At 44.3% G+C, this 57,671-nt stretch carries 44 protein-coding genes and 2 pseudogenes; 23 read left to right on the top strand and 23 right to left on the bottom strand.

Annotated features, from left to right (window positions below; all coding sequences use genetic code 11):
- Positions 1 to 35: 35 nt before the first annotated feature.
- From QUA27_RS20070 to QUA27_RS27475, 5 genes and pseudogenes are all read left to right on the top strand, one after another.
- Positions 36 to 245: pseudogene (locus QUA27_RS20070) on the top strand (tyrosine-type recombinase/integrase); the annotation flags it as partial.
- 376 nt (positions 246 to 621) lie between these two features.
- A complete protein-coding gene (locus QUA27_RS20065; protein ID WP_333069974.1) occupies positions 622 to 744 on the top strand; it encodes a hypothetical protein in 123 nt (40 codons plus the stop codon).
- Positions 745 to 845: 101 nt separating this feature from the next.
- Positions 846 to 6,299 carry an ATP-binding sensor histidine kinase gene (locus QUA27_RS20060; RefSeq protein ID WP_333069972.1) on the top strand — a complete coding sequence of 1,818 codons (5,454 nt, stop codon included), beginning with the start codon at positions 846 to 848 and terminating at the stop codon, positions 6,297 to 6,299.
- A gap of 292 nt (positions 6,300 to 6,591) precedes the next feature.
- Positions 6,592 to 13,176 (top strand): annotated as a pseudogene (locus QUA27_RS20055) (amino acid adenylation domain-containing protein); the annotation flags it as partial.
- Positions 13,177 to 13,439: 263 nt separating this feature from the next.
- The gene (locus QUA27_RS27475) at positions 13,440 to 13,778 is read left to right on the top strand and encodes a helix-turn-helix domain-containing protein (RefSeq protein WP_445251530.1); all 339 of its coding nucleotides are present in this window, start codon (positions 13,440 to 13,442) and stop codon (positions 13,776 to 13,778) included.
- Positions 13,779 to 14,431: 653 nt separating this feature from the next.
- Here the strand turns inward: QUA27_RS27475 and QUA27_RS20050 are convergent.
- The gene (locus tag QUA27_RS20050; protein WP_333069971.1) at positions 14,432 to 14,647 is read right to left on the bottom strand and encodes a hypothetical protein; all 216 of its coding nucleotides are present in this window, start codon (positions 14,645 to 14,647) and stop codon (positions 14,432 to 14,434) included.
- A 146-nt stretch (positions 14,648 to 14,793) separates the two neighbouring features.
- Between QUA27_RS20050 and hemC the strand changes: the two genes are divergently transcribed.
- The 3 genes from hemC (at position 14,794) to glgA (ending at position 18,938) form a co-directional block, all read left to right on the top strand.
- Positions 14,794 to 15,765 (top strand): hydroxymethylbilane synthase, encoded by a 972-nt coding sequence (gene hemC, locus QUA27_RS20045; protein WP_333069970.1) that lies wholly within the window; start codon positions 14,794 to 14,796, stop codon positions 15,763 to 15,765.
- 354 nt (positions 15,766 to 16,119) lie between these two features.
- Positions 16,120 to 16,947, top strand: coding sequence for a S1C family serine protease (locus QUA27_RS20040; protein ID WP_333069968.1), 828 nt, complete (start codon positions 16,120 to 16,122; stop codon positions 16,945 to 16,947).
- A gap of 563 nt (positions 16,948 to 17,510) precedes the next feature.
- Positions 17,511 to 18,938, top strand: coding sequence for a glycogen synthase GlgA (gene glgA / locus QUA27_RS20035; protein ID WP_333069967.1), 1,428 nt, complete (start codon positions 17,511 to 17,513; stop codon positions 18,936 to 18,938).
- A gap of 231 nt (positions 18,939 to 19,169) precedes the next feature.
- On the opposite strand, the gene QUA27_RS20030 is transcribed toward glgA, so the two are convergent.
- The 4 genes from QUA27_RS20030 to QUA27_RS27470 all read right to left on the bottom strand — a co-directional run bounded on the left by QUA27_RS20030 (position 19,170) and on the right by QUA27_RS27470 (position 22,012).
- A complete protein-coding gene (locus QUA27_RS20030; protein WP_333069966.1) occupies positions 19,170 to 19,598 on the bottom strand; it encodes a DUF1824 family protein in 429 nt (142 codons plus the stop codon).
- 228 nt (positions 19,599 to 19,826) lie between these two features.
- Positions 19,827 to 20,510 (bottom strand): ribonuclease III, encoded by a 684-nt coding sequence (gene rnc, locus QUA27_RS20025; protein WP_333069964.1) that lies wholly within the window; start codon positions 20,508 to 20,510, stop codon positions 19,827 to 19,829.
- Between the two features lie 46 nt (positions 20,511 to 20,556).
- Complete coding sequence (rnc, locus tag QUA27_RS20020) at positions 20,557 to 21,771, bottom strand: ribonuclease III (RefSeq protein WP_333069963.1); 1,215 nt, start codon at positions 21,769 to 21,771, stop codon at positions 20,557 to 20,559.
- Positions 21,772 to 21,877: 106 nt separating this feature from the next.
- On the bottom strand, positions 21,878 to 22,012 hold the full coding sequence (locus QUA27_RS27470; RefSeq protein WP_445251529.1) for an HNH endonuclease: 135 nt from the start codon (positions 22,010 to 22,012) through the stop codon (positions 21,878 to 21,880).
- A 730-nt stretch (positions 22,013 to 22,742) separates the two neighbouring features.
- On the opposite strand from QUA27_RS27470, the gene QUA27_RS20015 reads away from it, so the two are divergent.
- A complete protein-coding gene (locus QUA27_RS20015) occupies positions 22,743 to 22,886 on the top strand; it encodes a CAB/ELIP/HLIP family chlorophyll-binding protein (RefSeq protein ID WP_015176459.1) in 144 nt (47 codons plus the stop codon).
- Positions 22,887 to 23,077: 191 nt separating this feature from the next.
- Here QUA27_RS20015 and QUA27_RS20010 read toward each other — a convergent pair whose 3' ends face one another.
- The 8 genes from QUA27_RS20010 to QUA27_RS19975 all read right to left on the bottom strand — a co-directional run bounded on the left by QUA27_RS20010 (position 23,078) and on the right by QUA27_RS19975 (position 31,372).
- Positions 23,078 to 23,290, bottom strand: coding sequence for a hypothetical protein (locus QUA27_RS20010; protein ID WP_333069962.1), 213 nt, complete (start codon positions 23,288 to 23,290; stop codon positions 23,078 to 23,080).
- Positions 23,291 to 23,396: 106 nt separating this feature from the next.
- Positions 23,397 to 23,615 carry a hypothetical protein gene (locus tag QUA27_RS20005; RefSeq protein ID WP_333069961.1) on the bottom strand — a complete coding sequence of 73 codons (219 nt, stop codon included), beginning with the start codon at positions 23,613 to 23,615 and terminating at the stop codon, positions 23,397 to 23,399.
- Between the two features lie 458 nt (positions 23,616 to 24,073).
- Complete coding sequence (locus QUA27_RS20000) at positions 24,074 to 24,466, bottom strand: response regulator (protein ID WP_190655560.1); 393 nt, start codon at positions 24,464 to 24,466, stop codon at positions 24,074 to 24,076.
- A gap of 182 nt (positions 24,467 to 24,648) precedes the next feature.
- Positions 24,649 to 24,813, bottom strand: coding sequence for a hypothetical protein (locus QUA27_RS19995; RefSeq protein WP_333069959.1), 165 nt, complete (start codon positions 24,811 to 24,813; stop codon positions 24,649 to 24,651).
- 11 nt (positions 24,814 to 24,824) lie between these two features.
- Positions 24,825 to 27,392 carry a PAS domain-containing sensor histidine kinase gene (locus QUA27_RS19990; RefSeq protein ID WP_333069958.1) on the bottom strand — a complete coding sequence of 856 codons (2,568 nt, stop codon included), beginning with the start codon at positions 27,390 to 27,392 and terminating at the stop codon, positions 24,825 to 24,827.
- Between the two features lie 354 nt (positions 27,393 to 27,746).
- The gene (locus tag QUA27_RS19985) at positions 27,747 to 29,993 is read right to left on the bottom strand and encodes a glycoside hydrolase family 57 protein (protein ID WP_333069957.1); all 2,247 of its coding nucleotides are present in this window, start codon (positions 29,991 to 29,993) and stop codon (positions 27,747 to 27,749) included.
- A 213-nt stretch (positions 29,994 to 30,206) separates the two neighbouring features.
- Positions 30,207 to 30,443 carry a NifU family protein gene (locus QUA27_RS19980; protein WP_333069956.1) on the bottom strand — a complete coding sequence of 79 codons (237 nt, stop codon included), beginning with the start codon at positions 30,441 to 30,443 and terminating at the stop codon, positions 30,207 to 30,209.
- Between the two features lie 278 nt (positions 30,444 to 30,721).
- Complete coding sequence (locus tag QUA27_RS19975) at positions 30,722 to 31,372, bottom strand: DUF3386 domain-containing protein (protein ID WP_333069955.1); 651 nt, start codon at positions 31,370 to 31,372, stop codon at positions 30,722 to 30,724.
- A gap of 320 nt (positions 31,373 to 31,692) precedes the next feature.
- Between QUA27_RS19975 and QUA27_RS19970 the strand changes: the two genes are divergently transcribed.
- Complete coding sequence (locus QUA27_RS19970; RefSeq protein WP_333069953.1) at positions 31,693 to 33,231, top strand: PAS domain-containing protein; 1,539 nt, start codon at positions 31,693 to 31,695, stop codon at positions 33,229 to 33,231.
- Between the two features lie 307 nt (positions 33,232 to 33,538).
- On the opposite strand, the gene QUA27_RS19965 is transcribed toward QUA27_RS19970, so the two are convergent.
- The 3 genes from QUA27_RS19965 to QUA27_RS19955 form a co-directional block, all read right to left on the bottom strand.
- Positions 33,539 to 34,348, bottom strand: coding sequence for a GAF domain-containing sensor histidine kinase (locus QUA27_RS19965; protein ID WP_333069952.1), 810 nt, complete (start codon positions 34,346 to 34,348; stop codon positions 33,539 to 33,541).
- A gap of 776 nt (positions 34,349 to 35,124) precedes the next feature.
- Positions 35,125 to 37,020: an ATP-binding protein gene (locus QUA27_RS19960; RefSeq protein WP_333069951.1), complete on the bottom strand. Its 1,896-nt coding sequence runs from the start codon at positions 37,018 to 37,020 to the stop codon at positions 35,125 to 35,127.
- A gap of 561 nt (positions 37,021 to 37,581) precedes the next feature.
- Positions 37,582 to 37,809, bottom strand: coding sequence for a type II toxin-antitoxin system CcdA family antitoxin (locus tag QUA27_RS19955; protein WP_333069950.1), 228 nt, complete (start codon positions 37,807 to 37,809; stop codon positions 37,582 to 37,584).
- 327 nt (positions 37,810 to 38,136) lie between these two features.
- Here QUA27_RS19955 and lepA point away from each other — a divergent pair, with 327 nt between their 5' ends.
- On the top strand, positions 38,137 to 39,951 hold the full coding sequence (lepA, locus tag QUA27_RS19950; RefSeq protein WP_006632512.1) for a translation elongation factor 4: 1,815 nt from the start codon (positions 38,137 to 38,139) through the stop codon (positions 39,949 to 39,951).
- Between the two features lie 319 nt (positions 39,952 to 40,270).
- On the opposite strand, the gene QUA27_RS19945 is transcribed toward lepA, so the two are convergent.
- Entirely contained in the window at positions 40,271 to 42,763 is a 2,493-nt protein-coding gene (locus QUA27_RS19945; RefSeq protein ID WP_333069948.1) for a tetratricopeptide repeat protein, read from the bottom strand.
- 511 nt (positions 42,764 to 43,274) lie between these two features.
- Between QUA27_RS19945 and QUA27_RS19940 the strand changes: the two genes are divergently transcribed.
- From QUA27_RS19940 to QUA27_RS19920, 5 genes are all read left to right on the top strand, one after another.
- Positions 43,275 to 43,763, top strand: a complete 489-nt coding sequence (locus QUA27_RS19940) for a helix-turn-helix domain-containing protein (protein ID WP_333069946.1) — start codon at positions 43,275 to 43,277, stop codon at positions 43,761 to 43,763.
- A gap of 30 nt (positions 43,764 to 43,793) precedes the next feature.
- Positions 43,794 to 43,934 carry a hypothetical protein gene (locus tag QUA27_RS19935; protein WP_333069945.1) on the top strand — a complete coding sequence of 47 codons (141 nt, stop codon included), beginning with the start codon at positions 43,794 to 43,796 and terminating at the stop codon, positions 43,932 to 43,934.
- 62 nt (positions 43,935 to 43,996) lie between these two features.
- Entirely contained in the window at positions 43,997 to 44,290 is a 294-nt protein-coding gene (locus QUA27_RS19930) for a zeta toxin family protein (RefSeq protein WP_333069943.1), read from the top strand.
- Between the two features lie 356 nt (positions 44,291 to 44,646).
- Entirely contained in the window at positions 44,647 to 45,585 is a 939-nt protein-coding gene (locus tag QUA27_RS19925; protein WP_333069941.1) for a UDP-glucuronic acid decarboxylase family protein, read from the top strand.
- Positions 45,586 to 45,705: 120 nt separating this feature from the next.
- Positions 45,706 to 47,094: a UDP-glucose dehydrogenase family protein gene (locus QUA27_RS19920; protein WP_333069940.1), complete on the top strand. Its 1,389-nt coding sequence runs from the start codon at positions 45,706 to 45,708 to the stop codon at positions 47,092 to 47,094.
- A 108-nt stretch (positions 47,095 to 47,202) separates the two neighbouring features.
- On the opposite strand, the gene QUA27_RS19915 is transcribed toward QUA27_RS19920, so the two are convergent.
- On the bottom strand, positions 47,203 to 47,673 hold the full coding sequence (locus QUA27_RS19915; RefSeq protein ID WP_333069939.1) for a hypothetical protein: 471 nt from the start codon (positions 47,671 to 47,673) through the stop codon (positions 47,203 to 47,205).
- Between the two features lie 166 nt (positions 47,674 to 47,839).
- Between QUA27_RS19915 and QUA27_RS19910 the strand changes: the two genes are divergently transcribed.
- Together QUA27_RS19910 and ppk1 are read left to right on the top strand one after the other, a co-directional pair.
- Positions 47,840 to 48,058 carry a helix-turn-helix domain-containing protein gene (locus tag QUA27_RS19910; RefSeq protein ID WP_006632503.1) on the top strand — a complete coding sequence of 73 codons (219 nt, stop codon included), beginning with the start codon at positions 47,840 to 47,842 and terminating at the stop codon, positions 48,056 to 48,058.
- Between the two features lie 125 nt (positions 48,059 to 48,183).
- Complete coding sequence (ppk1, locus tag QUA27_RS19905) at positions 48,184 to 50,367, top strand: polyphosphate kinase 1 (RefSeq protein ID WP_333069938.1); 2,184 nt, start codon at positions 48,184 to 48,186, stop codon at positions 50,365 to 50,367.
- A gap of 191 nt (positions 50,368 to 50,558) precedes the next feature.
- On the opposite strand, the gene QUA27_RS19900 is transcribed toward ppk1, so the two are convergent.
- A complete protein-coding gene (locus QUA27_RS19900) occupies positions 50,559 to 50,729 on the bottom strand; it encodes a hypothetical protein (RefSeq protein ID WP_015176488.1) in 171 nt (56 codons plus the stop codon).
- Between the two features lie 202 nt (positions 50,730 to 50,931).
- The gene (locus QUA27_RS19895) at positions 50,932 to 51,192 is read right to left on the bottom strand and encodes a hypothetical protein (protein WP_006632500.1); all 261 of its coding nucleotides are present in this window, start codon (positions 51,190 to 51,192) and stop codon (positions 50,932 to 50,934) included.
- Between the two features lie 9 nt (positions 51,193 to 51,201).
- On the opposite strand from QUA27_RS19895, the gene QUA27_RS19890 reads away from it, so the two are divergent.
- The 4 genes from QUA27_RS19890 (at position 51,202) to QUA27_RS19875 (ending at position 53,972) form a co-directional block, all read left to right on the top strand.
- Positions 51,202 to 51,348, top strand: a complete 147-nt coding sequence (locus QUA27_RS19890; RefSeq protein ID WP_190657804.1) for a hypothetical protein — start codon at positions 51,202 to 51,204, stop codon at positions 51,346 to 51,348.
- Positions 51,349 to 51,512: 164 nt separating this feature from the next.
- Positions 51,513 to 52,064: a DUF2854 domain-containing protein gene (locus QUA27_RS19885; RefSeq protein ID WP_333069937.1), complete on the top strand. Its 552-nt coding sequence runs from the start codon at positions 51,513 to 51,515 to the stop codon at positions 52,062 to 52,064.
- A gap of 207 nt (positions 52,065 to 52,271) precedes the next feature.
- Positions 52,272 to 53,342 (top strand): FAD-dependent monooxygenase, encoded by a 1,071-nt coding sequence (locus QUA27_RS19880; protein ID WP_333069936.1) that lies wholly within the window; start codon positions 52,272 to 52,274, stop codon positions 53,340 to 53,342.
- A 138-nt stretch (positions 53,343 to 53,480) separates the two neighbouring features.
- Complete coding sequence (locus tag QUA27_RS19875) at positions 53,481 to 53,972, top strand: DUF3598 family protein (RefSeq protein WP_333069935.1); 492 nt, start codon at positions 53,481 to 53,483, stop codon at positions 53,970 to 53,972.
- An 80-nt stretch (positions 53,973 to 54,052) separates the two neighbouring features.
- Here QUA27_RS19875 and QUA27_RS19870 read toward each other — a convergent pair whose 3' ends face one another.
- Positions 54,053 to 54,397 carry a DUF779 domain-containing protein gene (locus QUA27_RS19870; protein ID WP_333069934.1) on the bottom strand — a complete coding sequence of 115 codons (345 nt, stop codon included), beginning with the start codon at positions 54,395 to 54,397 and terminating at the stop codon, positions 54,053 to 54,055.
- 313 nt (positions 54,398 to 54,710) lie between these two features.
- Positions 54,711 to 56,231, bottom strand: a complete 1,521-nt coding sequence (gene exaC / locus QUA27_RS19865; RefSeq protein ID WP_333069933.1) for an acetaldehyde dehydrogenase ExaC — start codon at positions 56,229 to 56,231, stop codon at positions 54,711 to 54,713.
- 284 nt (positions 56,232 to 56,515) lie between these two features.
- Here exaC and QUA27_RS19860 point away from each other — a divergent pair, with 284 nt between their 5' ends.
- Positions 56,516 to 57,280: an iron-sulfur binding domain-containing protein gene (locus QUA27_RS19860; protein ID WP_333069932.1), complete on the top strand. Its 765-nt coding sequence runs from the start codon at positions 56,516 to 56,518 to the stop codon at positions 57,278 to 57,280.
- 156 nt (positions 57,281 to 57,436) lie between these two features.
- Here QUA27_RS19860 and QUA27_RS19855 read toward each other — a convergent pair.
- A partial coding sequence (locus QUA27_RS19855; RefSeq protein ID WP_333069931.1) for a hypothetical protein occupies positions 57,437 to 57,671 on the bottom strand: 235 nt, incomplete at its 5' end.

The raw sequence follows: 57,671 nt of genomic DNA, 5'->3' as shown, positions 1-57,671 counted from the left end.
AGGTGCTATAGTTTCCTCTATATTTAAAGGAAGCAGGGCTGAAACACACGCCGGGGCGCACGATATCGACCCACAGTTTGAGACATACGGCGGGAACGCTGGCGCTGCGAGCGGGGGCCAAACTGCGACAAGTGCAGGACTTGTTGGGGCATAAATACCCCAAGACGACCTCTATTTATACTCACGTAGCGCAGCGGCGGGCAAATAATCCGGCTCTGAAATTAGGGATTACAATTGGGCAGTAAACGACCGGAGCTACTTTTGCCCTGTTTTTCCCACTTTACTCCCAGTTACCTAATGAATTGAAAAAACCCTGAAATAGGCGAGCAAATTGCCCAACGTATAGCCAGCTTGCCCAGCGATGACCTCCTAAAGCAAGCTCAGACACCAGCTCAGATAGAGGAATGGTACAAAGCCAGAAAAATCCAGCTTCTTCTGGCTGAGTGTTGGAGAGCAAAGCAGCTCGTTAAGAACTATTATCCAATTGAAGAAGTGCTATATCTTTAGGAAAATGCCAAAAAAGCCAAGAGCTGATTTCAAAGTTTTAAAATTTCTCAACCAGAATCCACTACATTTTAACAGTTTTAACTTATTATTAATTCCCTCAACATTTGAGATTTGATGCTAGCACAAATGAAGCGATCGCCCACTCCCGCAGAGCCCGTCACTGAAGCGATCGCCCACCCATCCACTATGTCAACCAAGCGAGCACACTCCATCGAACTCACGTTAAATTATATTTAAGCTGGAGGCTCGAAACCGTAAAATTACTGAGGCAAAACTAAGAGCGATCAATTAGGATTAATAAAACTTATAAACTTTCTGCTAACAACCCGGAAAAAGCCATGTTTATTATTGCAGGTTATGAATACTTAGAAAAAATTCACGATAGTTTAATAACCCTGGTTTATAGAGCCCGAAGAATTCGAGATAGTCAACCTGTTATTATTAAAATTCTTAAAAAGGCATATCCTTCCAGTCAAGATATGTATGTATTTAAACACCAGTATGAATTGCTGAAAGACTTAGATTCAGAAGGGATTATCAAAGCTTATAGCATAGAAAAATCTAACAATTATATAGCTATAGTTTTAGAAGATTTTGGCGGTAATTCACTGAAAAACTTTTTTCAAACTGGTAAATTTATAGATTTATCTGTATTTTTGCAAATATCAATTGGATTAACTAAAGCTTTAGAAGAAGTACATAGAAGAAATATTATACACAAAGATATCAAGCCCGATAACATCCTTATTAACGAGCGAACATTAAAAATAAAGATCGCAGACTTTTCAATTGCATCACTTCTGATGCAAGAAAAATATCTAGCCAGCAATCCCGATCGATTAGAAGGAACTTTGGCTTATATGTCCCCAGAGCAAACTGGTAGGATGAATCGCTCGATTGATTATCGTACTGACTTTTATTCTTTGGGTGTCACATTTTATGAAATGCTAACTAGACAGTTGCCATTTCAAACTACAGATGCGATGGAACTCGTTCACAGTCATATTGCCAAAATACCCGCTTTACCGCATGAACTAGATCCAACTATCCCGAAAGTAGTATCTGATATCGTGATGAAATTATTAGCCAAAACTGCTGAGGATAGATATCAAAGTGCTTATGGAATTAAGGCAGATTTGGAAGCGTGTTTAACTCAACTACAAACCAATGGAAGAATTAAAGATTTCATTCTCGGTCAGCATGATATTTTTGCTAAATTTCAAATACCCCAAAAGCTTTATGGCCGCGAGCTAGAAATTGCTACCCTAAACGCTGCATTTGAAAGAATCAGTAAAGGTACGAGTGAGATGATACTTGTTTCCGGTTATTCAGGAATCGGCAAAACAGCCTTGATTAATGAGATTGATAGACAAATTGTGCGGCGAAAGGGTTATTTTACTTCGGGAAAGTGCGAGCAATTTAAACGCGGTATTCCTTATGCTGCACTAATTCAAGCTTTTCAGACCTTGATTCGACAGCTATTAACTGAAAGTAAAGAAAAAGTCGAAATTTGGAAAAATAAGTTATTAAAAGCTTTGGGTACAAATGGCAGAGTTATTATTGAAGTCATTCCTGAAGTAGAATTAATTATTGGGCAGCAACCACCTCTTCCTCAATTAGAATCTGGAGAATCACAAAATCGATTTTATTTAGTATTTCAAAAGTTTGTGGGTGTTTTCACCAGTAAAAAACATCCTTTAGTTCTTTTCATAGACGACTTACAGTGGGTTGATTCAGCCTCATTAAAATTACTCCAGCTACTAATGATGTCATTAGATAGTCAATACTTTTTATTAATTGGAGCTTACCGAGCTAACGAAGTGAACGAAACTCATTCATTGACGTTGCTTTTGAATGAAATTCAAAAAGCAGAAGTTAAAGTAAATCAGCTCGATATACAACCTTTAAATACTGTTCAAGTTAATGAATTAATTGCAGACACGCTTCACTGCGAATTAGAAAGATCCTTACCTTTAGCAGAAATAGTCTTTAACAAAACGGCTGGCAATCCCTTTTTTGTAACTCAAATATTTAAAACATTCTACCAAGAGAACCTACTTTCATTCGATCTAACTGCTGGTAAATGGCAGTGGGATATTCAGCGAGTTCAACAAGTTAAAATGACAGAAAATGTTGTTGAACTAATGGTTAAAAAAATTGAAAAACTTCCTAGTTTTACGCAAAATGTTTTAAAAGTAGCAGCTTGTATTGGTAACACATTTACATTAAACGATCTAGCAATAGTCAATGAAAAATCTTTATCATCTACCGCAACAGAGCTTTGGCAAGCAGTTCAAGAAGATTTAATTTTCCCTTTGAGCGGTGCTTATAAAATTCCTTTAGCTAATGATTTAAATACAACCTTAACATTAGTTGATGAGTCCGAAACACCCAGTGATTTATCTTTAAGTATTGAGTATAAATTTTTGCACGATCGCGTTCAACAAGCCGCTTATTTTTTAGTTCCTACGGACCAAAAAAAAGAACTTCATTTAAAAGTCGGTCAACTATTGCTAAAAAATACTCAAACAACAGAAATAGAAGACAAAATTTTTGATATTGTCAATCATTTAAATATCGCTATTGAGTTAATTACCCATCAAAAAATTCAACACAATCTGGCTGAGTTAAATCTGTTTGCAGCTCGGAAAGCAAAGGCAGCAGCAGCTTATGAACTCGCCCATGGATACTTACATTTTGGTCTAGAACTACTTGCAGAAGATAGCTGGTATAGTAATTATGAATTAACTTGGTCGCTATATACAGAGGCAGTAGAAGTAGAATATTTAAATGGTAACTTTGAAACTTCAAGTTTCCTTGGTGATATTGTGTTAAAGCAAGCTACTTCGCTTTTAGAAAAAATTAAAACATATGAAATAAAGATTCAATTTTATATTTCTCTCAATCAGATGCAAGCAGCGCTTGACACATCATTCCTAGTGCTGGAAATGCTAGGAGAAACTTTAGTTAAAAAATTGCCAGAAGGATTAGAGATCGGAAATTTAAGCAATCTACCAGAAATGGTCGATCCTTATAAACTTGCGGCTATGCGAATATTAATTAAAGCGATAACACCTGCTTATGTAATGAATCCAGCACTTTTGTCACCGATCGTGTTTACGATGGTCAATATTTGCTTTAAGTATGGAAATTCATCACTATCTACTTTCGCTTATGCTTTTTATGGACTGCTCCTTTGTACTTCAATAGATAATATTGAAAGTGGATATCAAGTCGGTCAAATAGGAATAAATTTATTAGAAAATTTGAATGCTAAGGAAATTAAAACGAAAGTATATGAAGTATTTTATGCTCATATCAAAATTTGGGTAAGCCATGTTAGGGAAACCATAGAACCTTTACAAGAAGCTGTTCAACATGGTTTAGAAAATGGCGATTTAGAGTATGCGGGTTACGCGGCTGGTTACACTTCACTTTATCCATTTTTTGTAGGCGAGCAACTAAATGAAGTCTGTGCTAAACAAACTATTTACATCAACCTATTAGTTAATTTGAAAATAAGTTATTTTAGCTTACCTATTATAATTTGGCGACAATTAGTTGGGAAACTTTTGGATAAGACAGAAAATGAATGTAGAGCGCTAGGTAATTTTTTTGATGAAGAAGTAATGCTGCCTGGTTTTATTGAATCAAATAATGGTGCATTACTTTTTTCTCTATATCTTGCGAAATCTATATTTTTATATTTATTTGAAAATTACGCAGAAGCAGTTAGTTATATAAAGCTAGCCGAGCAATATTCTAGTTATTTGGCAGGTTTATTACATACAAGCGAACAAAATTTTTACTATTCTATGATTCTACTTGCACCATGTTCAATGGTAGGAGAAATTGATAGAGAAATCAACCTAAAACAAGTGGAAGCAAACCAAATTAAATTAAAAAAATGGTCGTTATATGCTCCCATGAATTACGAACACAAATATTATTTAGTAGAAGCAGAAAAAGCTAAAATTTTAGGGCATATACTGCCAGCAATGGAATATTACGATCTAGCAATTCAAGGAGCAAAAGAGCAAGGTTATATTCACGAAGAAGCATTAGCGAACGAAAAAGCCGCAGAATTTTATCGTAGTCTTGGAAGAGAAAAAATAGCTCAAACATATTTAGTAGATTCATACTATTGCTATGTTCGTTGGGGAGCAATAGCAAAAATTAAAGATTTGGAATCAAAATACCCGCAATTAATATCTTTAACTTCCAATAAAACTTCTAGTCGAGAACTAACTGTTACAACAAGTTCTTCAAACTTCGGAACTAAAGGCGATGTTTTAGACTTAGCGACTATAATCAAAGCATCGCAAGCTCTTGCTGGCGAAATTCTACTTGATAAGTTTTTGGAGAAATTACTAAAAGTTGTAATGGAGAATGCAGGGGCTCAAACTAGCTGCCTTGTTTTAGAAACAGATGGTATCTTAACGATAAAAGCAACTGGTGCTGTAGAACAAGAACAAATAACTTTGTGGACATCAACATCTATAAATAATAGCCAAAATATACCAGTTTCTTTAATAAATTACGTAGCTAGGACAAAAGAAAATGTTATTTTAAATAATGCAGCAAAAGATGGAATCTTTATCAAAGACTCGTATATCATTCAAGCTCAAGTTAAATCTATTTTATGTACCCCTATTATCAATCAAAATAAACTCCTTGGCATAATTTATTTAGAGAATAATTTAACTGTTGGGGCATTTACACCTGCTCGTTTAGAAATCGTTAAAATACTTTCGACCCAAATAGTTATTTCTTTAGAGAATGCTTTGCTCTATAAAAATTTAGAAGAATACAGCCGCACACTAGAAGAAAAAGTGAAAGAACGTACCTTTGAACTAAGCGAAAAAAATGATAAATTAAAAGATCAAGCAATTAAATTACAAAAAGCTTTGGATGAACTAAAGCAAGCTCAAGCACAAATTATCCAAACTGAAAAAATGTCTAGTTTGGGACAATTAGTTGCTGGTGTTGCTCACGAAATAAACAATCCAGTTAACTTTATTTATGGTAATTTAAGCCACGCTAGCGAATATAGCGAACAACTATTACATTTAATTGCTCTCTATCAAGACAGCAATCATAGTCCTCAACCCGAAATTCAAAATTATATTGAAGAAATTGAGTTGGGATACTTATTGGAAGATTTACCTAAATTGTTTTCTTCAATGCAACTGGGAGCAACCCGTATTCGCGAAATCGTTTTGTCACTTAGAAGTTTTTCTCGTTTAGATGAAGCAGATATCAAATCCGTAGATATCCATGAGGGTATTGAAAGTACGCTGTTAATTTTGCGAAACCGTTTGAATAAAAAGGCAGATAATTCAGCAATTCAGGTAATTAAAAATTATGGTAAACTACCATTAGTAGAGTGTTATCCAGGGCAGTTAAACCAAGTATTTATGAACATTATTGCTAATGCTATTGATGCGTTATATCAGCGCGATCGCCATCGCTCACAAACAGAGATGAAGGAAAATTATAGCACGATAATAATCGTAACTGAAGTAATAGATTGCGATTGGATAAGAATACGGATTGCTGACAATGGAACTGGCGTAACTGAAGAAGTGCGTACTAAACTATTTGACCCATTCTTTACAACCAAACCCGTTGGTTCTGGAACGGGTTTGGGGTTGTCTATTAGTTATCAAATTGTGGTTGAAAAACATGGCGGACAACTGAACTGCGTTTCAGCGCCAGGTCAAGGTGCGGAGTTCATAATTGAGATTCCCGTAAACCAGCAAAATCGCCAAAAGTCAAGCTCCCTAGTGTAGATATTATTTGGGTGATTCCGAAGGTAGTAAATAATTTTCGATCCTCCTAAATTTGTGATTTTTTTTCAATTTGGAGTAACCTATATTTAGTAGCAGTGATCCCAAAAAAAGCGGACAGAAGATTAAGCTTTAAACTTAGGTCGAACCTGTAAAGCTTTTCGCTAAACACAAAGGCTTTTAGTTGAGCATTGCTTCAGAGTGAAAGTTCTAGATAATCGCTTACAATCAGTCACTTAGTATAATTACTTAGAGGAAGCATCAAATGTCCGATCATTTGAAAGGTGGAGCTATTCATCAACTGTTTGAATCTCAAGTGGAGCGTACACCGGATGCTGTGGCGGTGGTTTTTGAAGGACAAAAATTAACTTACCGAGAATTGAATGTAAAAGCGAATCAGTTAGCGAATTACCTGCGATCGCTCGGAGTAAAGCCAGAAGTGTTAGTAGGCATCTACGTCGAACGTTCCTTTGATACGATCGTGGGAATCCTAGGCGTACTCAAAGCGGGTGGTGCTTACGTCCCCATAGACCCTGCCTATCCATCTGAGCGCATCGCTTATATGCTCGATGATTCGCAACTACCAGTTCTATTAACTCAAAAACAACTGATTGCCTCGTTATCAGAACATCAAGCACGGGTAGTTTGTCTAGATTCAGATTGGAAAGAAATCTCCGTGATGCCCGAAATTTCTCCCATCAGTGATGTGGTACCCGAGAACTTAGCTTACGTAATCTATACCTCTGGATCAACCGGAAATCCCAAAGGAGTTCTCATTCCTCACCGAGGATTGTGCAATCTAGCGCAGGCACAAATCAAACTGTTTGATGTGCAGCCCGATAGCCGCGTTCTCCAATTTGCCTCCTTCAGCTTTGACGCTTCTATCTGGGAAATTGTCATGGCTCTGTGTTCCGGAGCACGGCTTTACCTAGGAACACGAGAATCCCTGCAACCGGGACAACCTTTACTGCGACTATTGCAAGAGCAGGGGATTACTCATCTTACTCTCGTGCCATCAGCACTTAGTGCTCTGCCGAGTGAGGAGTTGCCAGCGTTGCAGAATATCATCGTCGCGGGAGAACCATGTCCGACAAAATTGGTTGCTCAATGGGCTAGGGGACGGCGGTTCTTTAATGCTTACGGGCCTACTGAGTCCACTGTCTGCGCTACAGTCGCACAATGCTTTGAAAGCATGGACGTGCTGCCAATTGGTCGTGCGATCGATAATACTCAAATCTATATTCTCGATCGCCATAAACAACCTGTTTCTGTAGGCATTGCTGGAGAACTCCACATTGCTGGTGTGGGACTAGCAAGAGGCTACCTCAACCGTCCCGAAACTACTCAAGAGAAATTTATTCCCAATCCTTTTAGCAATGAACCAGGTTCGCGCCTCTACAAAACTGGTGATTTGGCTCGTTACTTACCAGACGGTAATATTGAATTTATCGGTCGCATCGATCATCAAGTAAAAATTCGCGGATTCCGCATAGAATTAGCAGAAATTGAAGCATCACTGCGACAACATCCTGACGTGCGAGAAGCCGTTGCGATCGCACGGGAAGACGTACCGGGTGACAAGCGTTTAGTCGCCTACATCGTCTCTAATCTCATACCAGAACGGATACCTTATCAAAGTCCTTGCTTGGTTGAATTTGATGGTAATCGTACTATAGAAGTAACCACCGAAGACATTTCAATAGGTGGTATTAGCTTAGTAGGAATGACAGAAATTTTAGAGCGAGATAGTCGCGTTCGCTTGCACCTACAGCTACCAGAAAATTCTCAATTTTTGTGGGTAGAAGGTAAAGTAGTATGGCAAGAAGAACAGCAAACGGGGATTCAGTTTGAGCTAACGCCAACGCAGCAAATTACCATCCAAACCAGCTTAGATTATCTCCTAGAAAAACAGAAAATTCTGAAATTTTTGCAGCGCACGGTTAGCCGTAACCTCCGTAACTTCTTAAAACAGAAGTTACCTGAATACATGGTGCCTTCTAACTTTGTCATGCTGAAAGAATTGCCGCTAACTCCCAACGGAAAAGTGGATCGTCAAGCGCTACCTTCACCGAAACAAATCAGAAAGAAACTGACAAATAGCAATATTGACTCTGTAACTGATATTGTAGAAAAAACAGATGTTTTAGAACTGGAACGAGAGCTTGAGTTAATGCCTTTTGTTCCTCCTCGTACTCCGGTAGAAGAAGTAGTAGCAATAATTTGGACGGAAATTTTAGATTTAGAGCAAGTTGGAATTCATGACAACTTTTGGGAATGCGGAGGAGACTCGTTACTTGCTGCTCAAGTTATCTCTCGCATCCGAAATACGCTTGAAATAGAATTGTCTCTGCGTTCTTTGTTTGAAGCACCCACAATAGCCGAATTAGCCCAGCAAATAGAAACAGAACTTCAAACAAACTCAAGGTTAAAACTTTCTCCAATCGAAGTGATTTCTCGCAACCAGAATCTGCCTCTCTCTTTTGGCGAACAACAGTTGTGGTTTTTGGCACAAATAGAACCGGGGAATCCTTTTTATAACGAACACTTTACAATTTACTTACCGAGTTCGCTCGATCGATTAGCGTTAGAACAAAGTTTCAACCAAATTATCGCTCGCCACGAAATTCTACGAACCAACTTTTCTGTCGTCGATGGTCAACCAATTCGGATCGTTCAGCCTACTTCCTATTTATCCCTACCATTAATTGACCTTCAAGAAATAGCGTCAGAGAGCGATCGCGAAACGGAAGCTTTGCAGTTGGTAACAGAAAAGGCACGGCAACCTTTTAATCTCACCTCGGATTTGTTGCTAAGAGCTACTCTAATTAAACTCAGCAATACAGATTACAGACTCTACATAACCGTACATCACATTATTTTAGATGCGGTTTCTATATACAGCGTACTATTTCCCGAACTGGTAGCACTCTACGAAGCTATTTGCGATCGCAAACCCTCCTCCCTGAGAGAATTAACCGTTCAGTATGCCGACTTTGCCTACTGGCAGCGGCAACAACTACAAGTAGAATTACTGAAGCCACAGCTAGCTTACTGGAAACAGCAATTAGCAGATTTGCCCCCGCTACATTTGCCCACCGATAATCCACGACCGCCAGTTCAAAGGTTTCGAGGTGGAATGCAAACTCTGGCACTCTCGAAGGGTTTAACTGAGGCTTTGAAAGCTTTTTCCCTTCAGGAAAATGTCACTTTATTTATGACATTAATGGCGGCCTTCAAAATTTTGCTCTACCGCTATTCGGGACAAGAAGATATTCCCGTCGCCACTGTTATTGGTGGGCGAAATCGATCGGAGATTGAAAGATTGATTGGGTACTTCCTCAATACGCTGATTCTGCGTACTGACCTTTCTGGTTTTCCCAGTTTCCGACAGTTACTTTCCAGGGAACGAGAAGTAGCTTTAGGAGCTTATACTTACCAAGACTTGCCATTTGAAAAACTGGTGGAAGAACTTCAACCAGAAAGAAAGTTGGGTCAAAACCCGTTATTTCAGGTGATGTTTATTTTAGAACCGCCGCTCGTAACTTTGGATTCTAAGGATTGGAAAGTCAGTCAGATGGACATTCATATCGGTACATCTAAGTGCGATTTGTTTCTCCAACTAGAAGAAAAAACGGAAGGAATTATTGGTCGTTTTGAGTACGATACCGATTTATTTGAGGCCGCTACTATTTCCCGGATGGTTGGGCATTTTATAACTTTATTGGAGAGTATAGTTGCTAATCCAGACCAGTCAATCTCGAAGTTGTCTTTGTTAAAAATTGGCGAACGGCAACAGTTAATAAGTTGGAATGCTACGGAGAGAAAATATTCGTCACATAAGTGCGTTCATCAGTTATTTGAAGATCGAGTAGAGCAAAATTCCGATGCGGTAGCAGTAATATTTGAAGGGCAACAACTCACCTATCAGGAGTTGAATCAAAGGGCGAATCAATTAGCGCATCATTTACGCTCGCTAGGAGTTGTACCAGATGCAGTAGTTGGTATCTGTGTAGAACGATCGCTGGAAATGGCGATCGGACTTTTGGGTATCCTAAAAGCAGGTGCGGCTTACTTACCTCTTGACCCGGCTTATCCGCAAGAACGGATAGCTTATATGCTGGAAAATGCCGGAGTTCCAGTAGTGCTAACTCAGGCAAGTTTATTGCCGCCACTGTTAGAGTATGGGATACCAGCGATCTGTTTAGATCGGGGCTGGAAATCGATCGCCCAACGCCCGCAAGATAACCCCACGACAGCCGTATTACCCGACCATTTAGCTTACGTTATCTATACATCAGGTTCTACAGGCAAACCTAAAGGGGTGGCAATGAGTCACCGTCCCCTGGTGAATCTGATTGATTGGCAATTACAAAATTTCGCTTTTCCTGCTACTAAAACCCTCCAATTTGCCCCCATCAGTTTCGATGTTTCTTTTCAGGAGTGTTTTTCCAGTTGGTGTTCTGGCGGCACTTTGGTGTTAATTTCAGACATTATTCGCAAAGATGCAGTAGCTTTATTGCAACTTCTCCAAGATGAAGCGATCGAACGTTTATTTCTTCCTTTTATTGCCCTTCAGCATCTAGCTGAGGTTGCTGAGGAACGAGGAACCGTACCTCATAGTTTGCGAGAAATTATGACGGCTGGCGAACAGTTACAAATTAGTCGAGCGATCGTCAATTGGTTTAGTCAGCTAAAAGATTGCACTTTGCACAATCAATATGGCCCTTCTGAAAGTCATGTAGTAACTGCATTTACTCTCACTGATTCGCCTGAAAATTGGGATAAATTGCCGTCCATCGGTCGTCCTATTGCCAACGCCAAAATCCACATCCTCGATTCACAATTACAACCAGTACCTATTGGTATTCCCGGAGAACTTTACATCGGTGGTATTAGTTTAGCCAATGGTTATATCAACAGACCAGATTTAACATCCCAACGGTTTATTGAAAACCCATTCTTAAATAGTGATGAGTTCTTAGTTTTTAGTTCTGAATTAAAAGCAAACTCACAACTCACAACTCACAACTCAAAACTGTACAAAACCGGCGATCTAGCCCGCTATTTACCAGATGGTAACATCGAGTATATGGGTCGAATTGACGACCAAGTAAAAATTCGCGGCTTTCGGATTGAGTTAGGAGAGATCGAAACTGCTTTGGCACAACACCCAAACGTAGGAGAAGCTGTTGTTATTGTTAGGGAAGATATACCAGGCGACAAGCGTTTAGTTGCTTATGTAGTGGTTTCCAAAGAGTTAGCATCTTTTGCTAACCAATTGCGGCACTTTTTGCAAGAAAAGTTGCCTGAATACATGATTCCTAATGCTTTTGTCTTTTTAGAAGCACTGCCTTTAACTCCTTCTGGAAAAGTAAATCGACGAATCTTACCAGCGCCAGAAGGAAATCGAGAAGAACTACAAACAGCATTCATTGCGCCTCGTACTCCTGTGGAAGAAAAGTTAGCTGAAATCTGGAAAAAGATTCTGGGTATCGATCGAGTTGGCATTTACGATCGCTTTTTCGATTTGGGCGGGCATTCTTTAAAAGTTACTCAGTTAATGTTTAAAGTGAGAGATGCTTTTCAGGTAGAAGTATCGCTGCGACAATTCTTTGAAGTACCGACTATTGCTGGAATTGCGGATGCGATCTCTCTCGCTAGTCGCCCAGATTTCTATTCTACATCACCACAAAAAGAAATTATCGATCTAAACGCGGAAGCAATCCTAGACCCTACAATCTATGCTGAAAATATTGCTTTTGAATGGAGTAAAGAACCATCTCACATCTTATTAACAGGAGCAACCGGATTTCTCGGTACTCACTTACTTAATGACTTACTAAACCAAACGCAGGCAAATATTTATTGCCTGGTCAGAGCATCCAATCTCCAACAAGGTATCGAAAAAATTCAAAAAAGTCGAGAACGCTATTTACTTTCTAATCCACCTATTAGCAACCGCATCATCCCAGTTTTAGGAGATTTATCTCAACCCTTGTTAGGGCTTACATCACATAAATTTCGCGCACTGGCAAGCAAAATAGATGTAATTTACCACAATGGTGCATCAACAAATCTGGTTTATCCATACTCTGCATTAAAAGCGGTAAACGTTCTCGGTACGCAGGAAGTTTTGAGATTAGGCTGTATTATCAAAACAAAACCAGTTCATTTCATTTCTACCGTTGGAGTGTTTTGCTCGGATATTTACTATCAGGCTAAAGTAGTCCTAGAACAAGATAAATTGCCTGATGGTGAAAGCCTTTCTGAAGGCTATGGTCAAAGTAAATGGGTTGCTGAAAAATTAGTTATGACTGCCCATTCTAGAGGGATACCTGTTTATATTTATAGACCGGGATTCATCGCCGGAGACAGCCAAACAGGTATTCGCAATACTGCCGATTTAATCAGCAGAATGCTTAAAGGCTGCATTCAAATGAGAAAAACACCTGATTTAGACATCCTGTTAGACATGACTCCGGTGGATTATGTCAGCCAAGCGATCGTTCATTTATCCAAACAAAAAGAATTGGTCGGTAAAGCTTTTAATTTAGTTAATCCTCACCCCATTTCTTGGAATCAGCTTTGCGATTCAATTCGCTCTTTTGTCCACTCCCTTGAACGCATTCCTTACGAACAGTGGCACTGCGAGTTATTAAAAATTGTTGATAATTCACCAGAAAATGCTTTGCATCCACTGGTCAGCCTTTTCTCTGATGAAACCGTATCTGCACAGACGATTACACTTCCTTGCTTTGATTCTCAAAACGTGATCGATGGTTTAGTTGGTAGCTGCATTAGCTGTCCACCTATAGATGAAAGATTGTTAAATACTTACTTCTCGTACTTAATTCAGAGTGGGTTTTTAATGGGGATTTAAAAAACAAAAAGCGCCCCTCAAGAGGAGAGCGCTTTTCGATTATCTAATCACTAACAGGAGTTTAGACTATCGCACCTCTGGTGCGATAGTCTAATACCAATTCACTATGAAGGTACACGCTCATTTAGGCTAAAAGTAGAGGAGATGCAATATGGTCAACAAATTTAAGGTAGAAATCCAGGAAACGGTTGAGGAACTAGAGCATCGACTCGAACGGGCTATAACCGCAGTAAGCACGCGAAAAATTACTGCTATTATACTGAATTACTACCAAAAAAATCAAAAGAAGAGAAGAATTAGCCACGATGCTGAAGCGAGACTTTTCAACAATATATCGTTGGTTAAGAGCTTACAAACAAGGTGGAATTACCTCATTACTCACAGTTAAAAAAGCTCCCGGGAAGACTCCACATATACTACCCGAAGTCAGAGAAAAATTAATCAAAAAACTGCAAGAACCCGAGGGGGAAACAAGTTATGGCAAATTACAGATATGGCTAGAAAAAGAATGCGGGATCAAAGTGAGCTATAAAGTCGTACATGACCTAGTTCATTATAAATTAAAATCTTACCTCTTTCGTCCCAAGACCCCAAAGCAATAAAGTGAACGAAGTTGCACAGACAAACTTCCAAAAAAAACTGTGGGAGATTATCAAAGTAATGATTAAATATTTCGGAACAGGACAGCTTGTAAGGATATGGTGTCAGGACGAGAGTAGATCTGGATTGATTACATGAGCAGGGCAGGATGATTACATTGAAGGGATAAAACCCGTCGGCAAAAAGCTATCTTAAGCGAGTAAACTTCTATGTTTATGGAGTTGTAGAGCAATCAACAGGTGAACAATATTATCAACAATTTTGTCAGCTCAATCACAACGGCTTTCAATAGTTTTTAAATGGATTTTCTCAAAAATACTCAGACTATTTCAATCTAATTATCATGGATAATGGCAGCTTTCATAAAGCTCTATTGTTAGACTGGCATGACCATGTAATGCCAATATATTTACCTGCATATAGTCCTGAATAGAATCCGATTAGATTGTGGGAACCTAAAAAAAAAGACCTCAAGTAGGAAAATTATTCGAGTTGAGATAAACTTAAAGAACAGGTAGATATAATTATCAAATCTCTCACGAATGAAGAAGTTTTATCTCTCTGTAGTTGGGACTATATCCTGGAAGCTATATTAAGTGCAGGTTCAGAGTGAATTGGTATAAGCTATTTGGTGGCTTTAGAAGTACGATCGCAATTACGATGGCTCTTTTCCCCTCGCAACTAAATTTATCTCCCCAAATCCCGCAACCTTTGAGCTAATTCTTTCTCGCTGCTGCTGAGCTAACTCCTCACCCCAACCAGGTTCATCCGGCTCGACCCTAGGTAAATCGTACATGGCCGACAGCCTTTGCTTCGGAATGTCGATCGCCTGGACTGCAAGCGACGCCCAACGCTGGATGGGAAACATCATCAAGGCTCACTGCTACTGGCGCTCAAAACCTGGTATTTCTATTTTATCGCCCGAATTATCCCAACCAGCAATTAAAGTCCCCACCTGCGGTACGCTAGATCAGGTGAATATATTGGCTGATTTCAAGCTATCCTCCGATCGATCTTATGTCCCCAACCACATCTGCCCCTTCCCGAACCGTTCGCATCGGTTCCCGCAAAAGCCAACTCGCTCTCGTGCAAACCCACTGGGTGCAAGAACAGCTACAGAAACACTTCCCGGAACACACTTTTGAAGTCCACACCATGTCCACCCAAGGGGACATAATTCTTGATGTCGCCCTCGCTAAAATTGGCGATAAAGGACTTTTCACCAAAGAATTAGAAACGGGAATGCTGAACAATGAAACGGACTTTGCCGTTCATTCCCTCAAAGATTTGCCTACCAATTTGCCCGAAGGTTTAATTTTAGGATGCGTCACCGAACGGGAAAATCCCGCTGACGCCTTGGTAGTTCACTCCAAGCACAAAGACAAGCAACTCGACACCCTGCCAGAAGGTTCAGTAATCGGCACTTCTTCCCTGCGGCGGCTAGCTCAACTGCGACACCATTTCCCTCATTTTGAATTTAAAGATATTCGCGGCAATCTCAATACTAGACTCGCTAAATTAGATGAGGGCGGTTACGATGCGATTATTTTAGCAGTTGCCGGCCTCGAAAGATTGGGAATGGGCGATCGCATCCACCAAATTATCCCTGCTGATATCTCCCTTCACGCCGTCGGACAAGGTGCTTTGGGCATCGAATGCCGCGCCGGAGACACCGAAATCATGTCAGTGATTAAAGCTCTTGAACACTCGGAAACTGCCCAAAGATGTTATGCCGAACGCGCATTTCTGCGGGAATTAGAAGGTGGCTGTCAAGTGCCGATAGGCGTCAATACCAAAATAGAAAACGGTCAATTAACCTTAACCGGAATGGTATCGAGTCTCGACGGCAAGCGGTTCGTCAAAGATACTGTTTCCGGCGCCGCCGAGACTGCTGAAATGATCGGAATTGACCTCGCTCACCGCCTGCGCCAACAGGGTGCTAGTGAAATTTTGGAGGAAATATTTGCCCAAGTTCAACGTGGTTCCTAAAACCGAGTGGCATCTCTTTGTCAATGCTTTTAAACGCGATATACCGCCTTTTTTACAATAAAAATAACAGGCGTTTCGCGGCAAAACAGGTAGAGTAGCAGTCTGATTGTAGATTTTTGATGGGATTTTAGGTAGGACTTGCGCGATAGATTTCAAAAATATCTGACTAATTTAGGACGCTCCGCACGGGTGTTAAGCAACCCGGTTTCTGATGTAAGTCTCGCTGTATAGCCCAAGATTTATAGTAAAAACCGGTTTTTTTTCGTAAGTCCTATAATTCTTAACCTACCCATCCACAATCTACAATCAAACACCCAAAATTAATCAGCAATTTATTTCAGGTAAAAGCCCAATATGAGCGCTAGAGAAATTCAATTAAAGCTGGAATTGAAAAAGGTTCAGCAACTGTATAGCAAAATGCAGGCCGACCAACAAGCTTTGCAGAAGCAATTGAAAGAGTTAAAAACTCAACCAGGAAATTTGTCGGATGTAGTCGAGCAAGTCTTGCCGTCGCTTGTGTCAATTTACGTCATGGATTGGGATACAGAAGAAGAGATTTCTTCTGGAAGCGGGTTCTTTGTATCGCCGGACATAATTGTCACGAACTATCACGTTATAGAAGATATTGCCGATCAAGATTACTTCTATGAAGAAGATGAAATCGAACAGGTTTTAGTCGAAACTCACGACGGAAAATTGAGATTGGCCGAGGTGGTGTTTACTGGTAATGCTGAAGAAGATTTAGCCTTACTCTTAATTAGCGATTTTACCTTCGACCCGAACACAGGGGAACAAGTGGACTCTCCTCAAGAATATCCTCCCCTAGAGTTGTCTTTTGATGTGAAAGTGGGAGATAGAGTAATTGCTGTGGGCAATCCTTTAGGGCAGTTTGCTTCAACTGTAACTCAAGGTATTGTGAGTGCAATCCGCGAACCAGAGGAATATGAAGAAGGCGATGACGACGAAGATGATGTGGGTGAGGTAAAGGTGTTGCAAACTGATGCGGCAATTAATCCTGGAAATTCCGGCGGGCCCCTGATTAATATGGCAGGTCAAGTGGTTGGGGTAAATACGTGGGGATGGGAAGATGCTGATAATATTAATTTGGCGATCGCGGCTGAAGCTTTGGATGATTTTCTAGCGGGATTTGAGGAGACTTTTGAGGACAATTCTCAGAATTAGTCGGGAGTTGTCCGGGAGGATCTCATATTTGTAAAAACACTTCTTCTGGCTCCTTCCTTCTTCTTCTTTCCTCCTGCCTCAAAACTCCATTAGCTGCTTTCATTGAGATGCTCCCGTTGTCCGTAATCTGTGATTCGGGTCTTGGCGAAGCTTGCAGAAGAGGATCGCTCTTTTTCTCAGAGGGAATGAAAAAGGCGATGGCTATTTCCTTAATTACGGCGATCGCTATTTCCTTAATTACATACTGATGGCTTTGCGTGCATTTTTACTAATGCGTAAAGGTGAGCAGACTGCATACAATTTTTGATGTTTACCGTCCCTCAGAAAGTGACAGATAAATTTGATTAGATCGTGAAAATTCTCGCGGGAGGAGAGTACGGGCGATTGCTCTTTTTTTGACCGCACAGCGACGCGGATGGAAAAAGGGCGATCGCATTCTTGAGTAAACTGCGATCGCTACAGCAACTCAGATTTATACTTGTTTTTGGACGGCGCGTTAATATTGTGTCGCTCGCCATTTAAACTTAATCTAGACTAACAATTTCAAGGAACACAAAAAAATAATGCGTATTTTATTTGTATCCGCCGAAGCAGCACCCCTCGCCAAAGTGGGCGGTATGGGGGATGTCGTCGGCGCTTTGCCTAAATTTTTGCGGCGCATGGGCCACGATGTCCGCATCTTCATGCCCTACTACGGTTTCGTTCCCGACAAAATGGATGTTCCCAAAAAACCTGTTTGGGATGGGGCTGCCATGTTCCAAAGCTTCTCGGTGTTTGAAACTGTTTTGCCGGGAACCGATGTACCTTTATACTTAATGCAACATCCATCTTTCTTGCCACGCCGCGTTTACGGCGGTTTAGATGAAGATTGGAGGTTCACTTTCTTTGCCAATGCTGCGGCTGAATTTGCTTGGAATCACTGGAAGCCCCAAATTATCCACTGTCACGACTGGCATACGGGGATGATACCTGTTTGGATGAGCCAAGACCCCGATATCAGCACGGTTTTTACTATTCACAATTTAGCTTATCAAGGGCCGTGGCGCTGGCGTTTGGAGCAGATGACTTGGTGTCCTTGGTATATGCAAGGTCACAATACAATGGCGGCCGCAGTACAGTTTGCCGATCGAGTAAATACTGTTTCGCCGACTTACGCCGAGCAAATCAAAACCCCAGCATATGGGGAAACTTTGGAAGGTTTGCTGTCTTACATCGGTGGCAAAGTATCGGGGATTTTGAACGGAATTGATACAGAATCTTACAACCCAGCAACTGACAAGTACCTCCATCAGCAATTTAGTGTTGATACTATTGAAAAGCGCCCCGCTAATAAAATTGCGCTGCAAGAAGAAGTCGGTTTGGAAGTGAATAAAAATGCTTTTTTGATCGGCATGGTGACGCGGCTGGTAGAACAGAAGGGATTGGATTTGATAATTCAAATGCTCGATCTGTTCATGGCTTATACCGACTCTCAATTTATTGTACTCGGAACGGGCGATCGCTACTACGAAACCCAACTCTGGCAAATGACAGCCCGCTATCCCGGTCGGATGTCCACCCAGCTACTTTACAACGAAGCCCTCTCCCGGCGCGTTTACGCAGGCTGCGACAGCTTCCTGATGCCCAGCCGTTTCGAACCCTGCGGCATCAGCCAAATGCTAGCCCTCCGCTACGGGTGCGTGCCAATGGTTCGCCGCACCGGCGGTTTAGTCGATACCGTTTCCCACAACAACCCGATCGACAATACCGGTACAGGTTACTGTTTCGATCGCTACGAACCCCTCGACTTGTTCACCTGCATGATCAGAACTTGGGAAGGTTTCCGCTACAAAGATAAGTGGAGAGAACTGCAACAGCGCGGCATGAGAGAAGATTTTAGCTGGGATATTTCGGCCCGGAAATACGTCAACTTGTACAGCGATATTTTGGGACTGCCGCCGGAAGAAACCGCACCGGCACCAGAGGCAGAATTGATCGTTGGTAAGGGTTAATTTTAGTAAGGTGCGTCAGTCGGTGTTTGATTCAACTGAATCGAAGGGCGATCGGCTGACGCAGCTTGCAGCTTAGTAAGGTGCATCAGTCAATCGATTTTAGATTTTAGATTTTAGATTGAAGCATTGACCCCACGGATGAATCCGGGGGCTTGTATCCTGGATGCTTTCAGTCGGTTTTTGATTCCATTTAATTGATCGACTGACTACTGACTGCTGACTACTGACAAATTAATCAACAAATAAATCGAGAGGTAAATGACCGTAAGTGCCAGTAACTCCACCTTCTGAGGCAGATTGACACGAAATCAAAACGCCCCGGTAAGTTCCGGGATAGCCGTCAACATAATACGACCCCTTCAAAGTATTGAACTTAATATAAACCGAACCAGCAAAGGTCGAGACAGCATTGGGATCTAAAACAACTTGATATCCCAAAGCTTTCAAATAAGATTCTAAAGCTAAAAACCCCTCATCTGTCGAAGCAGCGCACACTCCCAACATTTGATAATCCGACAAACTTGCTACCAGCAAAACCGCTTGACGGAGGGCTTTTTTTTCCAGCGGTGATGCTACCGATTGCATATCCAGACAAGTGAAATCCTTGAGGATTTGCTGTGCTTCTTCAACAGTTAGGGTAGTCGGGTTGTGAGTAGACATGAATTGCTCTGATATTTCCCAAAATTACGATCGACCATCGGGTACTCGTCAACGAATTTCTGTGATTGCAACCCTCAATCGACGGCGGTAACACTTGCACAAGTCCTGATTATAGCCGATTGTGTGCTCTGGCAATCAATTCGGGCGATCTTCTTGGAGGGCTTTGCCAACGCCCGTATAGCACAAAAAATCTAGTAGTTTTTTTCGATGTTTTCAAGTTTATATCAGTCAGCATTTTTTGAGCTTTGCTAGCGCATCTTCGGCCGCATTTTTCTCAGCATCTTGTTTACGGCGACCCCGGCCAACACCGTACATTTTACCGCTGACATACACTTGAGCAGTGAACTCTTTAGCATGATCTGGGCCTTCCTCGTCAATGATTGAATATTCGGGGTTTTGACCGAATTTTGCCAAAGCCCACTCCTGAAATCGATTTTTAGAGTCTACAAGGTTTTTTTGCTCAGTATCGGACTGAGGATAAACCATGCTATCAGCAACTGGAATAAACAGCTTTTTAACAAAGGTGCGGACAGGTGTAATGGTTGAGTCGAGATAGTACGCACCAATAATCGCTTCAAAAGTATCGCAAAGCAAAGAGGGATTTTGGCGACCTTTATCTTGTTCTGCCCCTTTTCCCAGGCGCATTAACTTGCCTATACCTAGTTGCTCAGCAAACTTTGCTAGCTGATTCTGATCGACTAATCCAGAGCGCAACCGAGTTAACTGAGCTTCGCTAAAATCTTCATAGCGCTTGTATAAGACTTCGCCAACTATATAACCTAGGAGGGCGTCGCCGAGGAATTCTAGTCGCTCGTTATGTTCGCCTGCTTCGGGGTGTTCGTTAACATAGGAACGGTGGGTTAAAGCGCGTTGCAAGAGCGATTCATCTTTAAATTTTGGAATTTTGTACATTTTGATGTCTGGACTTGCTGGGAAATTAATAGCATGGAAAACGTTTCTATATTAGCCTGAGTTTTTTAAGTGCGTCTCCAGCCGCACGTTTTTCAGCTTCTTTTTTACTGCGACCACTTCCTTGACCGTACACCTTACTATTTACGCGCACTTCAACAGTAAATTCTTTAGCGTGATCTGGCCCGGCCTCTTGGATTGTGATGTACTGAGGGATAATTGGTCCGATATTCTGCTGTACCCATTCCTGAAACCGATTTTTTGGGTCTACAAGAATGTTAGAGTCTGGTTCTGGCTGAGAAGAAATAATTTCTTCCACTACTAGGGTAAATAGCGGTTCTACAAAATCGCGGACTGCCTCAATGCCTGAATCGAGAAAATACGCGCCGATAATTGCTTCAAAAGTGTTGCTGAGCAACGACTGCTTGGTTTTGCCTCCACTTGTTGCCTCACCCCGGCCTAGCAGCATCCACTTACCGATATCCAAGTCGGCAGCAAACCTTGCCAATTGCCTGTCTTTCACCAACAAAGAACGCAGGTCAGTTAGTTCACCTTCATTTTTATCAGAGTAGTGGCGGTAGAGATATTCGCCGCTTAGAAAAGTCAGCAAGGCATCGCCTAGAAACTCTAATAGCTCGTTGTCTTCGCTTACTTCTCTAGGATTTTCGTAAAGGTACGATCGGTGAGTGAGTGCGCGATTTAACAGAGAAGCTTGCTGAAAAGGCAGTTGTTTGAGGATTTCATCTAATCTCTCTCGAATGCGTTTTTCTTCACCAGGGGAGACAACTGAACCCTGGCGAGTTTCGTAACGGGTTTGCTCTTGAGATAAGATTCGCAGGACTTCTAGCTTTTGTTTTTCTACATTATCTGCCTGTTCAAATGCAGATACAGCCTTGAGGAGTATGGCAATTCTGTCGAGGGCGCGATAGGTATCATCTATGGAAATACTAGATTGGTGGGCCCATTGGTTGCGGACATTGATCAGCTCACTCACTAGAGTGCGTTCACCTTGACCTAGGTTTTTGTTTCTTTTGAAGACTTTATCCCACTGTTTTGACATGACTATCAGTTGTGCAGAAACATCCTCGCGCAGAGGGTCTGCGACGTTGCGCTTCGAGGTTTGGTGGTCGGGGAGATGTGATGTGGCGACTGTCCGCCAGCGATCGCCGTGAACGGCCTGCATCTCTTGCTCGACATAAGGATACAATCCCTGACCTAGAATATTTAAAGCTCTGCTAACTCGTTCGTGATTGCTAATAGTCATGTGTTGTTTTTACCGAAATTTCTTTCTTGTTGCTACATTCAGAGTTGTGATTTTTTCTGAAAACCCGGTTTTTTAAAGAAACGGGGTTTGTAAACTAAGATGTTACCTATAAACAATTACTTTTTACCCAGTTGGGAGGGTAGAGACTGTTTCGGCGAGACTGGTTGCATGAAAGACAAGCAAGTCGTAGGTTTTCTATACAGTCAGAGCCACCGCGACTTTTGGGGCGCAAATGTTCGATAGTCAGTTAATTTTTTTGGAGAAATTTACCGCACCACCAACAGTTCTGACTATAATCATCGATCAGTTTTTGCTTCTTGGTATGCTTCTGCTTTGGATTCATTTCGGTTTCCTTGTGCTTGTTGTTTACAACAGCATTGAAACATCAGTTATCCAGCACGTAAGGAATGTTGCTTAGGGATTGGCAAGAGATGAATATTCCCAAACAAATAAGATTTAAAAGTAGGAATTAATGCTACTTCTAATTTACTTATCTTATAGGGATAATTTTCTGTCGAAAAATTCATAAATGAGAACAACTCACACTAAGCAAACACTTTTCAGGTGACGCTAGGTGTGAGCTGATGTCTCATCTACCGTATATGTAAATATTCTTATATGTATACATCTATATGAGATTAATAGACAACTGCAATAGATATTTAGATAAATACTTAGCAATGTTATTTACTAATCACATATTGAAGCATATATGTAAAAAAATATACATATACGATAGGTGAGACAGCAGCCCACGCTTGCACTGGAATTTTGATGACCCAATCATTTCGGTCAAGCCTAGCAGACAGCCAAGCTCAATGTCAATCTCTCCCCCCGCGAGCCCCTCTCCCTGCGGGCCCATCCCGCTGATATCCGGCATTTGAACAGTAAATGTAAAAATATGTTGCAAACTTTGTACTGCTGTGTTAAGTTTAGTTACATAAGGTTGAAATTAAACGAGGTTTCTGGTCATGGAAAACAAAGACGCAAAAGTTGGCTTCACTGAGTTTGCTGAAACCTGGAACGGCCGTTTGGCAATGTTGGGCTTCGTTATCGGTTTAGCTACCGAATTCCTCACCGGTCAAGGCATTCTCTCTCAAATCGGTTTGATGTAATCAGCTCTTCTGCATACCATAGCTGAAATTCAGGCGATCGACCCCATCACAAGTGCAAAAGCCCCCCGCTATTAAGTCCCCTTCACTTCACACGGAGGGGGCTTTTGCATTTTTAATCAAAAAATCCAACAAATGGCACCATCAAAAATCTTTTCCGTCTCAATATTTATCGCGAGACTAACTCCAGCAAACTAAGCAATTTCTACAGACTCAAACATCCTCAATTTAGGAGTCAAAGTCGCCACCTTCACCAAACCGTCGCGTTTGTGAGTCCGCACGCTGTTACCTAAAATCATCTCCGACAGATCGGGCATTTCCTGCCAGCAGTGCGAGCAGAACCAATAAACGCGATTGTGGCGAGCGTGGCGGAGCAATTTAGAGGAGCAACAAGGGCAACTATTCATGATATTTTAAACCTTTTTTGAAGATATGGAGCGATAACCAAATCATTAGAGAGATTCACGAATGCCTGCATATCTCAATTCCAGGCACACAAATAAAAAATCTCTTTCACTCACAGCTTTGAGCGTTGCGCAAGTAGAACTTTTGGAGGCCTAACAGTAACACCACAATCAAAAGCTGAACGCTCCAAGGAGCCCAAGAGAAACCCCAAATAAAACAACCCAGACCGGCCCAAGCCACAAGAACAAAAATATCTTGAGAGGTTTGCCAGTAAACCCAGACTGCTGCCAGAGAAACTATTAGTAGCAAAATGTAAGCTGAGGGCATAGTCGTCTTCTCCCAATGTGTCTGCCAACAGTCAGGACCGATCCCTGACGTTCTGCTTAAACATAAAACTAAAACCTGAAGAACTTATGAAGACGAGTGAGTTGTTACAAAAAGTAAAATAATCCTGCCAGCTTATATTTGCCCGAAAAACCCACAGGAATATTCAGTTCATGGCTGAGGTCGAATGCGGTTAAATAAGCGCACTACCAATAGGGACTGAGGCATCCATAATTTGCATCAATTTCACCCCAACACCGACAGGGTTGAAATTGATACCGAACTGAGGTTTTTAGTCCTAAGCTAACAGGACGAAAGGTACGGCGCCTAAGTCGCTACATATATTCTGTCCGATCGACCCGATTCGACCTCATGAACCATACCAAAGAAAGCAAGTTTTTTTAACTCTCTTTGCCTGCAAAACTACTGCTTAAAAAACTGTACAATTCAAGGCGCGCGATCTATTCTTGCTCCCAGCCCAAAGCTTCAGCGACCTGAGCCGCCAAAAACATCGGTTCAAAAGGCTTGGCAATCACGCTCACCACCCCCAAATCCGCGAACATCCGCCTGTCCCCAGCCAGAGCCTTAGCTGTCAATAAAATTACCGGAATGTGCTGCGTAGCCTTATTAGCTTGTAACTGTAGAAAAGTAGTAGGCCCGTCTTGGTCGGGCATCATCACGTCCAATAGAATAGCATCAGGCTGTTCGGCAAGAGCCTTAGCAACCCCCTCGCGGCCCGAACTCGCTGTCAGGACTTCCCAGCCCCCCACCAGTTCAAGACTGACTTGAGCTACTTCCCGAATATCTTCCGCATCGTCAATAACCAAGATGCGCTTGGCAGTCAAAATTAACATTTTTTTAGAAATGAGAACTGATCACAGATTAGAGGCGAAATGTGAATATTTTGTAAAGCAAATTATTTTAGCCGATCAGACTTTACAGTAAATTTTCAAAACTGTATAGCAGATGTTGAAGAAAGAAGGAACAAGGAAGACCGAAGTTGCCATCGAGCGGCAGGATTTCAACTAAGAACATCCTAACCGTCTGGCGCGGTTGCTGTAAAATATCCCAGCCAAAAAAGCCGCTTTTCGACCTCAAATCGCGCTTTTTGCCTCCTGTCCCCAAACAGCAGAAAAGGCTGAGATTGTTTGTCGATGACTCGATCGAACAATATGCACAAAATCAGTAACTTTGGGTACACCTGGGTAGTAATTAACTTTCAGTTGCAAGCCCCTCCCTGAGAAGTGGCAGACTTAAGAAAAAAGTGCTGCCCTCCCCCACAACACTCTCCACCCACATCCGCCCCCCGTGCTGCTGCACAATACTGCGACAAATAGCCAGCCCCAAACCAGTACCTCCCTTCTGGCGAGAATCAGAAGCATCAACCTGTTGAAAGCGTTCAAAGACCATCTCCAGTTTGTCTGGGGGAATGCCCCGCCCTTGGTCTTTCACAGCAATCACGATGTACCACGAGCTCGGAACTGGCAAGTGCGGATGCGCAGCGGCAGGCTCAGGAGATAACAAAGACGGAGACGACACCGACTTGTGCGCTGCTTTTTCTGCCAAATCCAGATTGTGGCTCAACTCCCCGCTCAGCCAAACCGTAGCGCCGGAGGGAGAAAATTTTATAGCATTACTGAGTAAATTTGTCAATGCTTGAATTAGCCGATCGGGAACAGCTTGCAATTGCGCCCCCACAGGCTTCACCGACAGAGTAACTCCCGCCTGCTGAGCCATTCCCTGCATCTCGTCAGCCGCCTGCAACATCAGCTCAGCCACATTGCAAGTTTGTTTGACGGCAGTGCTGTAACTCGACTCCATCCGCTCTAAATCTAGGATGTCGTTGACCAAGCGCACCAACCGGTCAGTGTTAGTGACAGCAATCTCCAGCATCCGCTTAGCTTTCTGGGGGTAAGCGTCAAGCAGGCCGCTGTTGAGGAGGCCCAGGGCACCGTGAATCGAGGTCATGGGCGTCCGCAGTTCGTGGCTGACAACAGAGATGAATTCATCTTTCATGCGCTCGACGGCAAGCCGCTCCGTGATATCTTTAAAAGTCACCACAGCTCCAATAATTTCGCCTTCTTCTCGCATGGGAGCGACAACGTACTCAACCGGAAAACTGCTGCCGTCTCGCCGCCAAAAAATCTCATCGGTGACGCGCCGCGCCTCTCCGTCTTCCAAGGTGGCTAAAATTTGAGAACTTACCCGGTGCTGCAGCAGTTTGCCCGCCTGCGGTGCGGCGCAGTGTGGGATAAGTTCAGACCCTGAATTGATGTCTGTTACAGGTGAGAGTTGCTGGATCGCCTTTGAGCCTTCTTTCTGTGAACGATGTAAGCTTTCATAGAGTGGTCGATCGATCAATTGCTTCGATTCACACCCAGCCATTCTCACCGCCGCAGGATTGACAAAAGTTACTTTCCCCTCTTTGTTCAACCCGCAAATTCCTTCTCCTGCGGAGAACAAAATCATTTCTGTTTGGTGGCGGAGTTGTTCAAAGGCTTTTTCGACTCGCTTGCTGTCGCTGATGTCGCGAGCGATTGTGGAAACGCCCGTTACCGCTCCAGTGGCGTCTTTAATCGGAGAAATCGTCAGGGACACATCTATTTGTTGACCGTCTTTCCGCAAGTGCACGGTTTCGTAATGGTCGATGCTTGCTCCAGCCCTAATATTTTCCAGAATTTGTGGCATTTCCTTGGGGCGTTCGGGTATGGCTAAAATCTCGATCGACTGGCCCTTGATTTCCGCGGCACAGTAGCCGTAAATCTTCTCGGCTCCTGCGTTCCAGCTCTGAATAGTCCCGGCGAGGGTTTTGCCTACGATGCCGTCGTCGGAAGACTCGACAATCGACGCCAAGCGCACGAGCTCGTCTCTAGTTTGCTTGTGTTCGGTAATGTCGCGACCCAAAATCACTATACTTTTGCGTGTGCCATCAGGGTGAAATACAGGTACTTTAATCACATCGTAGATTTTCACAGTACCGTCCGATCGGGGAATCACTTCTTCTCCTCTAGAAAGCTCACCTTTTTCCCACGCTTCTGTATCGCTCACCTCGCACGCCTGTAGGGCCTCCCGGTAAAAAATGCTGAGTTCTCCTAGCTGAGAATCTTTGAGGCTGCGGTAGTCTATTTTTTCTAGCTCGAACACTTCCAATATCGCTCGATTTGCCTCCTGCCACCTGCCCTCGCCATCTTTGAAGCAGACAATATCTGGCATGGCATTCATCAGCAAGTCGAGATAGGAGTTTTCTCGCCGTGCAGCTTCTACCTCCGCCCGCTTGGCGATTTCCCGTTGCAGGTTTTCGTTTGCCGTTTGCAGCGAGTCCTTTAACAAACTTTCTGTAAAAGTTCTTTCCTTAATTACTTCCTGAAGTTTGTGGAGTTCTAGGGACAGCTGCCTGCGCGCCAACAAATTTTCTACCCGCAAATGCAGTTGGGCAGGTTCGGCGGGAGTTACTATCAAATCGTCTATTCTGGGTTCTAGTGGTTTTGCCTGCTGCGAAAATGGCTGCTCAAAAAGAGCAGGCGTTTGGGACTTACTAACAAGCAAAAACGGTAAAAATATCGGCTCGGCGGCAGCTTTTAATGATTCTACCAGCGGCCCGATGCGATCGAAATTTGCCTCGTCGAGAATGCACAAGTCAAAAGCGATTTGGGGAATGGGAAATTCGGAGTTGGGATCTAAAGCGCGATCGAATACGAGCACCTCATGCTCGGTGTTGAGGTGGGCGATCGGCAAATTAAGTTGTTGCTGGCGATCGACCAAGAGTAAAATGCGGCTCATTAGTGTGTTAATTTCCCCATGACTAATGATATGATCTCCGGTAAATTAACTATTATATCTTTTGTAGCGAGGACTTAAATCCTCTTTTTTATGAGAAATTAAGCCCTCACTACAAACAAATGTTATAGCCTTAGATCGACCGGACGCGCTCGAAACGATCGAGGCATTAGGTAGCCAGAGTTGAAGCCCCAATTTAATATAATTTGATAATTATTTAATTGTTTGTTGGTTCAAGAAATGACTAATGACTAATTACTAATTTAGGGGGCGGGTTGATATTTATTTGGGTTGTCAGTTCTATGAAAGCTGGTGCAACCCGCCCCTACAGCCTCATGACTAATGACTAATGACTTTTTACGGCATTCCGATCGGAATCAAAGCATCTTCCGGCATACAGCTAGAGTAACGACTCCCTTCCGATAAAACCGCAATCAGCCTCACCTGCCAGTCGGGCATAATCTGCAAATCCGCCCAAGGCACTGCTACCTCCAAACATTTATCCACTCCCACTTGGGCGCGGCTAATGCGGGGCTCCCACCGATCGCCCTCTTCTGCTTCCTGAAACCAAATCGATTTCGTCAGCAAATTAATCTCTAACTGATGGTGGTACCTATAGTTTAGCGGTGCTTCGTCAGGCAAACCCGACAGCGGAATCAGACTGTTGTGCATCGTGCGATCGGGATAAAACCAGAACAAATTTAACTGCTGCGGGCAATCAATTCCCGGCCGCACCCCTACCTTGAAGTCGGCACGAATGTAAAAATTCAAGTGGTCAACCCCGTACCAAAGGCGCTGAATTGCCGAACTCCGGTGCATCGTACCCCTTGCTCCCCCAACTTCAATCCGGCCGGCTTTGTCCCAATCCTGTTCGTTGCCGATACCGTCAATCACCGGGTGAATAAAGCTCAGCGGCAGGTGGTCGCCTTGAACCTCGTGCACCTCTACTTGCCGTCGCACTTCCGGGGGTACGGGCTCGCCGAGAGCTTCGTAAATTCCCGCTACGTGTTCCCGAAATAGCTGGTCGAACATGGCGTCTTGGTTCGACGTGTGGCCTTCGCCAAACCACCAGAACCAGTCGGAACCTTCGGCAGCGTAAAGCGCTTCCCAAGCTTCTGGGTTGCTTTCTTCTGTGGCCTCTGGATGGTTGGCCAGCATTTGTCTGGCGGGCCCTAATATGTCCCAAGCGCGATTTTTCGCGGGATCGCCGATCCAAGTGGTCAGAGAACCGTCTACCCAGGAACCGGTGTGCAGTTGGGCTGCCGGAATTGTTTCGGTTGCTGGGAATTTGTCGAGAAATTCTGAGACGGTGACTAATTTGATATCTGGATTGTCGCTGAGAGTTTGATAGAGGGATTCTAAGAAGGGTTTGCCGTCTTGGGGATAGAATTCCCAGCAATTTTCGCCGTCTAGGGCGATCGTCACTAACCAGGGATTTTCTAAAGCGGTTTGGCCGTCGGGTTGTCGGTGTTTGAGAGTTCTGCCGATCGCTTCTAAGTGTCCCACTAAATCTGATGCTGCTTTTTCCGGTTCCATCGAACCGTAGGTAAACCCGATCAAGTCGGACAATCTGTGGTCTCTAAATACTATCGCTAAATCGCCGTCAGGAGTTTCTAAACGGTAAGGGCGATATAAGAATTCTGGTTCGTAGACATTCCCTGTCGCGTCGCGGTTGAAAAAGTGTTTAATTGTCCACCCCAATACAGCTTCGTCCGAGACTATCCATTTAAAGCCTTGTTTGGCAATGTAGGGCAAAATTTCCGGGCTGACTGCTTGTTCCGACGGCCACAAACCGCGCGGTTGGCAATCAAATCGGTCTTCATACATTTCCCAGGCTTTTCTCAGGTGTCGGGGAATATCTTCTTCCCACTGAAACCTGTGTTGTGGCAGCGTCATGTTTGGAATGGCTATGCGGCCGCCATTCGTGTCGGCAAGCAGCGGTAAAATCGGGTGGGTGTAGGGGGTTGTGGAGACTTCCAACTGTCCCTCAGCTTGCATTTTACGGTGCTGGGGAATGATGCGAGCGAGGATTTCTTTTTGTTTTGAGTAGATGTTTTTTCGGTCTACCAAACTAAAATTTTGTCCTTGTTTCAGCCACCCTGCAATATCGGGGTCGTCCCAAAACAGCGGGTCAATCCAAGCTAAATTGTGCCACGCCAGCAAGTCGCTAAAATCCTGCAATTTCCAGTTTGCCAAACACCACTGAATGCCTTTTTCCTGCCGCTGAGTGTAGAGTTGAGCGTAGCGGGGGTGTGGCTGAATCAGGGTGTGGTAATTGGCGTCAAAGAAGTGTTCTAAAATGAACTCTTGTTCTTCGATATTTAAAGTTTCTGCTGGCTTTAATGTCACCGCCAAGTAAGGGTCTAATGCTCTGTCTGCGATGCAGTCTTCTATCTGCAAAATCAAGGAGGGAACCAGGTTTACGGTTTGATGCAGTTTAGGATATTTTGCCAGCATTAGCACTAAATCCAAGTAGTCTTTGACTCCGTGCAAGCGCACCCAAGGCAGTCGGTACTGGGCGGCTCCTGCGCTAGCTGATACTCGGGATTTGTAGAGCGGTTGGTGTTGGTGCCAAATGAAGGCTACATAAAGAGGGTGAGACATTGAATTTGGTAATTGGTAATTGGTAATTGGTAATTGGTAATTGGTAAGTGGTAATTCGGATGAAGAATGAATAATGAAGAAGGGAAAAACAGCTATCAGCGTATCGTGAGTCCGGCAGCGCTAATCAAGATAATTGATAATGGGTCATTAATTAGTATGTCAATTTTCTAATGACTGCTGACTACTAACTAATGACTGCTGATTGCTGACTAATTACATTACCTGTTCGACTTCGGAAATTTCTGGGATGGCCTCGCGCAGGCGGCGTTCTATCCCCATTCTCAGAGTCATTGTGGAACTCGGGCAAGAGCCGCAAGCTCCTTGCAGCCTCAGGTGTACGACGGGGCCGTCGATTTCTACGAGCTCGACGTTGCCGCCGTCGGATATCAGGTAGGGGCGCATTTCATCGAGAACTGTTTCGACGTTATCTCTGGTTAGTGCTAGTGTCATATTTCGCCTCTGTGATGATTTCTTGCAGTTGATTTTGTTCTATTTGACTCAAGGACAGCATTCTCAACCCGGGCGGGATTTAAGAAACCGGGTTTTTTGATAAAATACTTAGGCACTCAGGTGAGTCCGCGGCAGGAAACCCGGTTTCTGTCACGCTGATGCTCGATCCCAATTAGCTCTCTGGTTCGATCGTAGCGTTACTTGCTGCCAAATCAAGTTGATTCTGATACGTTATCCAAAAAACCCGTTTTATTTAAGAAATTGGGTTTTCGATCGCGCTACACTACTGCTGGTTCTAGCAGCTTGACGTTGGAGTAGTTGAACTCGGTTGTTGTCAATTGACCTTTTTCTTTCGCTCGAACTACTTGCTTGGTCATGACATAATAGTCGCCTATCTTCTCAAAGGTATCTTCAAATTCGAGTTCTCTGATGATTTCGTCTGTTTGGGGGTTGCGGAAAACGGCATCGTAGTGAGTCGCCAAAGAACCTTCGGGTGTCTCTAAGCTTTTGTGCGTGTCAATTACGAAAGCCATACGGCCCATCACCCGGCTGACTTGACAAATTGAGAGACCTCGGATTTTATAATTCGAGCCCATTGAGTCCCCTTGCACCAAGATGTCCACAGCGTCGGTGCTGTCCTTCTCGCCCAGGGTAAAGCTATTTTTGCCGTGAGATTTTTCAAAGGTCGAGCGTTTGCGGTGGGTGACAATATCGCGCATTTGGGTGTAGACGCTTTGCTGCACTTCTTCATCTTCGATGCCGCTGATTTCCACGCTCATGTCGGGTTTGATGGAAACATGACCCTTATATACTTCGTCCCCCTGTTTGAGTTCAATATCGGCACTGTAACCGGGAAAATTGGCATCCCAGGTATAGCGGTGTTCGTAAGCAGCGCGAAACAAATCGCGAGCGTTGGCTTGCTCTGTCATAAATCCCTCTTTCTCTTGACACCCATCTAGTTTAGCTTAACCGCGAGAAGCCCCACATTCACTGGGTAGGGGAGTTACCCGCACTCTTGGCGAGCACTTTTTGGGGGTGCTGCTGGGCTGGCAATTAGGGCGCAACAAGAATTTACTGTCTCTATCGGTTGCTATGATTTGAAAATAAAGTCCCAAAATGCCTGGTTATTGAGAGCGCGATGGGTCGATCGCCACCTACCAGTCTTTGCTATGGGTTATGTTGAAAAAACTTGTGTCCGCTTTTTAGGGGTTGCACCCGCAGGCAACTATTAGATTCCCCCCTTAATAAAATGCTAGAAACTGTCTACAAACACTTAGAAACATTGCAGGAACAAGCTAGGGAATTGCCACACCCCCAACAGGCAATTTTTACAAAAATTTTGGAAGATTTATCAAATTCTATACAAGAAATGGCAGGCAGCCGCTTGTTTGAAAGCGCCACAAATAACGCCGCAAAGCTGGTTGAGATTGAAAAAAATAATCGCCTTTTGGAACGCACTGTAGCCCAGCAAGTAGGGCAAATCAGACAGCTACGGGAGCAGTTGGAAAAACAAATCAGCCAGCATCGCAGGGACAATCAAGCATTAACTAAAAGTGAAGCAAAACTGCAAGCTATGCTGCGTAATTCTCCCGATCTAATTAGCATTGTTGGCTCAGACGGGCGAGTTCGATACCACAGCGGAGCCCTACAGCGGCTTTTGGGTTACAATCCAGAAGAAAGAATTGGCAAATTTCACGGCGAGTTAATCCATCCAGACGATTTGCTGGCTTGGCAGACGTATTTTGGTAAGTTGTTAGAATCTCCAGGAATTGGGGTAGCAATCGAATATCGGAAACGCCACGCTGACGGTTCTTGGATCTACATGGAGTCGATAGGTAACAGTTTGCTTTACGATTCTAGCGTGCAGGGAATTATAATTAATTCGCGGGAAATAGGGGAACGAAAGCAAGCCGAAATCGCAGTCCGAGAGTCGGAGCTCCACTACAGAGTTATGTCGCAAATTACTTCGGATTTTGCCTATTCTTTTAAGGGACTGCCCGACGGCAAGTTCGCCTGCGAGTGGGCGACAGAAGCTTTTGAGCGCTGCACGGGTCGCTTTCCTGAAGAATTAGAATCGTTTGGTTGGTGGAACTCCGAACTCGTTCATCCCGACGACAGGGAAATGTTAATTAAGCAATTAGAAGGCTGTACTTTCAGCCGCACTGGAGCTAATGAGTATCGCATTATTAATCAAAAAGGCGAGGTGCGCTGGGTGCGTGACTACTGGCAAGTGGTGTGGGACAAAACTGCTGAACGGGTTGTCCGTTTGTGGGGCGCTTGTCAGGAAATTACCGATCGCAAGCAAGTAGAATTGAAACTACAACTCGTTAACCAAGTTTTGCAAGCCCAGATAGCATCGGCGCCGCTGGCGATTAACTGTACGAGCAATGACGGCCATACCGTTGTTTGGAACCGCGCCGCCGAACAACTTTTTGGCTGGACTGCTGCTGAGGTTTTAGGGAAACCTTTACCGAATATTCCTGAAGGCCAAAAGCAAGATTTTTACGCGCTGCTAAAGTCTGCGTCTAATGGCAAACCGCAAAACGGTTTGGAAATATCTTTGTTGAAAAAAGACGGTAGTTCGATCGATGTTTGGCTTTGGGCCGCACGCGTGCGAGATGCGGGCGGTCAGACTGTCGGCAATATCAACATATTTTCCGATCTTTCAGAACGCAAGCGCATAGAGGAAGAACGCCAAAAACTAGCAGCGATGAAAGATATGGAGGAACCTTTTTGGGCGCGATATGTCAGCCCTCCAAAAACTCCTAAAAAAAAGGGCAGTGGGTAATTATATCAAGCACAAGTTAAAATCATTAAAAGTGCGAAAGTGCAATCTTATGCGTGCAATATCCTTTCCGGTCAAATAACCTATTTGATGGGAGTTGTTCCAGCGGACATAATATGATAAATACACCGCGCTACTACGTGTAGTAGTTGCTATGCTGTACTGTGTAAAACTATAATTCCCTAAAAATAATTGATGGACCAGCTACCGAATTTATTTAGGGAATCTATCGATAAAGTATCAGCTTTTTCCTGGGTAAAAATTGTTTGCACGGTAAATATTAGACTTGTTAAATACGCGACTAGAAGGTTTACTGATGCCCAGATTTTTCCTGACTCCTGAAAGTGGCTAACTCTGCGTGAGTTTGGCAAGCTTCACTTAACTCAATGTAATCTAAGATATTGGAAATTACCTGAGAAAGGTGGATAGCCGAACGGTGAGCTTCTTCGATAAAATCTCTCTCCTCTATGGGATCGTCAGCTTGGTCGTCTATGGTTAGTTGTAGATAGCCGATGATGTGATTTAGGGGAGTGCGGAGCTCGTGGGACGCCTTCAACAAAAATTGCTTTTTGAGCTGGGATAGTCCTTGTACTCGCTTGCTGCGCTCTTGGTAGAGGGTGGCGAGGGCGATCGCACTTCCTACTTGCTCGGCGAGTTCTTGTGCGAATTCGATCTGGCATTGAGTCCAAGGTCGATCGGTCTTACCCTTCCCCGACGATCGACCTTTGCACTGATGCAAGCTAATTATGCCGTTAGGTTGCTCTTGGTAAGCGGTAGCCACCACTAGCAGCGACTGCGGTCCAAAAGGGTCATTGGCTGCAAAGGAGTCTACTACCACTGGTTCGAGGGTGGCTAGAGCTTGAAGGAAATGAGGTGCTGCTGTGAGCGAGATTTCCATTCCCAGCATGGGTAAAAATGGTTCTTGGCAGTATTCAGCAGCTACTTTGACTTGCAGGTTAGAACTTTCATAGGGACAAATGATGCAGCGGCTGACGCCTAGTGTTTCTCCCAGAGTGTTAACTGTTTGCTGCCAGATGGTATCGATATCCAAGGTTCGACGAATATTTCTGCCAATTTGGAGTAAAAGCTTTTGCGATTGAGCTGATATTTGCTGATTCATAGCAACCCTTTTTCTACTAGACTGGCAAAAGTTTACCACTCCGGCAACAGAGCAGGAATTTACTCAATTTGCCAGCCTGCGGCTGTCCCACTTATGAATTACGTAATTCTACTTAAATATTGCCACACGCTTTCAAAAATTACTAAGTAGTTGGGCTGTCTTTACAAGATCTTTACGATCTGCACATAGAACGGAGAGCGTCCTTTATGCAACAGTTTTCTTAACAATCCTTTACAGTAGGGGATTCGGAAGCTGAATCAGTCCTAAAAGCAGGCATTAAGTTCTTGTAAAGTTGGCGGGTTGTGGGGGTTTAATAGGAGGTGTGAGCTGCCAGCCGATAGATTAAAGATGAGCTGTTATCCGTAGCCCCCGGATTTGATTTATGCCAATTCTGGGTGGGGATCGGAAGTGGCGTGGGTGATCGATAGCAGTCCAAAACTCCCAAGGAGGGAGCTTGGCGACGGATAAAAGTCAAAATTTATACGCTGGTGGGCGATCGAACTGTGTTTGTAGGATAATTACCAATTATCGATGACTTTTATTAAGGCAAAAAAATTCACAAATACAGGAATATAGCAATTTTTAAGTGAGTAAGGTACAGTTTTGTAATTGGTAAGAAAGCTTCCGAGTGCCTCACGAAATTTGAGAACTGCTATAGCTGTTTTTTGCTGCTTCCGGGTTTTTTCTTGCTTCTTACTTTTTGCTGATTCCTGATTTAGGCTTCCTGATTCCTTCAACGTGCGGAGGAGAAAATATTGATGATTGATTACCGATGATTAATTTTTAAATAGTGGTTCTTGATAAAGGGGTACAGTAAAAGTAACCGTAGCTCCGAGTCCTTCCCCCATACTGTAAAAATTTACTGTACCCCCCATTGCTTCTACCAGTTTTTGAGAAATAGCCAATCCCAAACCGGTGCCGCCGTATTGTCTGGTACGAGCGCCATCCACCTGAAAAAACGACTCAAATAATTTATCTTGCTTGTCGAGAGAAACCCCAATGCCAGTATCAGCGACTCGGATTTTCACCATTCCGGGGAACTGCTGGTTGTGAACAGTCACCTTTTTCTTAATAACCTCAGCACTGATGCGAATTCCCCCTTCCCCAGTAAATTTAATCGCATTGCCCGTGAGGTTCAAGATTACTTGAAGCAGGCGTTGGTAGTTGCCGTACACAATAATCTCGTCCTCCACAGAAGGTTTTTGGATTTGAAATTGCAATCGCTTTTGCTCGACTTGAACCCGTGTAAAATTCTCAACTTGTTGCAACAGTTCGCCGAGTTTGACAGGAGCGAGGTCTAACTCCATTTTGCCAGCTTCGATTTTAGCGATATCCAAAATATCGTTAATCACATTGAACAAATGTAATGCCGATCGGTAAGCTTCTTCGATAAATTGGTGCGCTTCTTCGGGGTCATCTGCCATGCCGTCCACAAGTAGTTTTAAGAAGCCGAGGATGCCGTTGAGGGGGGTGCGGAGTTCGTGAGAAGTATTAGCAAGAAATTGACTTTTAAGTTGGGAAAGAGCTACGGCTTCGGCGCGTGCCTGTTCTAATTCTTGGTAAAGTGTAGCGTGGGCGATCGCACTGCCGACTTGAGCGACTAACTCGCGGGCGAATTCGAGTTCGACATGAGTCCATTTTGGGGAACTGCCGCAGCGGTGCAAACATATCAGTGCATTGGGTTGGTCTTCATAAAAGGTAGCTGCTACGAGCACGGAATGGCGGTGGAAGGGATCTGCGGCGGGGGAGGCGTAATCGACTGCTACTGGTTTTAAGGTGGCTAAAGTTTGAATCCACCCTGGCTGTTCGGCTGCGCGCAGTTCTAATCCCAGCATAGAAGAGTAAGCTTCTTGGCGGTATTCAGCTACTACTTTAAAAGTTTTCGATTGGAGATTTTCGATTTGAGATGGGGAAAGCGGGGGCGAGGAGTCCTTAGCTATTGACTGTTGTAATTCGGCTGCTGCGGTCGAATTCTGCTGATTTTCCGAGGCAAGGAAGGGAGAAGTTTCGAGATTTTCGCTGTCTTGTTTGTAAGAACAGATGATGCAGCGACTCGCGTTCAAAACTTGACCTAAGCTGTTAACAGTTTGCTGCCAAATTGTGTCTAAATCGAGGGTTTTGTGCAGGTTTTGAGCAATTTGGGAGATGATTTTGCGGTCGATTTCCGAGTAGGGAGGGAGCGATCGACCTGGGATACGGCTCGCTGGAAGTGGCATTTGTTGGCGGGCGTCCAACGGGGATGGCAAAGCTGGATAGAGCATGAATTCTGGAGAGTCTGGCCGTCTGTCTGTGGGTTTGTCAGACAGCAGCCTTCCCATAACTAAGACTTTTGCAGCTTTGCCGTTTGAGTCGATCGCCGGAGTAAGTGTCAAATCGAAGAGAAAATATTGTCCGGCGTGGCCAAATGGATAGCTGAACCGTTGCGGTACGAGGGTTTCGAGCACCCGCTGCAGGATATCTAGATAAGGCCCAGGGGGGATGGGTTGCAGGGTTTCGCTGAGGGGGCGATCGACAATTTGTTCTGCTGTAAGGTTGTACTGTTCGGCTTTTTGCCAATAAAAAGATAGATATTTACCAGAGCCGTCTTGGGTAAATACTAATTCTGCCCCTAACTCTTGAAAAAAGGCTGTAGAGGCGAGGCTCGATCGCCGAAGATCTGTGTTAGAGTCCATCAGAGTAGGGGATGAAAGTAGTTCTAATTTTGGAGTATTGAGTTTTTAATAAAGAACTCAATACTCCCCAGTGTTTGGGGCTTCTACTGTTAATTTGTGAGTTATTAATCCAAAAAGTTGTTGGCTTTTTAATTAAAACATTAATCGCTCAACACTCACACTTTGCAAAAAGTTTATGCTTCTACTATTGACTTTTGAGTGATTAATTAACTCATATAATATTAATTATTTAATTCTGAACTCAACTCAAAACTCAACACTATTCGTTCTCAGCCGTTTTGGGTAATTAAGAAATAAAAATTTAGATTGAGGAATTAGGAATCTGCACCGATTAACGATCTAGTTTGAAAATTACGCCAAAATCTGAGGCTGCCAACAGCTCAACTCTGGGACTGGCTCAGGCATTTTTTCTGTCACCTTGAATAGTTCCTAGGTTGTCAGTTAGCCGAGTTAACTCGCCCACAACCTGTAGCTTTCGCCACGAAATCTGCAGGAGATCGTCCGCGCGCTCTAAATTTCACAGCCTGCTGATTTGCGCGCGCCATCTGGGGCGAGAGCAGCTCAGTCGTTCCATTCACCACGCGGCGGGACTGGGGGGTTGCGGCGTAAACTCAGAGCCAGCTCGTCTTCGCGGCGCTCGCCTCTGAGCCACTGCTTGATTGCTGTTTCAATGACTTTGCTGGGGTCATTCGTCAAGTGCTTAATTTGGTCTAGCAGTTCCGAATCTATATGGATAGATAGTTCCACTTTTTCTGACGAACTGTGGGAGGGTATACTTGGCTGGCTCATAGTTAAAAAATCCTAGTTTTAATTCTTAAGTTTCAATTCTTTTCATGACAACCGACTGGACTAGATATTTGCAGTCCCTGATTTGCACCCCACCTTTCCTCAACCGCTTAACAGCTTTCTGTACAATGAGACAGAGAAAAGTTTTTTCCTTTTGGGTGTCCGACCGAACCCGGACACTTGAATGGTAATAACTGATACTCTTGAGGTTTGCCTCAGTTGTGGTTTCATCTCAATCCCCAGTAAGAGGTTGAAGTAAGCACTCTACTCTTGCTTGTGTGATCATACAACAAAAAGTATCCTTTGCCGATTAGCTCTTCGATAAAAAACATGACTAACGTCCCTGTATCTCGCATTCGCAATTTTTCGATTATTGCTCACATCGACCACGGAAAATCGACCTTGGCCGATCGCCTGTTGCAGGCGACTGGGACTGTGCAGGCACGGGAGATGAAGGAGCAGTTTTTAGACAATATGGATCTCGAACGCGAACGCGGCATTACGATCAAGCTGCAAGCGGCTCGGATGAATTACACTGCCAAGGACGGTCAGGAGTACGTGCTGAATCTGATTGACACTCCCGGACACGTGGACTTTTCTTACGAGGTGTCGCGATCGCTCGCTGCTTGCGAAGGGGCGCTGCTGGTGGTAGACGCATCTCAAGGCGTGGAAGCACAAACCCTGGCAAATGTCTACCTTGCCTTGGGAAACAATCTGGAAATTATTCCAGTTTTAAATAAAATTGACCTGCCGGGGGCAGAACCGGAACGGGTAAAAGGGGAAATTGAAGAAATTATCGGTCTGGACTGTAGCGGGGCGATTGAGGCTTCGGCTAAGGAAGGAATTGGTATAGATGAGATTTTGGAGTCGATCGTCGAATTGGTGCCGCCGCCGCAGGATACTGTTGATAAACCGCTGCGGGCGCTAATTTTTGACAGTTATTACGATCCTTATCGGGGGGTAATTGTGTATTTCCGGGTGATGGACGGAAGTGTCAAAAAGGGCGATCGAGTTTTGTTGATGGTTTCGGGTAAGGAATATGTCATCGATGAATTGGGCATCCTTTCACCGACTCAAGTTCAAGTAGACGAACTGCACGCGGGGGAAGTTGGTTATCTGGGCGCGGCAATTAAAGCCGTAGCTGATGCTCGCGTCGGCGATACGATTACTTTGGTCAAAAAGCCGGCACCGGAGCCTTGGCCGGGTTATACAGAAGCAAAACCGATGGTTTTTTGCGGCTTGTTCCCGATCGATGCTGACCAATTTCCCGATTTGCGGGAAGCTTTAGAAAAACTCGAACTCAACGATGCGGCGCTTTCTTACGAACCGGAAACTTCGAGTGCGATGGGATTTGGTTTCCGCTGCGGTTTCTTGGGTTTGCTGCACATGGAAATTGTGCAAGAAAGACTGGAGAGAGAATACAATTTAGATTTGATTGTTACTGCTCCTTCTGTGGTTTATCAAATCACAACAATTAAAGGAGAAGTATTAACAATCGACAATCCCAGCCACTTGCCCGATCCTCAGTATCGCGAGAAAATTGAGGAACCTTATGTGCGGGTAGAAATGCTGTCGCCGGAAACTTATGTGGGCGCGCTGATGGAACTGTCTCAAAGTCGGCGGGGCATTTTTATGGATATGAAGTATCTGAGTCAAGGCAGAACTACGCTGGTTTACGAGTTGCCTTTGGCGGAAGTGGTGACTGACTTTTTCGACCAGATGAAATCGCGATCGCGCGGTTATGCGAGCATGGAGTATCACCTCATCGGTTATCGCGAAAATCCGTTGGTGAAAATGGACATTTTAATTAATGGCGATCCGGTTGATGCTTTGGCGATGATCGTACACCGCGATAAGGCTTATAATGTGGGCCGCGGATTGACGGAAAAACTCAAGGAGTTGATTCCTCGCCATCAATTTAAAGTTCCGATTCAAGCAACAATTGGTGCGAAGGTGATTGCTTCCGAACACATTCCGGCTTTGCGGAAAGATGTGTTGGCGAAGTGTTACGGTGGCGATATTTCGCGGAAGAAGAAGTTGCTGCAAAAGCAGGCGAAGGGTAAGAAGCGGATGAAGTCTGTGGGTACTGTGGATGTGCCGCAGGAGGCTTTTATGGCTGTGCTGAAGCTCGATCGAGATTCGTAATCTGTGTGGCTTTTTGTCAGGAACAGGCAAGATGCCTGTTCCACAAAGAGTTCTGTTTTTTTGTAGTTGTTTGCGATTACCTAGAACAGGCAAGATGCCTGTTCCACAAAGAGTCTGTTTGATTGTGGGATGGGCATCTTGCCCGTCCCTGTGGGGGCCCAGAAACTGGTTTTTTTTACGAAATACTTCGTTACACACCGTAAATTCGGTAAAAAACCGGGTTTCTTTGAGTGAGATTAAGAGCAGCGATCGCACTTGCTGAGATTAAGGGCGATCGCACATTACCCGATATTAAGGGCTATTCAAATAGCCAGTTACTTTACAAAGCATCTAATGCCTGTAACCGATCTTGACAGCGTTGCGACCAATCAGTCTCGCTAAGCTCATCATAAAGGTTCTTAGCTGAGCGATAGTGGAAAATTACATCTGGTATTTGACCCAATTTCAGAAGGGTTTGAGCCAGCATATAGTTAGCATTGGCAGCATTTTGTTTCTGTTCTAGCTGTTCTGCTAAAGCCAAAGCAGGCAAAAAATACTCAACAGCTTGTCGATTGTGGCTGAGGTCATAATGGAAGCTACCAAGATCGTATAAAGCGCTTTGTTCTCCAACTCGATCGCCTAACTCTCTAATAATTGACAGTTGCTCGGTATAATAAGTCACAGATTGAGCATTCTGTCTGAGCTTTTTGGAAATACTACCAAGCCAGCCTAAAGTTTCTCGTTGAGCACTGCGGTCATTAATGGTTTGAGCTAAGGCTATTCGTGTTTGGAAATAATTCAAGGCTAATTCCCATTGATTGACCTCGCGGTAATCACACCCCAGCCAAGCTAAAGCTACACTTTCCATTGCTGTATCTGCTAGCTGACGGGCAATTCCTAACATTTGGGTGTGAGGCTCAATGGCTTTCTGGTACTCACCTTGATTGTAATAACTTTTACCTAAGTTTTGCAGCGCCCAACCTATACCCGATTGGTCGTTTAGTTCTTGTAAAGATTGCAACTGTAATTTATACAATTCAATTGCTTCCGGGAATTCTTGGTCAGAAAGCAGACTTTCACCTAGCTCTTTTAGCTGTGTTTGCACATAGGAGATCCAATGCTGTTGACCTGTTGCCAGAAATAGCTGGTAAGCTCGATTGAAAGCGTCAATTGCTTCTCGTCGTCGCTTTAGCTTGGCTAGAGCCATTCCTGAAAAGAAATAAGCTTGAGCCGCCGTATCTCTGTCTCCAATAGCTTCAGCGATAGTTAAACTTTGCTGATTTAGTTCAAGAGATTGTTGATAGTTTTGGATGTTGAAATTGCAGTTCGCTAGGCACAATATAGCATGGGCTCCTCCAGAGCGATCTCCTAACTCTTGCAAAATGGCTAACTTTTGTTCGTGTAAGGCAATCGCTTTAGGGTACTGCTTTAGAGAACTGTAACTCTGGCCCATGCTGCCTAAAGAATAGGCTTCATTAGAGCGAGTACCCATTTGCCTTGCGATCGCTAAACATTGCTCATGCAACTCGATCGCTTTCTGGTACTGCCCTAGTGAATGATAGCTATTGCCTAGACCGCCCAGAGCTGACCTTTCCCCAGACAGATCGTTAATCTCTCGTGCGATGACCAACTGTTGCTCCCTAAACTCAATCGCCTTCTGGTACTTGCCTAGCGAACTGTAGCTACCGCCCATACTCCCCAGAGCATCTCCTTGACCTCGGCGATCGCCAATCTCTCGCGCGATCACCAATTGTTGCTCATAGAACTCGATCGCTTTCTGGTACTGTCCTAAATAATGGCAGCCATTACCCAAACCAGCCAAGGCACTAGCTTCTTCCTTGCGACTGCCTATTTCCCTTGCAATTGTCAAATCTTGCTCATAGCACTCAATGGCCTGCTGGTACTGACTTAAATTGGAATAGCAATTACCCAAGCCGCATAAAGCACTAGCCTCTCCCCATCGGTCATTAATTGCCCGACTGATCGCCAACCGCTGCTCGTTGCACTCCATTGCCCGTAAATACTGACCTAAAGCAGAATAGGTCGCCCCCAAAAGGCCCAGAGCACCACCTTCACTACTGCGATCGCCAATCTCTCGTGCGATCGCCAACCATTGCTCATAGAACTCAATTGCTTTCTGGTATTGCCCTAAATTGTGGTAGCTCTGGCCCAAATTACCCAGAGCATTTGCTTCCCTGGAGCGATCGCCAATCTCTCGCGCGATCGCCAAGCATTCCTCACTGTACTCAATAGCCTTGTGGTACTGCCCGAGGGAGTTGTAGTTAGCATTTAGATTGCCTAGAGCAGCGACTTCCCTTTGACGATCGCCAAGTTCTCGTGCAATTGTCAAGCCTTGTTCGCAGAACTCAATCGCTTTCTGGTATTGTCCGAGATACCAGTAGCTATTGCCCAAGCCAACTAGCGCAGCAGCTTCTTGCGTGCGATTGCTTGTCTCCCGCGCGATCGCCAGCGTCTGCTCGTAGAACTCAATAGCCTTCTGATACTGTCCAAAAGAAGAATAGCAATTACCTAAAGCGCCTAGATCAGCAGCTTCCCCAGCCCGATCGCCTATCTCTCGATGAATAAATAGCGATCGTTCAATGTACTCTATCGCTTGCCCGAATTGGCTCAAGTATTGGTAAATAGCACCTATACCTAACAGGGACTCAGCTTCTCCTTTGCGGCTATTAATTCGTTGTGCAACTTCTAAAGCTTTTTCATACTGTTCCTTAGCTTGAGTATACTTGCTGCGATCCTTATAAATATTTCCTAGTGCGATATAGTTCCCCCAGTCGGTAGAACTACTCGGTTGTTTGGGTTGCGAATCCGACATTTTTTACCTCCGATACCTACAAATAATCAGTTTATTCTGTTAAAATTAATATCTACTTACTTCTATTTGTTTATCCAACGATCGCCCTAACTTTTATGCAAAAATTAGCTATTGATTACACCAACAAAAATTTTGCATAGCAAAGCTTTAGCCGATCGCACTCACAAAGAGCTCAGTCCGCAGAAGGCGCATTGCTGCCTCCCATTTATATATCAGGGGCAAATCCAGAAAATTATGCAAAATCCCAGAACATAAATTAAAAAAATTACTGGCAGTGGCCGAAACTAGAGTCAAAGCGAGAAATTTACCAAAGTTCAGCCTTACTCCCCTGTCGGGTAGCTAACTATAGTCAGTGACGGCTCAAAAACCCTCCCACAAAAGTTTCGACTTGTAAATTGCATTACTTGCGCTTCGGCATTCACTTATCATACGCTAGCTGAGTCTGGCAATAAGCTGATACTCATCAGGAGTTATGTTAGAATTCCATCAGGAAATTTAGAGACACCCATCTATGGCATCCACAAACGATCGCTTCGTCGAAGCCGAAAGCCGCTGGGACTTAAAAACTCTGTACTCGGACTTGGCCGCCGTTAAGGGAAAACCTCTCACCCCCGTAGAAAAGCTGCATCTGCGGGGGTTGCTTTGTGGCTACAGTCCCGCTGAAATCGCCGAAAAGCTGCAAAAGAATCCCAAGGGTGTTGAAACTGACCTGTGTGCCACTATTTATAAATACGTTAAAGCCTTTGTGGCTAAAGGCATTGAAAAAATAGAAAACTGGAGAAATATTGCTGAATGGCTTGAGGATGCTGGATATAAAACTAAGCCACCTGCTAAATTACCTATTCAAAACGGTTTATCTGAAAATAGTAAAGTTAATGTAAGCAATATAACGTTTGAGAACAATCAAATAACAATTGATGTTTTCCTACAAATAACTGTACCGCTACCTTCAGAACTCTCAATACAAAATCTAGACATCAACGATAACAACGGTAACTAAAATTTTGCCACTATTCAACAGATTGGTAGCGTGAAGCGACTAAAATCAGGAAGCGCGATCGCCTTTACGGACTCAAGCAACAACCTCAGCAATAAAATTGTTCTTACTATTATGCCAAATATTTACATTATTGGCGGCCCTAACGGTTCAGGTCAAACTACAGTTCCCTGAGATTATTACCCTATTTTTTAGAAGGTTTTGAATATGTAAATGCAGATGTGATCGCCGCCGGAATGTCCCAATTCAATCCAGAGTCAGTCGCCATCCTCGCAGGACGCTTAATGATACAAAGACTGCGAACTTTATCAGACTCTGACACAGATTTCGCCTTCGAGACAACTTTAGCCGATCGTAACTTTGGTCGATTCTTGAGAAACGGTAAAACTAAAGGCTACACAATCAACCTAATTTACTTGTGGCTGCAATCTCCAGAAATCGCAATTGAACGGGTGCAACGCAGGATTGAAAGTGGCGGACATTCTATTGCCGAGATCGACATAATTTCTCTCATATTGCTTTTCAGATAAATCGACCCTGGTTTTTTCAAATAAGCCCGTGAAGCGCAGCTATCCCCTAGCGCATCGCCCAACCTCAGACCGAAGTCATCAAATAACCAATAACCGCTAACAAATAATATAAGTAATGTCAAGAGTGTTTTTTCGGAAATATTAAAGCTTAAATAAAAATTGCTACCGACATTGGCGAATTATAGCACTTTGTTCAAAGTATTTGAAAATGCTAAGTTAATTAAAGATTTTATAAAAGTGACGCATAAGCCTTTACATTGTCGATCGCAATTTTGTTATTCTATTAGAAAGTTTCATTCACTCAACTGAATTTTTGTACCCCAGTCCTACCCCTAAACAGAACGGCAGTTTCCACAATGAGAATTTTAGTCACAGGCGGTGCGGGTTTCCTCGGTTCCCACCTAATCGATCGCTTAATGGCCCAAGGACATGAGGTAGTCTGCCTGGATAATTTTTACACCGGGACTAAACGCAATATCCTTAAATGGCTGGACAACCCGTATTTTGAGTTGATCCGCCACGACATCACGGAACCGATTCGGTTAGAGGTAGATCAGATTTACCATCTGGCCTGTCCTGCTTCCCCCATACACTATCAGTACAACCCTGTCAAGACCATTAAAACAAATGTCATCGGCACGATGAATATGTTGGGATTGGCAAAACGGGTAAAAGCAAGATTCTTTCTCGCTTCCACTTCCGAAGTGTACGGAGATCCTGATGTCCATCCGCAAACAGAAGATTATCGCGGCAACGTTAATTGTATCGGAATTCGCAGTTGCTATGACGAAGGGAAGCGAGTAGCTGAAACCTTATCTTTTGATTACCACCGTCAAAATGGGGTAGACATTCGAGTTGTGCGAATCTTCAATACTTACGGCCCTCGGATGTTGGAAAATGACGGCAGAGTAGTGAGCAACTTTATTGCTCAAGCTTTGCGGAATCAACCGCTGACTGTATACGGCGACGGTTCCCAAACACGTAGTTTTTGCTACGTTTCTGATTTGGTGGAAGGATTTATTCGTTTGATGAATAGCGACAAAATCGGGCCGATGAATTTGGGGAATCCCGGCGAATACACGATTTTGGAACTGGCACAAAAAATTCAAAACACAATTAATCCTGGTGCTGAAATTATCTTTAAACCGCTGCCGGAAGACGACCCCAAACAGCGACAACCGGATATTACTCGTGCTAAGACTTGGTTGGGGTGGGAGCCAACTGTGCCGCTGGATAAAGGTTTAGAGTTGACTATAAAGGATTTTCGCGATCGCATCGAGGGAAACCAAAACTAGAGACTGAGAGAAGGGGAGACTGGGAGAGTGGGGCAAATAACAAATCTTCCTTATTCCCAATTCCCAATTCCCAATTCTCGATTGCAATCTAATTTTTTTACTAACTTTGAGGACATTTGTATGCATGTTTGCGTCATCGGTACAGGATATGTTGGCTTAGTCACCGGCACTTGTTTGGCCCACATCGGCCACCACGTGATTTGCGTAGACAATAACGAAGAAAAAGTTAAATTAATGAAGTCTGGACAGTCGCCTATTTTTGAGCCCGGACTGTCTGAATTAATGTCCTCTGCATCGGCGTCGGGCAATCTAGAATTTACTTCGGATTTAGCAGCAGGAGTGGCTCACGGAGACATTTTGTTTATTGCCGTGGGGACGCCTCCTTTGCCTACTGGGGAAAGCGATACTCGCTACGTGGAAGCGGTTGCTCGTGGAATTGGAGCTCACCTCGACGGCGATTACAAAGTCATTGTCAATAAATCTACGGTGCCCATCGGTTCTGGGGACTGGGTGCGGAGGATTGTCCTCGACGGTTTGGCGGAACGTCAAAAAGCTCAAACCAATGATGTGGCTACGGGTGAGGAAGTAGCCGCAAAAAAAGGTGTGGTATTTGATGTGGTTAGCAACCCGGAGTTTTTGCGGGAGGGCTGTGCTGTTTTCGATACTTTTAATCCCGATCGCATTGTTCTCGGCAGCAACTCTCGGCGGGCTATGGATATGATGCTACAGTTATATCGGCCGATTGTCGATCGCAAGTTTGCAGAAAATCCGTCTCTGCCAGAGGTTCCTGTGGTGATGACTGATATCAGTTCAGCGGAGATGATTAAGTACGCAGCTAATGCTTTTTTGGCTACGAAGATTAGCTTTATTAATGAAGTTGCTAATATTTGCGATCGGGTTGGTGCAGATGTTAGTCAAGTTGCCCGAGGTATCGGTTTAGATTCACGGATTGGCAACAAGTTTCTGCAAGCTGGCATTGGTTGGGGCGGTTCTTGTTTCCCCAAAGATGTCTCGGCTTTAGTTCACACTGCTGACGATTACGGCTACGAGGCGCATTTGCTGAAAGCGGCGGTGGAAGTTAACGAACGCCAGCGGTTGATTGCTATTGAAAAGTTGCAACAAGTTTTGAAGATTCTCAAAGGTAAAACAGTCGGACTTTTGGGTTTAACTTTCAAGCCGGATACTGACGATTTGCGAGATGCTCCAGCGCTAAATTTAATCGACAATTTGAATCGGTTGGGAGCGAAAGTTAAAGCTTACGATCCGATTGTTTCTCAAACTGGGATGCGTCACGGTTTGTCGGGAGTTTTGGTAGAAACCGATCCGGAAAGACTGGCCGACGGTTGCGATGCTTTGGTGTTGGTGACTGACTGGGAACAGTTTCGTAACTTAGATTACGAGAAAATGGCGAAGTTGATGAATCATCCGGTGATGATAGATGGCCGCAATTTCTTAGACAAAAAGGCTTTAGAAGCGGCTGGTTTCCAATATGTGGGGATTGGAAGGTAAAGAAGAGTTTTGATTGAGTAGAATCTCTATTTTGTAGGGTGCGCATTGCGCACCTTACATTTATCTTGCTGGTGGCCAACAATCGCGGGTTTACTCGCCCCGACTGCTTTAAAAATTCTCCATCAATGTTTTTTCTTGAGCGTAAACATCTCGTAGCTGTTGCAGTGCTGAGGCAGAAATTACCGATTTAACTGTAGCTACTAATTGGCCCCACTCAAGCAAGCTGTCAACTGAAACAGTAGTTTTGAAATTATACGTATAGAATTTAGTCCAAAATTCTGGTGCTTGTGTCCGTTTCCAGCGTTTGTACCATGCGACAAAATCGGGAGCAGAGGGCGGTTTTACTTCTAGAATTGGCGGAAAATCGGCGTAGCTGACAAATCGACTGAGGCCTTTGGCATGAACGTAAACTACGTTGTGGCAGCATTCGATCCGGTAGATCTGTTCGGGTGATATGTTGAACAGGAGTGCCACTGTTTCTTCGGAGACAAATCTCGATCGCGGATTGACGATCGACGATTTGTGAATAATTTTTGATGCGCCGATCGCTGACGATCTTAGCTGATTTTCTGATATCATTGTAGTTGCATCTGGTGGTAGTAGGTAAATCTATCTCTGCTAAGTGCGATCGACATAAATTATCTGTCGGAATTAATTTTAACTGGCGATCGTCTTTAGTTTGCAGACCGGGGGCGATCGCTTTTTGATATATTATACTAAATCCAAAATTTTGTAAATAGTGAATATGAGCAAAGGCTTAGTCAGATTGCGGGTTCGAGAGTTGGCTGCCGAGAAGGGATGGACGCTCAAGGAAGTTGCGGAGCGATCGGGCGTGGGCTACAGTACGATTAGCAATTATGCCCGTTCTCAGGGTATGGCAATGGTTGACTTTGCAGCAGTCCACAAGTTAGCTCGAACTTTTGATGTGATGATTGAGGATTTCGTGGTAATCCTCGAAAAATAGTTGAAAGTTTTGCCTAAATTCAATGTTTGAGCGATAGACCAAAAGCAGATGCGAACAAATCCTTTAACCTACAATACTATTTCTAGAGATGCCATCACCGAGCCTCCCAAAGAGTCCCTCAAACCATGCCCAAGCCAAAAAAGACCCCTGCCAAAACCTACACTGAAATCAACCTCAGCGATCCTCAATATTACTTCAACCGAGAACAAAGCTGGCTAGAATTCAACAACCGGGTGCTCCACGAAGCCCTCGACCCCCGCACGCCCCTCCTAGAAAGACTTAAATTTCTCGCTATTTTTAGCTCCAACCTAGACGAATATTTTATGGTGCGCGTGGGCGCTCTCAAACAACAAGTACACGCAAAAGTCAGCAAATTGACCTCCGACGGCAGCACGCCTCAACAACAGCTAGATGCCATTAACAAGCGGCTTTTGCCGATGGTTACTCAGCAGCACTCGTATTTTGAGCAAACCCTGCGGCCGAAACTAGCAGCAAGCGAAATCTACATTCTCGACTACATTGACCTCAATCAAGAACAGCGCAATTACTTGCACCGCTACTTCAAAGAACAAGTATTTCCCGTACTCACTCCCCTAGCAGTTGACCCCAGCCACCCATTCCCCTACCTTTCCAATCTCAGCCTCAATTTAGCAGTAGTAGTCAGAGACCCCGACACGCGGGAAGAATTGTTTGCCCGCGTCAAAGTACCGCAGGTTTTGCCAAGGTTTTTGCCGCTGCCGGGGGATTTGCAGTGGCAGCAGAGGGGCAAATCTCCTGTTTGGACTGGCGTGCCCCTAGAACAGGTGATTGCCCACAATTTAGAAGCTTTGTTTCCGGGGATGGACGTTGAGGAATATCACCCGTTCCGCATTACTCGCAATTCCGATTTGACGGTGGAGGAAGATGAGGCAGAGGATTTGCTGCTGGCAATAGAACAGGAGCTCCGCAAGCGCCGGTTTGGAGGTTCTGCGGTGCGGATGGAAATTCAAGCGATTATGCCACCTGCGCTGCGAGATATGCTGATGGAGGAGCTGGATCTCGGTGAGCAAGATGTTTACGTCGTAGAGGGGCTGCTAGGCCTCAAGGATTTGATGTCTTTTGTGGGGTTGCCGGTGCCGGAACTGAAAGACCCGCCTTGGACTCCGGTTGTGCCGCCGCGCTTGCGGAACTCGGAATCGGCAAGGATTTTAGAGAAATCGATGTTGAATGCTGAGGATGGTGAGGATATTTTCACGACCATCCGCCAGGGGGATTTGATGCTGCACCATCCCTATCACTCGTTTGCGGCGACGGTACAACGGTTTATTACTGAGGCGGCGCACGATCGCTCCGTGTTAGCGATTAAGATGACTTTATACCGCACTTCTGGAGATTCGCCGATCGTCAGCGCCTTAATTCAAGCAGCGGAAAACGGCAAGCAGGTAGCCGTTTTAGTAGAGCTCAAAGCTAGGTTTGACGAAGAAAATAATATTAATTGGGCTCGCAAGTTAGAACAAGCTGGAGTCCACGTAGTTTATGGTTTGGTGGGACTCAAAACCCACACCAAAATTGTGATGGTAGTGCGTCGCGAGGACGGGTACATCCGCCGCTACGTCCACATCGGCACCGGCAATTACAATCCCAAAACAGCCGGACTGTATACGGATGTGGGTTTGTTGAGTTGTCGCGAGGATTTGGGATCGGATTTGGCGGATTTGTTTAATTATTTGACTGGTTATTCCCGGCAGGTATCTTATCGCAAATTATTGGTGGCACCTGTCAATATGCGCGATCGATTTTTAGCTTTAATCCGCCGCGAGGCAGAATTTTGCCGCTTGCAGGCCGAAGGCGGCAGCGGTAGCTGTGGCCGCATTGTCGCTAAAATGAACGCTTTAGTTGACCCTCAAATCATTGTTGCTTTGTACGAAGCTTCGCAAGCGGGAGTTAAAATTGATTTGATTATTCGGGGGATTTGCTGTTTGCGTCCCGGCGTTGAAGGTGTTAGCGAAAATATCCGAGTTATCAGTATTATCGGTCGCTTTTTAGAGCATTCTCGGATGTTTTATTTTTACAACGGTGGCGACGAAGAGGTGTATATTGGTTCTGCCGACTGGATGCAGCGCAATCTCACCAGACGGGTTGAGGCGATCGTTCAGGTGGAAGATCCGACAATTGCTAAGGAATTGCAAGAAATTTTGGGTGTAATGCTGGCTGACAACCGCCAAGCTTGGGATTTGCAGCCGGGAGGACACTACTCTCAGCGGCGGCCGCCTGCTAATTGCCCAGAAGTGAGCTCTCAGCAAATTTTGATGGATATGGTGATGAATTAGTCAGTTGTCAGTTGTCAGTTGTCAAATTTGCAGTTAGCAGTGGCCGGTTCTTGTTAGCTATTAAGCTGTACGGCATTTAATTTTAACTTTTTGGACGGGCAAGATCCCCACCCCACGAGATTTTTACTAACATAACTATGCAAATTAAATCCGCGACAACTAATGACCACTGACAACTGACTTCTGACTGGTTAACTGTTAAAAGTACGCTTGAATTCTTCTAAGAGATCGTCAATTTCTTCAATCGCCTGACTCACATCTATTCTCAGGGCTCCCAAGTCCGATCGATCTAACAGCCTAACGAGGGATTCTCGCTTGCTCTCTATCTCTGCTACGCGCTCTTTGATTGTTTGTGCATCCATGGTTTTTTGCCTTTGCTACTATTAACAAAAATATTTGAGATTCTCCCCTGCGAACAGACGGAGATTCTTAATTCACCGACATACCTTTATGGGCAAATCCTTCACTGTTTTTATATGGGAAGTGATGAACCTGCTCAGGGTTTTTGGGTCTGTGTTATAGTTTGATTGTACATCAAAACTTCCCCCAAACTTCAGCCAAATTTTAGCGCAAAAAAGGCGGACGTTTGGTATCTGCGGGTTTATTTTTCATCATTCCAGCTAAAAATCGCTTCAGGGCCTTCTCCCGGTTTTTCATAAAAGCAGCCCAAAATCCCGGTTGATATTCATCCATCGTCTTGGCTAGGGCCCAGACATCGATCGCTAAGATATTATAAAGCCTTTCATCTTCGCGTTTGAGCGAGTTAATCTGCTCCAAAACCGCCTTGTTTGCTCCAGCAGTTTGTTTGTCTTCGTCTTTAATCATGTCCGAAAAATGGTTGAAAGGGCAAGAGTGTCGATCGCGATCGCCACTCTGTATACTTTGATGATACTGCCGATCTCGATTGCCTTCTGGAACCAACGCCGCGCAATTAACACGGATATTTACCGATGGCGTGCCCGGGCGAGTCCGGCAGGATAAGCTTCTGAACCTAGAGACAAGACTGTGGATGCACACCGCTCCCGCGCTCATAGATGCTAGCAGTTTTTGCAGGTCTTTTGGCAAAAAAACTAAATTTATTCAAGACTTTTTGACAGATAATAATTAAAGTATATTATTTCTGTCCGACTACTTACCTGACTAATATGTTACGCAAAATTTCTTTAGCAAACCTAGCCTTAGTTGTTGGCGGTATTATAGCAGCAGTCGGTTTCGGAGCCTACTTCACAGACAGACCTACCCTGAACCTAGCCGGTTTTTTTTATGGAATTCCGCTATTGCTGGGAGGTTTGGCTCTGAAAGCGGCCGAACTCGAACCAGTGGATTTCACCGAACCTACCTCTGCTGAAGTTCTCCTCCTGCGAGAAAGTCAGGCCACAGATACTCAAAACCAAGTCCGCAAAGATGTCACCCGATTTCGCTACGGCCAACAAGCGCACTTAGATGATGCTTTGGAGCGCCTGGGCCTGGCCCCAACAGACGAGGAACGGCCCCTCCTGCAAGGGTTGCGGGAAGTTAATGTTGATGGTGCTTATGGGTTAATTCTAGAGTTTTATTCGCCGCTAATGCCGATAGACTTATGGGAAGAAAAGCAAGACAAAATAGCAACTTTTTTTGGACCGGGTTTGCGCGCACAAGTGACTCAAAAGCCAGGTGACAAAATTGAAGTGGCTCTCATTAAAAATACTCAAGCTTAAAGTAGTCTTAAGTTTTGAGTGAATTTTGAAGTCATCAATTAAAAATTAACCCTGCATCAGCTTAGATACTGATTTTAGCGGCAGCTTGAAACCTGTCGCTATCAACATAAACTAAATCCGCAATTGGGCGATCGTGCAAATTAGATTTTCCTTAATTACAATAGTGGTTGATAACCGATCGGCAATCTTAAATCAGGAGAAGCACAAATGGTTTCGTCCCAAAGTAGGATAGGTATTATCGGCGCCGGAACATCAGGAGCTTATCTAGCAATTCTGCTGATTCAACAAGGGTTTCAAGTTGACTTGTTTGAAAAAGCACCCCACCCGCGCACCGATGGCTGTGGTATCCTGATCGTACAAGCAGGTATGCAAGCACTTCATCAAGGCAACCCTGAAATAACCGAAAAAATTATCAACTCAGGCGATCCGGTTAAACTATTCGAGTTTCGCAACCTCCGCGGCGGTGTCATCAATTCCGAACCCGTCACCTACGAAGAAAATGAACTCCCAGGAATGCTGGTACACCGCAAAGCTATTCTAGAAGCACTCTTCGACAAGTTACCCCCTGACTCTATTCATTTTAATGCGGAATTAGCATCGATCGCCCAAACCGATCGCAGTGCGATCGCCCACTTCAAAGATGGCCGTAAATGGGAAGGCGATCTTTTAATTGGTGCCGATGGAATCGTCTCAAAAGTTCGTCAGTATATAGTTCCAGGTGTTGAACTATTCTATTTAGGCGATATCGTCTGGCGAGGAATTGTCGAAGATCGCAGCTTCTGTCCCGAAGGAAACTTTTTTGTTTATGTACGCGGCCGGGGAATTTATGCCAACTTCTTTCACATTGGTGGAGGTCGCACTCATTGGGGTTTCTTTATTGAAAAAGAGCGCACTGACTCCGAAATTGGGAAACTCCAACCTAATAATATTACCATTCCTCCCCAAGAACTAGCCAAACTCCCAGAGGATGCGCGAAAAGTAATTGAATCAACCCCTGTGGAAAATATTGTCTGTCGTTTTTCCTATGACATTGACCCCCTACCAAAAATCTATGATGGTCGTGTTATCTTAATTGGAGATGCGGCCCACGCCAAAAGTTCCACACGCGCTAGAGGTATGACTTCCGGTTGGGAAGATGGTCTGTGTTTAGCACAACATCTCAGAGATAGTGCTAACATTGCCGAAGCGCTAGAAAATTTTCAAGCTGAAAGATTACCTATTGTCCACGAATATCAACGCACTAGCCGCGAAATGAGTCTGAAAATAGGCCGTCGTTAGCCCAATTTCAATCATCCTGTATGGGCGGGTTCGCCAATAACTTTAAAGGGTGCAGACAGGTTAAAAAAAACTGCCCCCACCCACAAAAGAACCCTTTTAAGTTTGGACAATTTTTTTATATAAACCGGAGGCTAATTAATGAATAACGATTTGGGAATTCATGAAGATACCGTCAACCCTCTAAACTCTCCTGATTTAGAGAAAGTACCGGAAATTTTCATACGTCAGATTGGTACTTGGAAAGGCGAATTTATTAAGACTGATACTCGCGGACATTTTTTTCGCAGCTTTTTGTGTACTATAAGCATCGCGATTGAGGGGAGTCACCACCGACACGTTAACAACTATGAATACTCAGATGGTTCTCGCCTTCAGCTAAATTTTCAAGGTGAATATGAAAATCGGATTCTGAAATTATTTTCTAACAGTTATCCTGATTTTTCGGGGGTCGCGTGGGATGCGGGTCAGGACATTATGTGCTTTCGGTCAACAAAAACTGAGGGTAACGCACTGATTACTTTTGTAGAAACAATCACTTTAGTGTCAGACAATCACCGAGTTCGTAGCACTCAAATTTTTAAAGATGGCATTTTTGACGGCACTGCATTTATTGAGGAAAGGCGTATATAAGTAAGCCCGCCTCAAAAAAACGATTGCCAACTTCTTTAAAAAGTAGGCAATCTAACATATCTCGCGTTTTCAAGAATTAATTAATCAGCATTGACAAACAAGCGGGAACGAGTAATAAAACGTTCTCCATCCGGCCCTTCCAGGGAAAAATCGCTGCCTCCTGGCCCCGATGCCACGTCTATAATTAACTGCGTGTGCTGCCAATATTCGTATTGCTGGGCTGCAATATAAAAGGGACAACCGCCTATTTCGCCCAGCAATACGTCACCATCACCGATTATCAATTCGCCATCGGGAAAGCACATGGGGGAACTACCGTCGCAGCAGCCACCGGATTGGTGAAACATCAATTCTCCGTGTTGAGTTTTGAGATAGTTGATTAATTTTAAAGCCGCTTCTGTTGCGGTGACTTTTGCAGTTTCCATTGCAGTCTGTTTAGAACAATCTCTAGTTATTATATCAATTCTCCGTGTTGAGTTTTGAGATAGTTGATTAATTTTAAAGCCGCTTCTGTTGCGGTGACTTTTGCAGTTTCCATTGCAGTCTGTTTAGAACAATCTCTAGTTATTATTATGAGGTTGTATGAAGCTGTCGGCCATCTAAATTGTATTTTTGGGCGGGCGGGACACACCACAAGCAGAAAATGCACTCTTTGTGGAACAGGCAAGATGCCTGTTCCTGACAAAATTTAATAGTTGAAGGACTTTAGTCATCATTACAAACCAATGAGTGAAAACTTTAGAAAAAACCTAAAGCTTTCGGGCTGTAACTGACTAACAAATTCTTAGTTTGCTGGTAGTGATCTAACATCATTTTGTGATTTTCGCGACCGATACCAGATGATTTGTAGCCGCCGAATGCTGCGTGCGCGGGATACAAATGATAGCAGTTTGTCCACACGCGGCCTGCTTGAACGGCGCGGCCCATGCGGTAGGCGGTGTTTATGTCGCGAGTCCAAACTCCGGCACCTAAACCGTAGAGAGTATCGTTGGCAATTTCTAATGCTTCGGCTTCGTCTTTGAAGGTGGTGACTGCTAATACTGGGCCGAAGATTTCTTCTTGGAAAATACGCATTTTGTTGTTTCCTTTGAAGACTGTCGGCTGGAAATAATACCCGTCTTGCAAGTCGCCGGATAAGATGTTTCTTTCGCCGCCAATCAGGCATTCTGCGCCTTCGGCGTGACCGATTTTGACGTATTCGGCGATTTTTTCCATCTGGTTGACGGAGACTTGCGCGCCGAGGGCGGTTGTCGGATCTAAGGGGTTGTCTTGTTTGATTTGGCGGATGCGATCGATCGCCCTTTCCATGAATAGATCGTAGATTGACTCCTGAATTAAGGCGCGGGAGGGACAGGTACACACTTCGCCTTGATTGAAGGCAAACATGACTAATCCTTCCACTGCTTTGTCGAGGAATTCATCATCTTGGGCGCAGATATCTTCAAAGAAAATGTTGGGGGATTTGCCGCCTAATTCTAGGGTAACGGGGATGACATTTTGGGAGGCGTATTGCATGATTAGCCTGCCGGTGGTGGTTTCGCCGGTGAAGGCGACTTTGGCAATCCGGGGACTGGTGGCGAGGGTTTTGCCGATTTCGGCGCCCGGCCCGTTAATGACGTTGATTGCGCCGTCTGGTACTAAGTCGGCGATGATTTCCATCAGTACCAAGATTGAGGCGGGGGTGGGGCCTGCTGGTTTGAGGACGACGCAGTTGCCGGCGGCGAGGGCTGGGGCGAGTTTCCAAGCGGCCATTAATATCGGGAAGTTCCAGGGGATGATTTGTCCGATGACGCCTAGGGGTTCGTGGAAGTGGTAGGCGACGGTGGTTTCGTCGAGTTCGCCGATCGATCCTTCTTGAGCTCGGATGCAGCTTGCGAAGTAGCGGAAATGGTCGATCGCCAGCGGTATGTCTGCGAGGCGGGTTTCGCGAATTGGTTTACCGTTGTCCCAGGTTTCGGCGATGGCGAGGCGATCGAGGTTTTCTTCGATGCGATCGGCTATTTTGTGTAAAACCCGCGCCCTATCGGCTGGGGAAGTCTTACCCCACTTGTCTTTCGCGGCGTGGGCGGCATCCAGTGCCAATTCTACATCCTCCGCGCTCGATCGGGGGATTTGACAAATTGATTTTCCTGTAATTGGAGAAAGGTTTTCCGAGTATTTTCCTTTCACCGGTGGCACCCACTGGCCGCCGATAAAGTTGTCGTAGCGAGGTTGAAAAATCGACTGACTGCCGGATTGAACAGGTGCTGCTACTACCATTTTATTACCTGATTAAAATTTGTTTTTGCGAACTATCGAAAGAAATCTGTTGAATATCAACTATCGTCTATCCTCTGGCATTTTTGTTCGTTAATATACAAAATTTTACATTTTTCAAATATTTGAAATCAAAGTTGTTTCTAGGTTCCGGGGTCGGGCGGGTAGTTAATAAGATTTTTTTATAAACCGCAGAGGACGCCGAGTACGCAGAGGAAGAGAATAACGAGAGCATAAAAAGATATTTTTACAAATTATTTAAATCTGCTAATATAGAGATATAAACTTTGCAATTTATCAAAAGTACCAATCAAATGCCTGCCTTAAATACCGTTGTTTTTTCTTCCGATATTGAGCCTGGGTCAAAGCATTTAGACGCTGCTAAAATCCGGTGGTTTCAACGCCGCCTGAAAGCTTGGGCCCGGCAGAATTTCCGTGATTTTCCTTGGCGGCGCACCTGCGACCCCTACGCGATTTTGGTGGCGGAGTTGTTGCTGCAAAAGACTACTGCCGCTACAGTGGCTCCGATTTATCAAGAATTTGTCGATCGATATCCGACTCTCTCGGATTTAGCGGTCGCGCCTGCTGCGGAAGTTGCTAGTTTGTTGCAGCCTTTGGGTCTTTTTTTTCGGGCGCAAAAGCTGCGGGAATCGGTGCTGGTTATCTTAGAAAATTATCAGGGAAATGTTCCCCGCACGGAAGCTCAGTTGCTGGAACTTCCCGGAGTTGGCAAGTACATTGCGAGATCGGTTTGCGCTAATGCTTTCGGACAGCCAAAAGCGGTGCTCGATACGAATGTTGCTCGGATTTTGCAGCGTTTTTTTGGAATTGACGGCGGTAAGGTAAAATCGCGATCGCCCGAACTTTGGGAAGCCGCAGAACGAGTCGCTCCCAAACAGCAAGTCGGGCCCTGGAATTTGGGTTTGCTGGACTTCGGGGCGGCAGTTTGCACCGCAAGAAACCCCCGCTGCGGCGAGTGTCCGCTGCAACAGCAGTGCGAGTACAAAATTAGCAGCGAAGTCAATTCTAGGCTCATTCCCGAACTCAGTTGACAAATTTTGTGCAGTTATTGTAGGGGCGGTTCAAAACAATTTCTGACTCAAACCAACAATCTCAAAAACCCGCCCCACTCACTGTAAATACTATTAATTAACTGTGCCACAGCGGAAGTTATATCCGAAATTTAGTTTAGTACCTTTACCAGGTTGCTAAAAACACTTTAACTCTCTTTTTTGCGAACCTACAATTATCCGAAATCTGAGAATAATTTTTGACAAAATTGCTGGTTCTGCCAACCAACAATGCAGCAGAAAGTGGCGTTGTGAGATATTGGCTAATTCCCATATCGTTATCAGCAACCTCAATATATAGCGTTTTTCACAGCTATGAGGTACACTTAGTAAAGTAAAACTATTGAGAGGAAAATCATCAATGCAACCGTAT

Source organism: Microcoleus harperi Pol14_C6, assembly GCF_036701295.1.
GTDB lineage: Bacteria > Cyanobacteriota > Cyanobacteriia > Cyanobacteriales > Microcoleaceae > Microcoleus.
Note: the sequence above shows the minus strand (reverse complement) of the source record. Positions and strands in the feature narration are given on the sequence as shown.

What these genes read in the sequence shown, in the direction of transcription:
- QUA27_RS20005 (WP_333069961.1), bottom strand. Translation starts at nt 23,615, where the DNA reads ATGCCCTCAGCTTACATTTTGCTACTAATAGTTTCTCTGGCAGCAGTC.
- QUA27_RS20060 (WP_333069972.1), top strand. Translation starts at nt 846, where the DNA reads ATGTTTATTATTGCAGGTTATGAATACTTAGAAAAAATTCACGATAGT.
- hemC (WP_333069970.1), top strand. Translation starts at nt 14,794, where the DNA reads ATGTCCCCAACCACATCTGCCCCTTCCCGAACCGTTCGCATCGGTTCC.
- lepA (WP_006632512.1), top strand. Translation starts at nt 38,137, where the DNA reads ATGACTAACGTCCCTGTATCTCGCATTCGCAATTTTTCGATTATTGCT.
- QUA27_RS19930 (WP_333069943.1), top strand. Translation starts at nt 43,997, where the DNA reads ATGTCCCAATTCAATCCAGAGTCAGTCGCCATCCTCGCAGGACGCTTA.
- QUA27_RS19920 (WP_333069940.1), top strand. Translation starts at nt 45,706, where the DNA reads ATGCATGTTTGCGTCATCGGTACAGGATATGTTGGCTTAGTCACCGGC.
- exaC (WP_333069933.1), bottom strand. Translation starts at nt 56,231, where the DNA reads ATGGTAGTAGCAGCACCTGTTCAATCCGGCAGTCAGTCGATTTTTCAA.
- rnc (WP_333069964.1), bottom strand. Translation starts at nt 20,510, where the DNA reads ATGTACAAAATTCCAAAATTTAAAGATGAATCGCTCTTGCAACGCGCT.
- QUA27_RS20015 (WP_015176459.1), top strand. Translation starts at nt 22,743, where the DNA reads ATGGAAAACAAAGACGCAAAAGTTGGCTTCACTGAGTTTGCTGAAACC.
- QUA27_RS19915 (WP_333069939.1), bottom strand. Translation starts at nt 47,673, where the DNA reads ATGATATCAGAAAATCAGCTAAGATCGTCAGCGATCGGCGCATCAAAA.
- QUA27_RS19870 (WP_333069934.1), bottom strand. Translation starts at nt 54,397, where the DNA reads ATGGAAACTGCAAAAGTCACCGCAACAGAAGCGGCTTTAAAATTAATC.
- QUA27_RS19960 (WP_333069951.1), bottom strand. Translation starts at nt 37,020, where the DNA reads ATGGACTCTAACACAGATCTTCGGCGATCGAGCCTCGCCTCTACAGCC.
- QUA27_RS19880 (WP_333069936.1), top strand. Translation starts at nt 52,272, where the DNA reads ATGGTTTCGTCCCAAAGTAGGATAGGTATTATCGGCGCCGGAACATCA.
- QUA27_RS20050 (WP_333069971.1), bottom strand. Translation starts at nt 14,647, where the DNA reads ATGATGTTTCCCATCCAGCGTTGGGCGTCGCTTGCAGTCCAGGCGATC.
- QUA27_RS19975 (WP_333069955.1), bottom strand. Translation starts at nt 31,372, where the DNA reads ATGACAGAGCAAGCCAACGCTCGCGATTTGTTTCGCGCTGCTTACGAA.
- glgA (WP_333069967.1), top strand. Translation starts at nt 17,511, where the DNA reads ATGCGTATTTTATTTGTATCCGCCGAAGCAGCACCCCTCGCCAAAGTG.
- QUA27_RS19985 (WP_333069957.1), bottom strand. Translation starts at nt 29,993, where the DNA reads ATGTCTCACCCTCTTTATGTAGCCTTCATTTGGCACCAACACCAACCG.
- QUA27_RS19890 (WP_190657804.1), top strand. Translation starts at nt 51,202, where the DNA reads ATGGTTGAAAGGGCAAGAGTGTCGATCGCGATCGCCACTCTGTATACT.
- QUA27_RS19955 (WP_333069950.1), bottom strand. Translation starts at nt 37,809, where the DNA reads ATGAGCCAGCCAAGTATACCCTCCCACAGTTCGTCAGAAAAAGTGGAA.
- QUA27_RS19895 (WP_006632500.1), bottom strand. Translation starts at nt 51,192, where the DNA reads ATGATTAAAGACGAAGACAAACAAACTGCTGGAGCAAACAAGGCGGTT.
- rnc (WP_333069963.1), bottom strand. Translation starts at nt 21,771, where the DNA reads ATGACTATTAGCAATCACGAACGAGTTAGCAGAGCTTTAAATATTCTA.
- QUA27_RS20030 (WP_333069966.1), bottom strand. Translation starts at nt 19,598, where the DNA reads ATGTCTACTCACAACCCGACTACCCTAACTGTTGAAGAAGCACAGCAA.
- QUA27_RS19965 (WP_333069952.1), bottom strand. Translation starts at nt 34,348, where the DNA reads ATGAATCAGCAAATATCAGCTCAATCGCAAAAGCTTTTACTCCAAATT.
- QUA27_RS19945 (WP_333069948.1), bottom strand. Translation starts at nt 42,763, where the DNA reads ATGTCGGATTCGCAACCCAAACAACCGAGTAGTTCTACCGACTGGGGG.
- QUA27_RS19910 (WP_006632503.1), top strand. Translation starts at nt 47,840, where the DNA reads ATGAGCAAAGGCTTAGTCAGATTGCGGGTTCGAGAGTTGGCTGCCGAG.
- QUA27_RS19990 (WP_333069958.1), bottom strand. Translation starts at nt 27,392, where the DNA reads ATGAGCCGCATTTTACTCTTGGTCGATCGCCAGCAACAACTTAATTTG.
- QUA27_RS19925 (WP_333069941.1), top strand. Translation starts at nt 44,647, where the DNA reads ATGAGAATTTTAGTCACAGGCGGTGCGGGTTTCCTCGGTTCCCACCTA.
- QUA27_RS19980 (WP_333069956.1), bottom strand. Translation starts at nt 30,443, where the DNA reads ATGACACTAGCACTAACCAGAGATAACGTCGAAACAGTTCTCGATGAA.
- ppk1 (WP_333069938.1), top strand. Translation starts at nt 48,184, where the DNA reads ATGCCCAAGCCAAAAAAGACCCCTGCCAAAACCTACACTGAAATCAAC.
- QUA27_RS19970 (WP_333069953.1), top strand. Translation starts at nt 31,693, where the DNA reads ATGCTAGAAACTGTCTACAAACACTTAGAAACATTGCAGGAACAAGCT.
- QUA27_RS19875 (WP_333069935.1), top strand. Translation starts at nt 53,481, where the DNA reads ATGAATAACGATTTGGGAATTCATGAAGATACCGTCAACCCTCTAAAC.
- QUA27_RS20040 (WP_333069968.1), top strand. Translation starts at nt 16,120, where the DNA reads ATGAGCGCTAGAGAAATTCAATTAAAGCTGGAATTGAAAAAGGTTCAG.
- QUA27_RS19885 (WP_333069937.1), top strand. Translation starts at nt 51,513, where the DNA reads ATGTTACGCAAAATTTCTTTAGCAAACCTAGCCTTAGTTGTTGGCGGT.
- QUA27_RS20065 (WP_333069974.1), top strand. Translation starts at nt 622, where the DNA reads ATGCTAGCACAAATGAAGCGATCGCCCACTCCCGCAGAGCCCGTCACT.
- QUA27_RS20000 (WP_190655560.1), bottom strand. Translation starts at nt 24,466, where the DNA reads ATGTTAATTTTGACTGCCAAGCGCATCTTGGTTATTGACGATGCGGAA.
- QUA27_RS20010 (WP_333069962.1), bottom strand. Translation starts at nt 23,290, where the DNA reads ATGAATAGTTGCCCTTGTTGCTCCTCTAAATTGCTCCGCCACGCTCGC.
- QUA27_RS19900 (WP_015176488.1), bottom strand. Translation starts at nt 50,729, where the DNA reads ATGGATGCACAAACAATCAAAGAGCGCGTAGCAGAGATAGAGAGCAAG.
- QUA27_RS19940 (WP_333069946.1), top strand. Translation starts at nt 43,275, where the DNA reads ATGGCATCCACAAACGATCGCTTCGTCGAAGCCGAAAGCCGCTGGGAC.